The sequence below is a fragment of the Chryseobacterium luquanense genome, from assembly GCF_026460945.1.
Taxonomy (GTDB): domain Bacteria; phylum Bacteroidota; class Bacteroidia; order Flavobacteriales; family Weeksellaceae; genus Chryseobacterium; species Chryseobacterium luquanense.
The window spans coordinates 57,672-115,342 of record NZ_JAOVZV010000018.1; the positions used below are offsets into that span (position 1 = coordinate 57,672).

Sequence of the window (57,671 nt, forward strand, 5' to 3'; positions counted from 1 at the left end):
AAAAAAGCAAACAGTAACGAAAGCGGAATAATAATGGAAACCGTAAGCGTCGTTCGCCAGTCTGCCATAAAAATCAAAACGATAACCGTTACCAAAATAATTCCTTCCAGCAAATTGTGCATTACCGTTTCTGTGGTAAAATCCATTAGGTTATCACGGTCGTAGAAAGTAACCATTTTTACATCTTTGGGAAGGATTTTTTCGTTCAGTTCTTTGATTTTAGCTTTTACGCCAACCAAAACCTCTCTCGGATTTTCACCTTTTCTCATCACGACAATTCCTTCTACGGTATCATCCTGATTGTTTAATCCAGCCTGCCCAACTCTTGGTCTTGCACTTTCATGAACCTCAGCAACATTTTTTACCAAAACAGGATTTCCATTATCATTGTGAATTGTAATATTGGCAATATCATCCGTTGATTGCACCAATCCAATTCCCCGAACGACATACGCTTGTCCGTTTTTTTCGATAACATCTCCACCTACATTTAAGTTGCTTTTCGTCACAGCTTCATACACCTGAAGTGGCGTTAAATTGTATTTATCTAAAGCTCTTGGATCAATACTTAGCTCAAAAACCTTATCCTGACCTCCAAAAACGTTGATGTCGGCAACTCCGGGAACTCCACGAAGCGCTCTGTCGATAACCCAATTCTGTAAAGTCAACAGTTCACGGGAATCTTTTTTCTTGCTTTCTAAAGTGTATCTGAAAATCTCCCCGGTTGGTCCGTAAGGTGGCTGAACTTCAGGATCAATACCTTCGGGTAGACTTACATTTCGAAGCTGATTGTTGACCATATTTCGGGCAAACATATCATCTACACCATCATCAAAGAGAATTTTCACAATGGAAAGTCCGAACATTGTCGTACTTCTCACACTTGTTTTTTTCTGAACCGGACTCATTGCCAATTCAATCGGTGTCGTCACAAAACGTTCGACTTCTTCGGCACTTCTTCCGTCCCATTGGGTGATGATGACGATTTGCGTATTGGTAACATCGGGAAATGCCTCAATCGGCATATTTTTAAAACTGATAAATCCCGCCACCGCCAAAATAGCCACCCAGATAAAGGTAAAGGCTTTGTTTTTCAGTGAAAATGAGATTATATTTTTTATGAATTTGTTCATGATAGAAATTAGATGTTAGACTTTAGATATTCGTTTAATATCTAAGTGTTTAATTTTATCTAAAGAAATTAAAACCATTAAGAGTCTGAAGCTCTCTATTTTTGAAGTCAATATCGACAGGATGATAGCCATAAAGTAATTAGCAAAACCTTTATTTCACCTCAAACTTCTTAATGGTTTGGAAAAAATTTAGTTGTTCAGAGAACGGTAGATTAGCAATTGGTTATTGGTAATCACTTCTTCGCCTTCTTTAAGACCTTCCGAAAGGTAAGTCACGTCTCCAAGCTGTTTTAAAACCTGAATTTCTTTCACTTTCACATCCGTTCTTGATTTAAAAACCACCACATAACTTCTGTTGTCATCAAAAATGACCGCTTTTGAAGGAATTGAAAGAGCTGTTTTATCCTCAGATTTAGAAACTTTTATCGTCGCTTTACTATCCGGAATCAATAATCCGTTGGCATTATCGAGAACTACTCTTGCCTGCATGGCATTAGTTTGAGGATCGATAATTTTAAATATTTTATCAATTTTCCCGTCAAACACTTTATCAGGATAAGATAATGTGGAAACCTGAGCGGGCATTCCAAGGCTTATCTTATTGATATCAGATTCGTTGATGTTCATTATTGCCCAAACGTTGGTTGTGTTGGCAACATCGAAAATATTTTCGCTTCGGTCACTTCTCAGCTGCATATCTTTATTGATGTCTTTATGCACAATATATCCGCTGATTGGTGCCAAAACACTGTAAATGTTTCCATTTCTTACATTGTAAACCGTACTCACTGCGGAAGATCGCTGCATTTGATCCTGGGCTTTTTGTAACTGACTTTTAGCTTCCAACACTTCTCTTTCCGTTGTCAATTTACCTTCATACATTTCTCTGGCAACACGCAGATTATTCTGAGCCACCACCAAATCTGTTTTTGCATCACTTACATCTTTTTGAATGTCGGCCAACTCGGTACTTCTGATGGTTGCTAAAACCTGTCCTTTTTTCACATAATCTCCAAGTTCAACATTCACACTCATCACATTCCCGCCCACCAAAGGAAAAACGTCGATGTAAGAATTGGCATCTGCTGCGATTTTGCCGTAAAAACTGTAAGAATCTTCTATTAATCTGTTCTCAACTTTTGCAGTAGAAATAGATTCGAGCATCGTGTTGCTCAGTTCAAAACCTTTCGGCTCGGGAGTTTTTGCAATTTCAGGCTTCGAGCAAGACCATAAAAGGAAAGCTGAAAATAGGGGTATAATTATTTTTTTCATTTTAGATTTTTTAGATAAATGCTGTTTTTCAGTTCGCAAGTGCGTTTGACTGATCAAGACAGCAAATTTTTATATTTAATAGAAGATTTTACTCTGTACCAATTGGTTAAGCTTTTCTGCAGACTGAATCAGTTCGTTTTTCATGTCATAAATCTGCAATGCCGTTTGGCGGTAACTTTCCATGAAATCTGTAAACTCGATTAAACTGATGTTTCCGTTTCTGAAATTTTTGAGCATTCCGTTGTAGACTAAGTCGAGATTATCTAAATCGGTTGCTTTAATTTCGGCTAACTGTTCGTATTGGGTTTTCCAGATTTGAAAGGCAGATTCTACTTTTGTTTCTAAGTCAAGTTTCTGAAACTCGGCATTTTTCTGGTTTTGTTTGATCGCAAAATTGGCTTTTGCTACATTTCCTTTATTGCTTTTCCATAACGGAATCGGGATGCCCACTTTTAAATTGATTTCGTTATTAAAAGTTCCTGAAGCCTGGTCATATTCCATCCCGACATTCAAATCCGGAACATTCAGGGATTTTTGCCATTGTGCATATAGTTTGGAATTGTCAATCAGTTTTAGAATAAACAAATAATCAGCATTGTTTTCGAGGGCTTTTCTTTTCAATTCAGCTTCATCACCGAAAGGTTGCGAAGCTAAAATGTCTTTTGCTTCCTCATCAGAAATCTGAGGCTCTATTTTTTCGGTAATTCCTGTGAGGACTTTTAGATTTTGTTCGAATTCAAGAATATTTTTATTGATTCCTACTTTATCATTATTTAATTGAATAACGATGCTTTGAAGTCTTACTTCGTCTTTTAAAGAAACGTTACCTTTTGCAGATTGTACTTTATACGCCTTTAAAAGGTCATTCATGTAACCCAATTGCTTGTTGGTATTTTCAAGCTTGAGTTTTTCGTAATAAAGATCATAGTAATTGGTGTGAAGCTGTGTTCGAAGCTCGACCAAAAGTTGTAAAAACTGTAATTGTGAAAGTTCTTTATTTGATTTTGCAAAAGCAATTTCATTTTTCTTCTTGCCACCCATGTAAATCAATTGGGTAACTTCGAAACCTTTTGCTCTTCCTGCGTCTAAAAATCTTTTGTCTTCCGGATTATAGCCGTTGATGTAACCGCTCATCTGTGGAAGTTCCCATATTTTCGCCTGCAGAATATCTGCATCTGCCATATTGATGCTATATTGCTCGGCAAGAAGCTGGAGATTATTTTGCTGAAAAGCCGTTTCGCACTCCAAAAGCGACATTCGCTGCTGTGCTGTTATGACCGAAGAAATAACCACGAACAGTCCTGCAATTTTGTTCATTCTCTCAATTTTGATGACAAAAGTGCGGCTGCTCGATTAAAACGAACTTAAATGGGGCTTAAAAAAAAATTAAATTGTGAATTTGATAAAAATTATTCGCGGAAAATTTTGTGAAAAACAGCAAGTATTTTGACCACATTACCCAAATATTTTTTAATAATTATAGATTACTTTAAAATTGATGCGCATCAGTTCGTAAATTGATGCGCATCACTTTACAAACTGATGCGCATGAGTTGATCAAATCATGCGCATCAATTTTTATATTGTTTTAAACCCATCATCAGATGAGGAAAAGTTATTTATTAAAAATAACACTGAATTTATTTAAATTTTCAGAAGGCGAGGAGTACAAAATGTCTGCTCCATGATACTCTAAAATTCTTTTTACAATCCTTAAACCTAAACCCGAACCCGAAATATTTTGAGAATTGTTCCCCCGCATAAACGCTTCGAAAAGTTTTGGCTGCTCATCTTCTGAAATTGTATTTCCTTCCGAAAGTACATCCACAGAAAGATGATTTTCGGTTTCTGTTATGATAATTTTTGCATCGGCGTTGTCGGAATAGACCGCTGCATTTTTCAATAAATTAATAAAGACAATATCTAAAAGCGACTGAACGCCATTAATCGTAAGGAAAGCATTTTCCTGAGTTTCTTCAGAAATACCGAAATCCATTTTGAGGTTGGGATAACTTTTTTGTACACGTTCGAAAGATTCAAAAATTACTTCATCAATTCGTACTTCTTCATAGATACTTTGAATATTTTCTTTGTCAAATTTTGTAAGCAGCAGCAAAGAATTGGTTAAATCTGATAATTGATAAACATCTTTAGACATCTGTTTTAAAGCAGAAAGTGTTTCCGGAGAATGTTGCTCTAGTTGAGTTAAATTCTCCAGCTGAAAAGCCATTCTCGTAATGGGGGTTCTGATTTCGTGTGATGCACTTGCAGTAAAATCTTTTTGTGACTGGAAAACATCATTCAGCCTTGAAATCATTGTATTAAATGAATTTGCCAGAATGCTAATTTCATCGTTTGACTGTTCAACGGGAATTTGTGTAGTAAGTTTATGAGCGGTGACTTCAGAAATTTCTTTATTCAAATCTTCTAAAGGTCGGAGAAATTTTCCCATAAAATAATAGGAAAAGAAACCTATCAGCAAAGTACAGGTGATAAAAGCGGTTATTAAAAGGTATTTCAGATAAGCCAGCTTCGATTTTCCGTTGGCATCATAAGCGCTTGTGAGAATGTAGTAATTTTCACCGTTGATATTTTTAAGTGCTGCATAAATTTCCGGAACAGATTCTTCGCTGTAAATATCTTTTTTCTTGTCTAATTCTTTAAGCAAATTTTTATCCCAGGTTACTTTCTGGTCTTTTATAGTGCTGTAAATAAGTTCTTTTTGGCCATTAAAAATTAAAATGGTTTCATTTAAAAGGAAATTGTCGGAATTTTCATTGAAAAAAATAGGCGCTTCTTCCTCAAAATTTTTAGATTTTGAAATAAAATTAGTCGTAAATCCTAATCTTCTTACAAATCGGTCTTTGAATTCTTCACGTCGGAAATCATCAAAGGAAATGTAAATAATAATTAATACAACCGCAAAAAGTAATGAAAATGAAACGCTCAACGTAAGCGCAATCTTTCTTTTTAAAGACATTTATAAAGGATTTAGATAATATCCGAAACCTGATCTTGTATGAATAAGTTTTACTTTATATTCTTTGTCGATCTTCTTTCTCAGGAAATTGATATAAACTTCTACCGTATTGGTATTGGTATTAAAATTATGTTCCCAGACATTCTCTGTAATTTGTTGTTTGGAAACCGTTCTTCCCTGTGCTTCTGCGAGGTAAACCAAAAGCTGGAATTCTTTTAAAGTCAACGCAATTTCATTTCCCGCACGGAAAACTTTCTGTTCGGTCTTATTGATAATTAAATCATCGATTCTTATTATCTCTGAATCGATGTTCTCGGAAGATACTTTTCGTCTTAAAAGAGAATTCATTCGAAGTAATAATTCTTCAAACTGAAAAGGTTTCACCAAATAATCATCTGCCAACCTTGTAAATGCATCTTTTTTATCTGAGATATCACCATAAGCCGAGATAATAATGATGGGGGTGTTTTTATCGAAAGAACGAACTGTCTGACAAACATCAAGCCCGTTAATCTTGGGAACATTGATGTCTAAAAGATACAAATCATAAGAATTGTTTTTTATCTGACGGAGAAAAGTTTCTCCATCGTAAATTTTATCACACGTAAATTGATTTGATTCTAAAAACTTACTCAGTTCAGCAGAAAGAATAAGATCGTCTTCCAATAAAAGAATATTCATCTGGGAAATATTTAATTACGAATTTAATGAATTTTTCAACATTAGACAGGCAATTGAATGCGTAAACTAGCTTGGCAGAATAATTTAAAATACCTAATGACTTACTGCTAAAGTATTTTGAAGCTTATATTATGATTGATTAAAATAATATTAAACTTTAAATTTAAAGCCTAAGATAAATGAAGATTTGAAATTCAGTCAAAAAAAAATCCCGAAGAAATCGGGATGTAAGATGAGCCAACTACGGGACTTGAACCCGTGACCTCTTCCTTACCAAGGAAGCACTCTACCGCTGAGCTAAGTCGGCCTAAACAAGAAAATCACACTAAAAAGCATGATTTTTGTTGAGCGGAAGACGAGGGTCGAACTCGCGACATTCAGCTTGGAAGGCTGACGCTCTACCAACTGAGCTACTTCCGCAATTTTGTTTCCAAAACTATTGGTAAACGCTGTGCAAACTTAGGAATAAACCTAAAAATCTACAAGACTTTTTAATATAAAATGTGGGGAGAGCAGGATTCGAACCTGCGAAGCCGAAGCAACTGAGTTACAGTCAGTCCCATTTAGCCACTCTGGAATCTCCCCAGATATTTTATATTAAATTGAGCCTCCAGAGGGACTCGAACCCACGACCTGCTGATTACAAATCAGCTGCTCTAGCCAACTGAGCTATGGAGGCAATTTAATAAAAACTGAAAGCTATCAGAGAAAATCTACCCTGTGCTGCATCAGCAGTTAAAAAAATCACGCCTTTATGGTGTGAAATTGAGCGGAAGACGAGGGTCGAACTCGCGACATTCAGCTTGGAAGGCTGACGCTCTACCAACTGAGCTACTTCCGCAATTTTGTTTCCAAAACTATTGGTAAACGCTGTGCAAACTTAGGAATAAACCTAAAAATCTACAAGACTTTTTAATATAAAATGTGGGGAGAGCAGGATTCGAACCTGCGAAGCCGAAGCAACTGAGTTACAGTCAGTCCCATTTAGCCACTCTGGAATCTCCCCAGATATTTTATATTAAATTGAGCCTCCAGAGGGACTCGAACCCACGACCTGCTGATTACAAATCAGCTGCTCTAGCCAACTGAGCTATGGAGGCAATTTAATAAAAACTGAAAGCTATCAGAGAAAATCTACCCTGTGCTGCATCAGCAGTTAAAAAAATCACGCCTTTATGGTGTGAAATTGAGCGGAAGACGAGGGTCGAACTCGCGACATTCAGCTTGGAAGGCTGACGCTCTACCAACTGAGCTACTTCCGCAATTTTGTTTCCAAAACTATTGGTAAATGCTGTGCAAAACTAAGAATAATTCTTGAATCTTGCAAGATTTTTTTAATATAAAATGTGGGGAGAGCAGGATTCGAACCTGCGAAGCCGAAGCAACTGAGTTACAGTCAGTCCCATTTAGCCACTCTGGAATCTCCCCAGATATTTTATATTAAATTGAGCCTCCAGAGGGACTCGAACCCACGACCTGCTGATTACAAATCAGCTGCTCTAGCCAACTGAGCTATGGAAGCCTATAAAACAAAAAGAATTCAAAAGATCTCTATTCCTTTTTTGCGTGTGCAAATATAGAACGGATTTTTTGAATTCTCAAACTTTTTAGAAAGTTTTTTTACTTTTTTTATTAAGCTAATTCTTTTTTCTTGATTAACAGTTTCTTAGCAGCATCAACGCATTGATCTAAACTCTCCTCAAAACTAATTGATGTTTTTTTAACCACAATATCGTCTCCCGGAACGACCAAAATCAACTCTGTGGTCTTATTTGATTTATCAGAATTGTTTTCAACTTTCAAAAATACTTTGCATTCTTGAATTTTGTCATAAAACGTTTCTAGTTTGCTTACCTTTTTGTCTACATGTGACTCTAGTGGTTCGTGTGGAGTTAAGCCGATTGCTTGTACTGAAATCTTCATAATTCTTCTTTTTTAATTGCTCTTGGATGAGCTTGATTAAACACTTTTTTCAACTGTTCTATATTGGCATTAGTGTACACTTGTGTGCTTGCAAGACTAGAATGACCCAATATTTTTTTTACTTTCGATATCTCTGCCCCATTGTCTAAAACATGCGTCGCGAAGCTGTGTCTTAAAATGTGAGGACTTCTTTTTTCTTTCGAAGTTACAAGACTAAGGTACTTATTAACTACTACATAGACAAATTTTTCTGTGAGTTTTTTTCCCTTTTTATTGATAAAAAAATAGGATTTAAAATCATCCAATGGTTTTCTTATCTTTAGATAGTCTTTTAGCAAAGCGCTTAAAGCTCCAGAAATAGGTATATATCTTTCTTTGTTACCTTTCCCTAAGATTTTAAGCTCATTTCCTTCTAAGTTTACACTTTCAAATATTAAGCCACAAAGTTCAGATTTTCGAATTCCGGTTTGATATAAAGTTTCAACAATAGATTTATGAAGTACATCCTCTACTTCATCAAAAATCTCAGTCTGTAAAACGTGCATTTCGTCTTGAGAGATGGGGATTTGCTTTTCGGGATAGAATTTTAATGATGATATACTTTCTATGGGAGAAACTTTAATTTCACCCAGTTTTAAAAGAAATAGATAGAAGCTGCGAAGTGTAGAAAGTTTTCTGTTGATCGTTCTTTTAGAAATACCATTCTCGCTGAGCTGAACAATAAAATTTCTGATTATTTTTTTATCAGCCTTAAGAATATCTTCGGAAGATTCCGTTTTAAGATAAAAAGAGTAGAAATCTTCGAGATCACGACGATAGCTTATAATAGTATGAGGCGAATACCTCTTCTCTAATTGTAAATAGTCTAAAAATTTTTCTCGCATACTTTTGTAAATATAAAACAAAAATAACTTCTTAAATATAATTATTTAAGAAGTTATTTAGTATGTGTTTAAGAAAATATCTTAAGCTTGCTCTTCCTTGCTTAATCCTCTTTGCTTATAAGCCGCTTTTAATCTAGCTTGTCTAAGAGTTACAGAAGGCTTAATAAAAGCTTGTCTTGATCTTAATTGACGAACAGTACCTGTTTTGTCAAATTTTCTTTTATATTTTTTTAACGCTCTGTCGATAGACTCTCCGTCTTTTACTGGAATTATTAACATATATTACATCTCATTTTGGATTGCAAAACTAAGTTTTTTTTATTAAACTACAAACTTTATGAGATAAAAATATTCAATTTTTATTTATTTAACCCAGTGAATTATAGAGGAAGGTTATTTATGATACAATAAATTCGTGTATAGTTTTGATTATCAAATGGATGTATTATAGGCGATCTGGATGTAATTTATGACTTTATGCTAAGAGAATTAAAGAAATTCATCTTAGATTAGAACTTTTATTCAAGCCAATTACATCGAAACTATTTGATTTAGAAATTGTTGTGCTAAATATTACTGCAGATATTTATCAATAGATTCAGAATATCAATTATTTAGACATCTCTCCAATTTAAACTAAAAGGAATAGTATTAAAATAGCTCTAATTTAATAATACACTATGCGTTAACTTACTTATTGACGATAAAAAGAAATAAGAATAAGACGAAAGTTGGGAAAAGTAAAGATTTTGCATCCCATCTTTTCAGTCAAATGTTATTTACATTAATTATAGGTGCAAATTTTTATAAAAACAAGGTATATGCTGTAAAAGGAGGTGTTTTTTTAGTTGATGAAAATTTAAACGTTCTGAAAAGGTTTAAACATGATAGGGTGTTGGTTTCCAAATCTGATAATTTTTCAAAATTTGGTGTACGTATTACATTTATTCGTGAAGTGGAGCTATTGATGGTAAAGAAATTATATGAGTCCGCAACAGAATTTTTGATTCTTACGATTTGGTTTATAAAATCAGGCCATTATAGCTATTTTGGAAACGATATCAATTATTATAATTACAGAGGTGAAAATGTAGGGAGTAAAAATCCTGAAAAAAATACTCTGATGAAAATACATAAGAATTATTGAGTCTTAGTTTTCGATTATCAATGTCATTATTATGATAAAAAGTACCATTATATTGGTATTGAAAATGATGAGAAACATTCTTGTAGAAAAGACCGGTTAAATTTTTTTTAAATCTTTCTAAAAATCAGTTAATTACTTTTTGCAAATTAAAAATAATTTCATAATTTTGCAGTCCGAAAAGTAGGTTTACTTTATGTGAGTGCGGTAACCTGCTGAATAATAAATGCTTCCAAACTCATTAATTATTCAAATTTAAAAAACAAACAATGGCTAAAAAAGTCTTTAAAATGGTTAAGCTCCAAGTAAAAGGAGGAGCAGCAAACCCATCTCCACCAGTAGGTCCAGCTTTGGGTTCTGCAGGTGTGAACATCATGGAGTTTTGTAAGCAATTTAACGGAAGAACTCAAGATAAGCCAGGACAAGTTTTACCTGTAGTAATTACAGTATACGAAGACAAATCTTTTGAATTCGTAATTAAAACTCCTCCTGCAGCAATCCAATTAATGGATGCGGCTAAAATCAAGGGTGGTTCTGGAGAACCAAACAGAAACAAAGTAGGTGCTGTATCTTGGGCTCAGGTTCAAAAGATCGCTGAAGACAAGATGACTGATCTAAACTGTTTCACAATGGATTCTGCAGTTTCTATGGTTGCAGGTACTGCAAGATCTATGGGATTAAGAGTAACAGGAACTAAACCAACTTTTAACGCTTAATACTTAGAGAAATGGCAAAATTGACTAAAAAGCAAAAAGAAGCAGCTAGCAAAGTAGAAAAAGGAAGAATCTATAACCTTGAAGAAGGTTCTGCTCTTGTAAAAGAGGTGAACACTGCAAAGTTTGATGCTTCTGTAGATATCGCTGTAAGATTGGGTGTAGATCCAAGAAAAGCAAACCAAATGGTAAGAGGTGTAGTATCTCTTCCTCACGGAACTGGTAAAGATGTTAAAGTTTTGGCTTTAGTAACTCCAGATAAAGAAGCAGAAGCTAAAGCAGCTGGTGCTGATTATGTAGGTCTTGACGAATATTTACAAAAAATCAAAGAAGGTTGGACAGATGTTGACGTTATCGTTACTATGCCGGCTGTGATGGGTAAATTAGGACCATTGGGTAGAGTTTTAGGACCAAGAGGTTTGATGCCTAACCCTAAATCAGGTACTGTAACTATGGAAATTGGTAAAGCAGTAACTGAAGTAAAAGCTGGTAAAATTGACTTTAAAGTAGATAAATACGGTATTATCCACGCTGGTATTGGTAAAGTATCTTTCGATGCTGCTAAAATCAAGGAAAATGCTCAGGAATTGATCTCTACTTTGATCAAAATGAAACCAACTGCTGCTAAAGGTACTTATGTGAAGAGCATTTATTTGTCTTCTACAATGAGCCCGGGTATTGCAATTGATACAAAAGCTGTTAACTAATACTAAATCCTAAGACAATGACAAAAGACCAAAAAGTTGTAGCGATACAAGAGATCAAAGACTTGCTTCAGGATGCTAAAGTAGTATATGTTGCAGATCTTGAAGGATTGAATGCTGGTAAAGCTTCAGACTTCAGAAGACAGGCTTTCAAGCAAAACATCAAAGTAAAAGTGGTGAAAAATACACTTTTGCAAAAAGCAATGGAACAAATTGACGGAGTAGATTTCTCTGAAATGTTTGGTACTTTCAAAGGAAACTCTGCATTAATGATTGCTGAAACTGCTAACGCTCCAGCAAAATTAATCAAAGACTTCAGAAAGAAAGAAGAAAAGCCGGCTTTAAAATCAGCTTTCGTACAAGAAACTTTCTATGTTGGTGACAATAACCTTGATGCTCTAGTAAGCATTAAGTCTAGAGAAGAAATGATCGGTGAAATCATCGGATTACTTCAGTCTCCAATCCAAAGAGTTGTTTCTGCTCTTCAAAACAAATCTGAAACTGCAGAAACCGCAACTGAAGAAGTTGCTGCTCCAGCGGTAGAAGAAACTCCAGCTACTGAAACTCCAGAAGCTGCTGCAGAAGGAGAAGCTCCAGCTGCAGAATAATTAGACTCTCAAAAAAATCAATCAATAATCAACAAAAACATTACAACAATGTCAGATTTAAAAAATTTAGCTGAAACGCTAGTAAACTTAACAGTAAAAGACGTAAACGAATTAGCAACTATCCTTAAAGATGAGTACGGAATTGAGCCTGCTGCTGCTGCAGTTGTTATGGCTGGTCCTGGTGCTGAAGCTGCTGAAGAAAAGACAGAATTCGACGTAATTCTTAAGTCTGCAGGTGCTTCTAAATTAGCTATCGTTAAATTGGTAAAAGATTTAACTGGTGCAGGTCTTAAAGAAGCTAAAGATATCGTAGACGGAGCTCCTTCAGCTATTAAAGAAGGTATCTCTAAAGACGAAGCTGAAGCTCTTAAGAAGCAATTAGAAGAAGCTGGTGCTGAAGTAGAATTGAAGTAATTTTCAATTTTTAAATATAAGGAAGCGGTAAACTTGGTTTACCGCTTCTTTTTTTGTTTTGTAGAACCATTTTGAGTAGCTAATGATTAAAAAATTCTTATAGTAATTAAATCATTTTTTTATCTGACAGGAAATATTCGCTCTTGATAATAGAGAAATATAAATTGTAATCTTAATAAATCATTTATTTATGGTTGTTTTAAGTTCTAAATGATGTGATTTGAAATAAAAATATTTTATTATTTTTGGGAACCTGATGAAAAATATTCATTATAAATGTATTAATTGTGATTAATATTGTGATTTGAATCATAAAGTTGTGTAAATTTGCAAACGGAAATACTCTTAAAAGTCAAATAAATTTATATTCTTTATTTTGGGAAAAACAAAAATTCTTTTTTCAGGACTGCTTTTCATTCTTTTATTTTTTACAAATAGTTTTTATGCGCAATCTAAAGATTCGGTAGCTCAGCGGAATATTCCGAAACCAACGATTGTTTTAAAAGACGGTGCAACACTTTTTTCAACCGATGATTCGTTCAATGGGCAGATTTCGAATAATAAAATTGTGCACGATAAAGCGAGCATTGCTAATCAGGTTAAAAAGAATAAATCAAAAACTCTAGAAATGGTTACTCCTAAAGAAAATAAAAAAGTTACTAAAAATAGAGAAATGTTAAAAGAAGCTGATAAAAATAAAATAAAACCAAAGAATTCTGAAAAGAAAGGGAAAAAAGAAACATCTTAATTTTCCTTTGAGGTAAATTGATTTTGTAAAGCATAAACAATATAAAACAGGATATTAATATTCTGTTTTTTTTATTAATAAAATATAATATGATTTTTTACCAATAAACTAATAAAATTCAAATAGTTAAAGCTAAAGTAACATTTCTGTGGAATTTAATTTTTATATTTGCAAATAATTATTTTACGATTGAATAAAGAATTACTTTCTTCTAATATAAACAAAAAAAAGGCAAATTTTAATAGGAATTTGTGTTTTTTTCGTTCATTTATATTAGGCGTATTGTTTTTTTTTAGCGATTACTTGTGTGCACAGGAAGGTTTTGGGAATAATCAACAAACAATAATTGTTGTTAAAGGTGGGGCTGAAATTTTTTCTGCTGATGAAAATTTTAATCATCAGATAATCAACAATAATGCTGTCAAAAAGAATATTAAGGTTGATTTTAAGAAAAATGGGAGTGAAAAACTTATATTGTTAGCTTCTGAAAAAGAAGAAAATCAGCAGGATGATACCTTTAAAAATCAATTGGCGAAAGTTGAGAAAAAAAAGCAGAAAGAAGCTCTGAAAGAGATCAAATCTAAGATTAGGGATTATGAATCTCGTAAAGAAAATTTTGATAACAAAAATCTTAGAGTTTTCCCATCTTCTGAAAAGTTTATCATATCCTCTCGTATCAATCAAGATTATGTAATACCCAATTATAGTCAGCGTGATTTTTCAGAAATAAATACTGATCAAAATCAATATATCGTAAAATCTGCATTAGACTTTTTACATTCTCAAAAATACACTTATTACAACAATAAATCTTTAGATTTTTGTTTCTCTCAGGTCTTTTCTGTAAGACCGCCGCCTGTTGCGATTTAACCTCTTTTTCAGGTTTAGATTTTTTAAATTTTAATAAAACATTTTATCATTTGTTTAGATGTCTCTTGAGCATCTTGCAAATGTATTTTAACTTAAATAATATGAATAAAAATATTTTTTTATTGGCAATATCTTTTGTGATGTTGTTTAATATTTCCTTATTTTCACAACAGGCTGGTAGGATTTATTTGTCATCTGCTACTACTGGAAGGGTTTACGATATTACAAATGATATTCTGGTAAACCCCTCTACAAATCCCAGAGCTTTACCCTCTCCAGTAGCTATTCCTGATGAAAGTGCGACTCCTACACGTGCAAGTAATCTTGCAATAGGTTATGATGCCGTTGCGGGAAACTCTAACTTAACATTTTTTTACTCCAATAATGCAGCAGGAAGTCAGTTGTATAAAGGTAATAATGTAACAGTAGCTGGTTCAACAAACACTGTGCAAATCGGAGGAATCGGGACAAATAATGTTATTGGTCCCTATTTTGGTTATACTTATGGCTTTGAAAGTGGTGTTAAAAGATTATATAGGGTAAATCCTACGCCTTTAGATTTGGGATTAATAAGTGGGGATACTGACTGGACTAATGGTACAGCTTTTGGTACAGATGCATTCTATGATTATCAAAATAATATTTATACTTTTATAAATAATAGTGCGGGTACTATTAGGTATTTATATAAAATTTCAATAGCAAATTTAACGGCTACAAAAGTGGTTCAATTGGTTAATAATACTTCTCCAACGACAACCGAAGGTATTCAAGGAATGGCTTATTTGAATAATACCGCATTTATAGCAAATATATCCACTCCATCGACAGGAAACTCTAGAGTTACAGTTCGCAGTATTAATATGACTAGTGGTGCAATCACAACTTTAGCCATTTATGATTTTGTGGGTAATGCGGCTAATATTGATTTGGCATCTGTTGATTATTTTCAACCTTTTACTTTTACATGTGGTTCGATTGCTTTTCAAGGCACAGGTAATTATGTGGCAGGAACACCTTCAACAAGAGTGCTTAGAATCCCTATAGGGAATATTTATACTCCAGGAACTTATACAATTAATGTAAATGGAACGGGGTTTATAAACCCTGCATATTCTGCAACTATTGGAGCTTCTGATACATTCATTGATGTGCCGGTAACCTATAACGGTACTAACGGAGGAACTGTACCTTTAACGATAGATTTAAATGGAAGTACAACAACATGTACTGTGAATGCTACTGTTATAAGTGACTCGGATGCTGATGGTATTTCAAATTCAACTGAAGGGCTTTGTGCTCAAGGTGGTTTTGAAGGATTTGATAGTCCGGCTCAAACAACAGTTAATGGTAATAATATTCAGACAAACGTTACAAACTATAACGGTTGGCAGGTCAATCTGGAAAGTGCTCAGGCGAGTCCCTTTAATATTGTTAGAGTTAACGGTGCTGGTTACTCTTCTGGTCCTATTTATGCTAATACAGGAAATCAATATTTAGACATCAATGCAACGGGAGGAACTCTTTATAGAGATTTTACATTATCATCTCCATCTGTTTTAAATGCTTCAGCTTTCTTTTCTCCGAGAGAATTAACTGGAACAACTACTTTTAATACATCTATACAAGTGGTAAGAACTTCAGATGGTGCTGTTTTGTTTTCAGGAAATCAAGTGAGTTTTAGTGCTTCTTCTCCAAAAGATACTTGGCTTGGAAGTAGTCTTACTAACGTTTCTTTACCAGCAGGTACATACAGGATTCAAATGTATATTCATAATAATGGTCATGTAGACAGTATTACTTATTGTTTTGCAACAGATACGGATGGAGACGGTATTGCCGACTATTTAGATTTAGATTCTGATAACGACGGTATTTTAGATGCTATTGAAGGAGCAACCGATACCGATACAGATGGAACTCCAAATTTTAGAGATACCGATTCTGATAATGACGGATGTCCGGATGTAATTGAAGGGGCTGCTAATTTCCAAAACGGGGCTTCATATATTACAGGAAACAGATTGAATACTACGGTAAATTCTAATGGGGTACCTGCTGTTCCTACTGGAGTAACTCCTGCAATCACAAATTATACTCAGGCTGGAGGTCAGGCAATAGGAACTTCTCAGAATACCACATTACAGGATGTTCAGTGTGCAAGTGCTTTTGGATGTACAAATGCATTGTATCTATCCCAAACAGCAACTCTTTATAATGTCGGAACGGCTACTAATCCTTTTACGTATCCTCCTGTGGGAACAGCTTCAAGTAATTATAACGCAATAGGATTAAATCCTGTAGATGGTCGTATATACGGTATGCAGGTTACAAACTCTGCCAATCTATTGGTAATAAATCCTAATGGAACTTCAATTAATTTAGGTCCGGTAACGGGTTTGCCGACTGGAGTTACATTTAATGCCGGTGAAATTGATAATTTAGGAAACTATTATGTAAAAGTAAATACAGATAATGCTGAGCTTTACAGGATAAATCTAAGTACAATGACTGCAACTTTAATTACACTTTCTGCAAGTGTTAATTTGCCGGATATTGCTTTCAGAACGACTAATGGATTTTTATATGGTATAAATTCAACTAACGGACAACTTGTTTCGATTAATCTGGCTACGGCAACGCCTACAGGAACGGTTACAGGGATAGGGATTACACCGGGAGCTGTTAATTTCGGAGCTATGTTTGCTTCAAGTACAGGTGAAATGTATGGAGTTAACAATGCGGGAGGTTTCTATCAGTTTAATCTTGTAGATGGTCAGAGAGTATTGATTTCTAATGCACCTGCAAGTTCTGCGAATGATGGAGCTCATTGTGTAACAACACCTATTGCTTTCAGTGCGGATCTTGCAATAACCAAGACAGATAATACGACAACATATACTCCGGGTACTACTACGACGTATACAATTGTTGCAAGTAACAATGGACCTTTTGGAGTATTAGGCGCAACAGTTTCAGATCCTTTGCCTACAGGTATTTCTGCTGCCAATGTCAGCTATACTGCAGTTGTAGCTGGAGGTGCGGTTACTTCTGTTTCAGGAACACAAACCGGAGCAATCAATGATGTGATAAATCTGCCTGTAAATGGTACCGTCACATATACGGTAACAGTAAGTGTACCGTTGACTTTTACTGGTAATCTAGTGAATACTGTAACAATTACAGCTCCTGCAAATAGTACAGATTCAAACACTGCTAATAACACGGCAACGGATACGGATACGCAGGCTGTGTGTTACAGGCCGGGTATTACAGGAGGTACTGTTTTAGATACAAATCACGGAATTACTTCTTTGGCAAGAGCGGGTAGTACTGCGCCAGGGAACTGGCCGATGGTGAGAAAAGGAGCGTGGACTGCTCTTGAATCTAGAACTAAAGGTTTTGTTGTAAACAGATTAACTACACAAGAGATTACACAAATTCCTGCAGCAAATTTGGTGGAAGGAATGATGGTGTACAATGTGACTTTAGATTGTCTTCAAATCAATACTACAGGTAGTCCTGCAGGCTGGGCTTGCTTTAATACACCAACATGTCCATCTAATTAATGTTTAACAAAAAAGAATTAATAATGAAATATTTATTCATAATCATACTGGCTTTTTTGTCAGGAAATGTATATTCTCAGGTAGCGATAGGTAAAACGAGTGTATCTTCACCATCAGTGTCGCTGGATTTCGGGGTTGGAAATCGTGGGATTGTTTTGCCTTGGGTAACTTCAGAGGCAAGTGTTACTAATGTAGTTAATGGTACGTTGGTTTATAATCTTGCCGATAAAAAAGTTAAAGTAAAATATGCTTCAGGCTGGAAAGATCTTTCGGTTAATACGAATGGTTCTACAGTAGATCCGGTGTCTAATATAGATGGAGCTCTCATTCAAGATAGTTCGGTTAACGAAAATACTTCTGCAAAGACGGCAATTGGAACAACTTTAAGTTCGACTCCAGGAATATTGGTTCTGGAAGATACCAATAAAGCTATGGTTTTACCTACGGTTGCAAGCCCACATCTTAACATAATTAATCCTGCACCCGGCATGATGGTGTACGATAGTTTTAACAAGGCATTAGCTGTTTATAATGGAAGATTTTGGTCTTTCTGGAGACAGTAACTGAATTGTTTTTAATAATTTAATAAACTTAACCACTTCATTTTGAAGTGGTTTTTTATTGCATATCAAAATATATATTTGTAAATTTGCAGTCTCTTTTGGCGCTAAAATTAAACATAATACAGTAATCTATTGAAAATCAACTCTTTCATTTTTTTGAAAGGGCGTTTTGTATTTTTATAGTATTTATATTTTAACCCATTAGACAAAAATAAAAATATTTTGCATTACACTGTGAAAAGATATACCAGTGTTGCAGTTAGAATTAGATTTTAAAATAAAGAATTAAGAACAAAGACCACTTCTGATAGCGCCAAACATCAAATGTCTTTTATTTTGCCTCTTTAATCTTTTAGTCTTTTTCTGATATTTTTGAATAAAAACAAAATATTTTTTAACCCTTTCTTAAAAGTTTTATGAGTAAAACAACATCAACAACTAGGGGAGTTGAGAGAATTAATTTCTCTTCGGCTAAAGGAAAAATCATCACTCCGGATTTCTTAGATATCCAGTTAGAGTCATTTAGAGATTTTTTCCAGCTAGATACACTTCCTGAGGACAGAAAGAAAGAAGGTTTGCATAAAACCTTCCAGGAAAACTTTCCTATTACCGATTCTAGAAACCAATTCGTTTTGGAATTCTTAGATTATTTGGTAGATTCACCACGTTACTCAATCGATGAGTGTGTGGAAAGAGGTTTAACGTATTCAGTTCCTCTAAAAGCTAGACTTAAATTATACTGTACAGATCCTGAACATGAAGATTTTCAGACTGTTGTACAGGATGTATATTTAGGTCCGGTTCCTTATATGACAGATAGTGGTTCTTTCATTATCAATGGAGCAGAGCGTGTTATTGTAACTCAGTTACACAGATCTCCGGGTGTATTCTTCGGACAGACTTATCACGCAAACGGAACTAAGTTGTATTATTCAAGAATTATCCCTTTCAAAGGATCTTGGATGGAATTTACAACAGATATCAACAGCGTAATGTACGCATATATCGACCGTAAGAAAAAATTACCTTTAACAACTCTATTAAGAGCTATCGGTTTCGAATCTGATAAAGATATCCTTCAGATCTTCGATCTTGCTGAAGAAGTGAAAGTTTCTAAAGCTGCCCTTAAAAAAGTAGAAGGAAGAACATTGGCTGCGAGAGTATTGAACACTTGGTTCGAGGATTTTGTAGACGAAGATACTGGTGAAGTTGTTTCTATCGAAAGAAACGAAATCATCTTAGACAGAGAAACTATTCTTGAAAAAGAACATTTAGACCTAATTCTTGATGCTGGTGTGAAATCTATTTTGATTCACAAAGAAAATTCAAACGAATTCTCTATCATCCAGAATACATTACAAAAAGACCCTACCAACTCTGAAAAAGAAGCGGTAGAATATATTTACCGTCAGTTAAGAAATGCAGATCCACCCGATGAGGAAACTGCAAGAGGAATTATCGAAAAATTGTTCTTCTCTGAGCAAAGATATTCATTAGGTGAAGTTGGACGTTACAGACTAAACAAAAAGTTAGGTCTAAACATTCCTACTACAACTGAAGTTCTTACAAAAGATGATATCATTGCGATTGTAAGACACTTAATCGAATTGGTAAACTCTAAAGCTGAGGTTGATGATATTGATCACCTTTCTAACAGAAGAATTAAAACTGTTGGTGAGCAATTAGCAGGTCAGTTCGGTGTAGGACTTTCTAGAATTGCTAGAACGATTAAGGAGAGAATGAACGTTAGAGATAACGAAATCTTTACTCCGCTTGATCTAGTTAATGCTAAAACTTTAACATCAGTAATTAATTCATTCTTTGGTACCAACCAGCTTTCTCAGTTCATGGACCAAACCAACCCACTATCAGAAATCACGCACAAGCGTAGACTTTCTGCACTAGGACCTGGAGGTTTATCAAGAGAAAGAGCAGGTTTCGAGGTTCGTGACGTTCACCATACGCACTATGGCCGTATTTGTCCGATTGAAACTCCTGAAGGACCAAACATTGGTTTGATCTCTTCTTTAGGTATTTATGCTAAAATCAATACTTTAGGTTTCATCGAAACTCCATATAGAAAAGTAAACGAAGGTACTGTAGATTTAAATGCAGATCCTATTTACTTAAATGCAGAAGATGAGGAAGATAAAGTAATTGCTCAGGCGAACGTTGAGTTAGATGATAACGGAGGATTTTTAACAGACAGAATTATTGCTCGTCTAGACGGTGATTATCCTGTGGTTGAGCCTTCTCAGGTTAATTTGATCGACGTTGCTCCAAACCAGATTTCTGGTATTTCAGCTTCGTTAATTCCATTCTTGGAACATGATGATGCGAACAGAGCGTTGATGGGATCAAACATGATGCGTCAGGCAGTTCCATTATTGAAGCCACAAGCGCCAATCGTAGGTACAGGTCTTGAGCAGCAAGTTGCTAAAGATTCTAGAATCTTGATTAACGCTGAAGGAAACGGTTTAGTTGAATACGTTGATGCTGATAAAATCATCATTAAATATGAAAGAAGTGAAGACGAAGATCTAGTATCATTCGAATCTGCTACGAAAACATATAACTTGACTAAGTTTAGAAAAACTAACCAAAGTACAACAATTACCCTAAGACCAAACGTAAGAGTAGGTGAAACAGTGGTGAAAGGACAAGTACTTTGCGACGGTTATGCTACTGAAAACGGAGAATTAGCTCTTGGTAGAAACTTGGTGGTTGCCTTCATGCCTTGGAAAGGATACAACTTTGAGGATGCAATTGTAATCAACGAAAAAGTAGTACGTGAAGACTGGTTTACTTCAATCCATGTAGATGAATATTCTCTTGAGGTTCGTGATACCAAATTAGGTATGGAAGAATTGACGGCAGATATTCCAAACGTATCTGAAGAAGCTACAAAAGATCTTGACGAGAACGGAATGATCAGAATCGGTGCTGAAGTGAAGCCTGGTGATATCATGATTGGTAAGATTACTCCAAAAGGTGAATCTGACCCGACTCCTGAAGAGAAACTTCTTAGAGCAATCTTTGGTGACAAAGCTGGTGATGTAAAAGATGCTTCATTGAAAGCAGATTCTTCATTAAGAGGTGTTGTAATCAACAAGAAATTGTTCTCTAGAAACATTAAAGATAAAAAGAAAAGAACTGAAGAAAAACTTAAGCTTGAAGAGATTGAAAACACTTACAAGGCTAAGTTTGACGAGTTAAGAAACAGTTTAATTGAAAAATTAAATACTCTTGTTAGCGGTAAAACTTCTCAGGGAGTTACCAACGATTTAGATGAAGAAATCATCGGTAAGGGTATGAAATTTACTCACAAATTGTTGACTTCAGTTGAAGACTACGTTAACGTAAGCGGTGCAGATTGGACTGTTGATAACGATAAGAATGAATTGATCAAACAATTAATTCACAACTATAAAATCAAATTCAACGATATTCAAGGAGTTAAAAACCGTGAGAAATTTGCATTGTCAATCGGTGATGAACTTCCTGCAGGGATCATGAAGTTGGCTAAAGTGTATATCGCTAAAAAACGTAAACTAAACGTTGGAGATAAAATGGCGGGTCGTCACGGTAACAAAGGGATCGTTTCGAGAATCGTTCGTGAAGAAGATATGCCATTCCTGGAAGACGGAACACCGGTAGATATCGTATTGAATCCACTTGGGGTACCTTCTCGTATGAACATCGGTCAGATCTACGAAACTGTTCTTGGATGGGCAGGTAGAAGATTAGGATTAACGTTTGCTACGCCAATCTTTGACGGTGCAACTCTTGATCAGATTACTGAGTACACTGAGAAAGCTGGAGTTCCCAAATTTGGTCACACTCACCTTTATGATGGTGGTACCGGAGAAAGATTTACACAGGCTGCAACAGTTGGTATCATCTATATGTTGAAATTAGGACACATGGTTGATGACAAAATGCACGCACGTTCTATCGGACCTTACTCATTGATTACTCAGCAGCCATTAGGAGGTAAAGCTCAGTTTGGTGGTCAGAGATTCGGAGAGATGGAGGTTTGGGCTCTTGAAGCATTTGGAGCATCCAATATCTTGAGAGAAATCCTTACTGTGAAGTCAGATGACGTGATTGGTAGAGCAAAAACTTATGAAGCGATTGCGAAAGGAGAAGCAATGCCTGAACCGGGTATTCCTGAATCTTTCAACGTGTTACTTCACGAGTTACAAGGTCTTGGATTAGACGTAAGACTAGAGGAATAATTTTAAATTTTAAATTATAATGTTGAATGGAAACATTCAAAAATTAATCTAAAATCTAAAATCTAAAATTTAAAATCTAACAAATGTCAAATAAAAATAAAACAAGTCGTTTTAATAAAATAACCATCGGTTTAGCTTCACCGGAATCTATTTTACAGGATTCTAGAGGAGAAGTTTTAAAACCGGAAACTATAAATTACAGAACGCACAAACCTGAAAGAGATGGTTTGTTCTGTGAAAAAATCTTCGGTCCTATCAAAGATTACGAATGTGCTTGTGGTAAATACAAGAGAATTCGTTACAAGGGGATCGTTTGTGACCGTTGTGGGGTAGAGGTTACGGAGAAAAAAGTACGTAGAGAAAGAATCGGACACATCGGTTTGGTTGTTCCTATTGCGCACATTTGGTATTTCCGTTCTTTACCAAACAAAATCGGTTACCTTTTGGGTATTCCTTCTAAGAAATTAGATATGATCATTTATTACGAGAGATATGTTGTTATTCAGCAAGGTATCGCTAAGAAATTAGATGGTTCTGATTTTGACGATAAAGAATTCCTTACAGAAGAAGAATACCTTGATATCATGGATACTCTTCCTGTAGAAAACCAATATCTTGACGATTCTGATCCAAACAAATTCATCGCTAAAATGGGTGCTGAAGCTGTTGAGGAATTATTAAAAAGAATTGATCTTGATGCATTATCTTTCGATTTGAGACACAAAGCTCACAACGAAGGTTCTAAGCAAAGAAGAACTGAAGCTCTAAAAAGATTAAACGTTGTAGAAGCATTGAGAGGTGCAAATACAAGAATGATCAACAGACCGGAGTGGATGATTATGCGTGTACTTCCTGTAATACCACCAGAACTAAGACCATTGGTTCCATTGGATGGAGGACGTTTCGCAACTTCTGACTTAAATGACCTTTACAGAAGAGTAATTATCAGAAACAACCGTTTGAAGAGATTATTGGAGATCAAAGCTCCTGAAGTAATCTTGAGAAACGAGAAGCGTATGCTTCAGGAATCTGTAGATTCATTGTTTGATAATACAAGAAAATCTTCTGCAGTAAAATCTGAATCAAACAGACCATTGAAATCACTTTCAGATTCATTGAAAGGTAAGCAAGGTCGTTTCCGTCAGAACTTATTAGGGAAAAGGGTAGATTACTCTGCGCGTTCGGTAATTGTTGTAGGTCCAAACTTGCAGCTTCACGAATGTGGTATTCCTAAAGATATGGCAGCTGAACTTTACAAACCGTTTATCATCAGAAAACTGATCGAAAGAGGAATTGTAAAAACAGTAAAATCTGCAAAGAGAATTATTGATAGAAAAGAACCTGTAGTATATGATATCTTAGAAGGTGTAATGAAAGGTCATCCTGTTTTACTAAACAGAGCGCCTACTTTGCACAGACTGGGTATTCAGGCTTTCCAACCTAAGATGATCGAAGGTAAGGCAATCCAATTACACCCGTTGGTAACAACAGCATTCAACGCCGATTTTGATGGTGACCAGATGGCGGTACACTTACCATTGGGTCCGGAAGCGATTTTGGAAGCTCAGTTATTGATGTTAGGTTCTCAGAATATTTTGAACCCGGCAAACGGTTCTCCAATTACAGTACCATCTCAGGACATGGTTCTTGGTCTTTATTTCATGACCAAAGAATTAAGCTCTACAGATGATATGAAAGTATTGGGTGAAGGTCTTGCATTCTATTCTCCGGAAGAAGCGGAAATCGCTTATGCGGAAGGTAGAGTTTCATTGAACGCTAAAGTAAGATGTAGACTTCCAATCAAAGAAAACGGTGAAATCACTACGAAATTAACCGAAACTTCTGTTGGTAGAATCTTATTTAACCAGATCGTTCCTAAGCAGTCAGGATATATTAATGAACTTCTTACTAAGAAATCATTGAGAAACGTTATTGGTAAAGTACTTGCTGATACAGACTTCCCTACCACTGTGAAGTTCTTGGATGCAATGAAAGACTTAGGGTATTCAAATGCATTCAAAGGAGGTCTTTCGTTCTCATTAGGTGACATCGTAGTTCCTGTTGAGAAAAAGAAAATGATCGCAACATCTATTGAAACTGTTGACGAAATTAGAGCCAACTATAACATGGGTCTAATTACCGATACAGAAAGATATAACCAGGTAATCGACGTTTGGACAAATACCAACGCAGGATTAACTGAAATGATCATGAGCAGAATGAAAGTTGACCAAGGTGGATTCAATTCTGTATACATGATGCTTGATTCTGGAGCAAGGGGTTCTAAGGAACAGATCCGTCAGTTATCAGGGATGAGAGGTTTGATGGCAAAACCGCAGAAAGCTGGTTCTACCGGTGCAGAAATTATTGAAAACCCGATTCTTGCAAACTTTAAGGAAGGTCTTTCAATCTTAGAATACTTTATCTCTACTCACGGTGCTCGTAAAGGTCTTGCGGATACCGCTCTTAAGACTGCCGATGCGGGTTACTTAACGAGAAGATTGGTAGATGTTGCACAAGATGTTATCGTTACAGAAACTGATTGTGGAACTTTAAGAGGTACAGAAGTTACTGCACTTAAGAAAAATGACGAGATTGTTGAAAAAATCTCTGAAAGAATCTTAGGTAGAGTTTCTTTACATAATATTTATGATCCTGAAACTGATGAAATCATCGCTGAAGCTGATCAGGTAATTACTGAGCAATTAGCGAAAAGAATTGAAGAAGTAGGATTAGAAGCAGTTGAAGTACGTTCTCCATTAACTTGTGAAACTAAAAAAGGTATCTGTGCTAAATGTTACGGTAGAAACTTAGCAACAGGTAAAATGATTCACATGGGTGAGGCTGTAGGTGTTATCGCTGCACAATCAATTGGTGAACCGGGAACTCAGCTTACATTGAGAACTTTCCACCAAGGGGGGGTATCTACAAACGTTTCAGAAAACCCTTCTATTGTTGCAAGAAGAGATGGTATCGTAGAATTGGATGAGGTAAGAACAATTACTTCAGAAGACGAAAACGGTAATACTGCAGAAGTAGTAGTATCTCGTACAACAGAATTTAGATTGGTTGCTGATAACGAAGCGAGAACTCCGTTAATGGTTGCTAACGTACCTTATGGTGCTATATTATCTGTAAAATCAGGTGATAAAGTGAGCAAAGGTGATTTAATCTGTAAATGGGATGCGTATAACGCGGTAATCATTGCAGAAACTGCTGGTAAAGTAGAATACGAGGATATTATCCAGGGTATTTCATTCCAGTTGGAAATTGACGAAGCTACAGGATTTGAAGAAAAAGTAATCTCTGAATCTAGAAATAAGAAAGCCGTACCTACTTTGAAGGTGGTAGATTCTAAAGGAGTTGAGCAGAAAGGTTACAACTTACCGGTAGGAGCCCACTTAATGGTAAACGATGGTGAAAAAATTAAGGCTGGTAAAATCTTAATCAAAATCCCAAGAAAAGCTGCAAAGACAGGGGATATCACCGGAGGTCTTCCGAGAGTTACCGAATTATTCGAAGCAAGAAACCCATCTAATCCGGCTGTAGTTACAGAGATTGACGGTGTAGTTTCTTACGGAAAAATCAAAAGAGGTAACCGTGAATTGATCGTTGAAGCTAAAACTGGTGAGAGAAAAATTTATTTAGTTAAATTATCAAACCAAATCTTAGTACAGGAGAATGACTTCGTGAGAGCAGGTTCGCCACTTTCTGACGGGTCAGTTACTCCAGACGATATCTTGAAGATCAAAGGGCCAACTGCGGTTCAGGAATATTTAGTAAATGAAATTCAGGAAGTTTACCGTCTACAAGGGGTGAAAATTGATGATAAGCATTTCGAAATCATTGTAAGACAGATGATGACGAAAGTATCAATCGTTGATGGAGGTGATACTCAGTTCCTTGAAGCTGCTCTTGAGCACAAATACGATTTCTTAATTGAAAACAACAGAGTATTTGGCCTTAAAGTAGTTACAGATGCTGGAGATTCTAAAGCTTTCCAACCAGGACAGATGATTACTACAAAAGAATTGAGAGACGAAAACTCTAAACTGAAGCGTGAAGATCAGGCTTTAGTTGAAGTAAGAGACGCTTTACCTGCAACAGCAACACCTGTATTGCAAGGTATTACAAGAGCGGCTCTACAGACTAAGTCATTCATGTCTGCAGCATCGTTCCAGGAAACTACGAAAGTTCTAAACGAAGCAGCAGTAGCTGGTAAAGTAGATAGCTTGAACGGTCTTAAAGAAAATGTAATTGTAGGACACAGAATTCCAGCAGGTACAGGTCTTAAAGAGTATCAAAACGTAATCGTAGGCTCTAAGAAAGAATTCGAAGACCTTAACTAAAATTAATGAATTGAAATTTGAGATTTGAATTTATTTTTATATTTTCACAATCTCAAATTTTAATTTTAAAAAAAATAATTTATACAAATGGACAATCAAAATCAAAACAACGATCCAAACAACATCAACATCCAACTTAACGAAATGGTAGCTTCAGGGGTTTATTGCAACCTTGCTTTAGTAAACCATTCTCCTTCTGAGTTTGTTGTAGATTTCATCCAACTTATGCCGGGTGTACAACAAGCAAACGTAAGATCAAGAGTAATCTTGGCTCCTCTTCACGCTAAGAGAGTTCTTACTGCTCTTCAGCAAAACATTACAAACTACGAACAACAATTTGGTGAAATCAAAGAAGTTGAACCTTTCGTATTAGGTGGTAACAACGTAAACGCATAAGATTTTCTTATCATACATAAGAATGCCTCGGTGAAAACTGAGGCATTTTGTTTTTTATGACTTATTAATTTAATCTTATTATACTTAAATCAATAAACTTTTAAATAAAAATGTAATACAGATTATTCAATTGTATATCTTTGTTTTTGGATATGATTCAACAAAATGGTAAATAATCAGTTTATTTTAAATAAATTTGGCTCTCTTGGTAGTGATTTTTTAATTGAACTTCAAAAACATGCTATAACTTCTGAGATTAAAGCTAAAACCGAGATTGTAAGAGAAGGGCAGAAGAATAAATTTGTCCCATTTTTGATAAAAGGTTCTGTAAAAGTTTATTCTTTAAATGATGGTAGAGAACTTATTTATTATTACATGAGACCAAATGATAGCTGTCTGATGACATTTTCGTCAATTTTTTCAGATTATACCAGTAGAATTTATGCGGTTGCAGAAGAAGATTCTGAAGTATTGCTAATTCCGGTTTCTGCCATTCATGAATGGCTGATAAAATTCCCGCAGATCAACAGACTTTTTTATGGCGAATATGAAAAACGATTCGTCGATGTCATGAATATGGTGAATGATGCAGTCTTTCACAAATTAGATAAAAGAGTTTTAAATTATATCAAACAACAGATTTCCATTACCGGAAACAATCCTGTTAAACTTACTCATAAGGAAATTGCCAATAATTTGGGGACTTCGAGAGAAGTTGTAAGCAGAGTTTTGAAAAAAGTGGAGAACGAAGGCGAAATTATCCAGACTAAAGAAGGAATAAAAATTCCTGTAAATGAAAATGTTAGAATAGACTAATAAATATTATTCAATATTTTTAACAATCTTATTGATAAAAACAATTCACTCGGTGACTTTTATCACCAAATTTTAGAATCAGAAGTCTATAAGTTTGTCATACGAATTTTAAATAATTATGTGTATGACAAAAACTCTCCTTTTTTTGTCAATGTTTGCTTCAGGTTTTGCCTTTTCTCAGGAAGACCTTTTGAAAGATATTGACACCATTCAAACAAAAAACACCGAAATTTCACCGCCCGCTTTTAAAGCGCTTCAGATTGTCACGGGTCAGTCAACAAAACTTACTGCAAAAAACGAATGGTACATTGTTGTAGCACACCGTTTTGGAGATGTAAGCAAAGGTTTCAAAGATTTCTTTGGATTAGATGATGCTTCAACAAAATTGGGGGTAATCTATGGCGTAACCGATGGACTTTCATTAAGTCTTTCCAGAGAAACCAATCAGAAAACTTTTGAAGGCGGTGCGAAGTACAAATTAATTAAACAAAGCGAAAATTTTCCGGTTGATGTTGTTGGCTACAACGTAATGGCGGTAAATACAGACCTCAGCAAAGACAATTACCCGGGTCTGAAATTCGGGGATCGACTTTCTTATCTTACTCAGGCTTTAATTTCAAGAAGATTCAATGAAAATTTTTCTTTACAGTTAACGCCTTCGTATGTTCACAAAAACTTGTACGAACCGATGATTGAAGATGAAAATCAGTTCTTCACAGGTTTAGGCGGCCGTTATAAAATTTCTAAAAGAATTTCTATTAATGCCGAATATTTTGTGAATTTTGACAGTCACAGTTTCTACAAAAATCCTTTATCAATCGGGATGGATTTAGAAACCGGGGGACACGTGTTCCAGCTTTTATTTAGCAATTCCCAATTAAATTCAGACATTGGTTATCTCACAAATGCTTCCGGAAAATGGGAGAAAGGGCAGATTTTCTTTGGGTTTAATCTTTATAGAGTTTTTTAATTATGAAAAAATTGATGTATTTAATTTCATCGGCAGTTGTATTGGTTGCTTGTGAAAGCAGAACCTATGAAGAAATCTCAGACAAAACCGCGGTTGCAGAATTGGTGACGTATAATAAAGATGTGAAACCGATAATTGATGCAAATTGTATCAGCTGTCATTCAGCGGGAGGTTCAGCCTCATTTCAACCTTGGACAAATTATTCCCAGGTTAAAAATAATATCGACAATATTATCAACCGAATCAGCAGACCAACCGGGGATCCTCTGAAAATGCCTCAAGGCGGAAGTTTATCACCTTCTCAAATCACTATTATCACAAAATGGAAAGCCGATGGACTTTCTGAAAATTAAAAGAATTAAATATGAAAAATCTTGTATTATTAATTGTCACATTAGGTTTTGTAAACATTGTTTCTGCTCAGAAATATTCTACTAAAACAGGTAAAGTAACGTTTGAAGCGTCGGTACCTTTATTTGAAGATGTTTTTGCTCAGGATGATGGCAATATTGCCGTTATTAATGCTGATAACGGAGATTTTGCTTCTGTTTCTGCAGTTAAAAATTTTCATTTTAAAGTGAAACTAATGGAAGAGCATTTTAATGAAAATTATGCTGAAACTGCAAAGTATCCTAAGACTACTTTTAAAGGTAAGATTGTAAATTTTGATAAAGGGAAACTTACTGCTTCGCCTCAGAAATATACTGTTCAGGGAACTTTAAATTTTCATGGAGTAGACAAAGAGGTAAATTCTACAGCTACAATCTACACTAAAGACGGGAAAATTTATATGCAAGGAGCTTTTGTAGCAAGACCTGCAGATTTTAAAGTGACTATTCCTAAAATGGTAATGAAAAAAGTTGCTGAAAATGTAAATGTTGAGTACAATTATATACTTTCGAAATAATGAAAATTGCCATGATTTTCAGATATAAATACTGAAGAGGAATAACCTATGACAAATAAAACCAATAAATATCTACATATGAAAAAGATATTTTTTATTCTAAATCTTATTCTGGGTTTTACAATTATGTCGGCTCAGGAAAAGTCAAAATCTATTTTTGATATTGCAAGAAGCGGAACTGTAGCTGAAGTAAAAGAACTGATGAAGCAGAATCCGGATGTGATTAACGAGACCAACGAAAGTGGTTTTACGCCATTAATTTTGGCTTGTTACCGAAGTAATATGGAAGTTGCTAAATTTCTAATCGACAATGTGAAAGATGTAAATTATAAAAGCAGCGAAGGAACTGCTCTTGCAGGTCTTGCTGTGAAATATAACAGAGATTTGGTAGAACAGTTATTAAATAAAAAAGCGAATCCGAATATTGTAGATTCTACAGGTTCTACACCTTTGTTTTGGGCGGTAAAATTCGGAAATACAGAATTGGTAGAATTATTATTGGCGCATAAAGCCGATAAATCCATTAAAGATTCACAGGGAATGACTCCTTTTGAATATGCTTTACAGACAAACAATAAAGACATTATCAACTTATTAAAAAATTAAAATGAAAAAAGTTTTATTAGCTTTAAGCGTGGTATTTGCAAATTTTGCAATGGCACAGTTTACAACAGGAACAGTGAATCTCGGATCTACCGGAATGACTGTAAAATTAGATACTTCTGCAACTTTGGCAACCTTAACTCTTACCGGTGCAGATACTTCTTATTTAGGAATCGGATTTGGCGGAACAGGTTCTTCAGGAGGAATGGGAAGCGGTGTGGATGGATTTATTTATAATTCACTTTCTACAACCAATACAAATTTAGACTATACTTTTGCGGGGGTAGGTTCTACACCAAATGCAGATACAACACAGGATTGGACGGTTACTTCTAATACCGTAGCTTCAGGAACGAGAACAATTGTTGCTACAAGAACTCTTGCAGGAGGAAGTGGAGATACAGCTTTTACAAATACCAATAGCACTGTCAATATTTTCTTTGCAAAAGGACCAAATACTACTTTAGCAAATAATTATCATGGAGGTAGCAATCGCGGATATGCAATGTTGACGAGATCGGCATCTTTAGGAACAAGCGATTTAGCATTAGAAAACAAAAAAGTTTCTCTATATCCAAATCCTGCAAAGGAAACGGTTAGTTTTAAAAATGCAGATAGAATAAAATCCGTTGATATTTATGAATCTACAGGAAGAAAAGTAAAATCAGTAAAAATGGAAGGAGAAAATATCAGTGTTTCTGATTTAAAATCTGGAAATTATTATTTTGGAATTACATTAAAAGACGGTTCTACAGCTTATCAACAATTGATTAAAGAATAATTGAAAGCCACTGAAAAGTGGCTTTTTTTGATTTTAAAATATTATTTAAATAAATTATAAATAGTAATTCCCAATAATCCTAATACTAAAATTAATATACCTCCCAAAATCCACAGCATCCATTTTAAGATACCTATTATTTTTGCTAAGGATGTATTAGTATCGTTAGTAAATGCTTGTATAACATGTAATATAGCTCCACCAGTTACTCCTAAATCATCCACCCAACCAGCAATAGGAATAACATCTGGAATAGCATCCACCGGACTAATTCCATACAACACTCCTAAAATTCCAACAATAATTGGAAGAGTTTTATTCGATTTTTCTACAATATCTAATTTCTTTTCCATAGACTTTATTCTGATATATATTAATTCCGTTTTCATTTGTAAAAACCTTAACGTTTTTTTTATTTATAGCAATATCCTATTTGATCATAAAATTATTTGACTCATATTTGATTTTAATCAATAAATATAAACGCTTCTCAGACAAACTACGGTTAAGTAGAAAGCTATTTAAATGTCTTTGCTAAACTAAATAAACGCCGCTGATTTTTTTTACGGGTTACCGTAACTGGGCTAAATTTTTAATTTAAACGATATTATAATTTGTAATAACTTAATTCTTTTTTAATTCTTGATTTTTTCAGCTGTCACTATTAGAACTTACCTTTGCAAAAATTTTTACAATGAAGAAGATATTGGCATTTTTAATGATAATTGTTTCACTTACAATCTTTGCTCAAAAAGGAACAGTTGATACCGCCCAAATCATAATTCCTAATCGATACAATAATGCTGAAGCAAAGTCAAAACCTTACGTGATTATGATTTCCGCAGACGGTTTTAGATATGATTATGCTAAAAAATACAATGCCCAAAATCTTTTAAAATATTCAGGTCAGGGAATTCAGGCTAAAGCCATGATTCCGAGTTATCCAAGCATCACTTTTCCAAATCACTGGAGTTTGATGACCGGATTATATCCTGCTCATCATGGTTTGGTAGATAATTTTTTTTATGATTACAAATTGAAGAAGAACTACGCCATGAACAAAAAAGAAATTGTAGAAGATGGAAGCTGGTACGGCGGAACTCCACTTTGGACGTTAGCTGAAAAACAAGGAATGATCAGCGCATCCATACAGTGGGTAGGTTCTGCTAGTGAAGCTGGTGGAAAAAGGCCAACCTATTATTATCCCTATCACGAAAAATTTACACCTTTAGAAAAAGTGGATAAGGTTGTCAATTGGTTAAAACTTCCTGAAGATCAAAGACCACATTTTATTTCAATGTATTTTCCGGAAGTTGATGGAAGCGGGCATCATTTCGGACCGGATACAAAAGAAACCGAAAAAGCAGTTCATCTGGTTGATAATGCAATCGGTGAATTGGTTCAGAAAGTAAATGATTTAGGTTTAAAAAATGTGAATTTCATCTTCGTTTCAGATCACGGGATGATTCAGGTTGACGGTGGAAATCCTTTAGAAATTCCTGCGATGCTTTTTGATAAAAAAAGATTTGATTTTTATAATTCGCAGACTCTTTTGAGAGTTTATGTGAAAAATCCTGTGGAAGTAAAAACTGTTTTTAAAGAGCTAAAAGCAAATAAGACGAATGGTTATGAAGTTTATTTAGATAAAAAATTGCCTAAATATCTTCATTTTGCCACGAGAGATGATCAATACAATAGGATAGGGCAGATTCTTCTGATTCCGAAAGCTCCAAAAGTATTTTTAGAAAAAGACCAAAAAACCTCTTTAGGAAAACATGGGTATGATCCAAAATGGGTTCCCGAAATGAAAGCTACATTTTTTGCATGGGGATCTGAGTTTAAAAATAATCTGATCATCGATGAATTTTCTAATATCAATGTTTATCCGTTGGTCGCTAAGATTTTAGGTTTAAAATTGGAAAACAAAATCGACGGAAAGCTGAAAATACTAAAAGAAACTTTAAAAAAATAAAAGTACCAACGGTACGACCTAACAAAGGATAGAATAAAATCCTATCAACAAAATTGATATTGCAGTAACCATTTTCGGCGAGCCAAAGGCTCGCCGAAAATGGTTCAAGAGAAAAGAAAACAAAAGAAATAAATTAAGAATTAAATTTACTAGCAAATTCTTTTGCAAAATCCTCCAACTTAACCTTTCCATTCACAACAGAACCATGCTCAATAAAATCTTTCTGAACTACACCTTTTCTTATTCCTAATCCCATTTCGGTATATAATTCTGCCATATCTTGTGGAAGTCCTGCTTGGAGCATTCCGTTTAAAGAATCTTCATCTTTAAATTCTACCCACGGAAGTTCTGGTTTTCCAATCGCATTTCCAAAAACTTTAGCAAAATCTGAAGCAGGACGAATGTCACTTACAATATATTCAACATTTTTGCCTTCCGAATTTTTAACCAATTCTTTTGCCGCAGCTTTCGCAATTTCAGTGGGATGAACTAATGGAATGATTGCTGTTTCAGGGAAATTAGCTCCGATAATTCCGGCATTTTTAATTAATGGAATATCATTTAAGAAATTCAGATAAAAATATCCAGCTCTTAAAAAAGTTACAGACTTATTTTCCAATTCATTGTAGAATTTTTCAATGAAGTGTAGACTTTTTATTGGTCCGTTTTCAATAGGAGATTCTACTCCGATACTGCTTAACATTACAACTTTCTTAACACCACTTTGTTTAATTGCTTCGGCATAATTTTTACCTGCATTGATTGTATTTTCTACAATATTAATTCCACCCATATTGGGAGGCGTCATTAGAAATGCGGCATCTGCTCCTTCAAATGTTTTAATTAAAAAATCTAAATCTGTGATAGAACCAATTGCTGGTTTTGCGCCCAAATTTTCAATTTCATTTCTCTTAGAATCATTACTGCTGACAACTGTGATTTTGTGGCCTTCTTTAATTAATTGCTGGGCTAATGGTTTTGCAACGTTCCCTAAAGAACCTGTAATAATAATTTTCATAAGTAAATATTTTTTTTGTTGTTATTTCTGAGAACAAAGGTATATTTGTACTTACTTTTATACAAGTACTTACCCTAAAGTATGTAACATGACAGCCATTAAAGAAAGCTCTACCATTCAGCAGAATAAAAAATATGCACTCGATCTTTGTCCGGTTACCTACGTGATGGAAAAAATCGGTGGATTTTGGAAGCCTATTATTTTATATCATCTTTCAAACCGAGATAAAAGATATAGTGAATTAAAGCGTGCAATTCCTGCTGTGACAGAAAAAATGCTCATCCAGCATTTAAAACAATTAGAAAACGATGGATTAGTAATAAGAACTGCAAAATCTGTCGTTCCACCTCACGTAACATATAACTTAAGCGAATCAGGGAAAGGTTTAATTCCCGTTATTCATGCAATGGCAGAATGGGCTTTCAAAGAAATGGAGAGAGATAAATTATAAGAATTACAATTCCCCTTCTCTGGAGGGGTGGATTTTTGCGAAAGCAAAAAGACGGGGTAGTTAAAATACATTCTGAAAATCACTTCAAATTTATAAATGTATTTCTCACTTACATTATCAATAGGAGGGGCTTTAGCTCATTATTAATGTATTCCAATTAATTAAGGCTTAAGCCAAAACCTAAAAAGACACTTAAATTCTTCACAAAAAAAGACTCTCCAAAAAATGAAGAGTCTTAATTTATAAATTAGAATTGAAAATTACAGAGACTGCATATCAATCACAAAACGATATCTCACATCGCTTTTCAGCATTCTTTCGTAAGCCTCGTTGATTTCCTGCATTTTGATGATTTCAATTTCGGAAACGATGTTGTGTTCTCCACAGAAATCAAGCATTTCCTGAGTTTCGGCAATACCACCGATCACAGATCCTGCCACAGATTTTCTTCCCATAATCATCGGAACAGTATTGATAATATTTTCCAGATCACCTAAATATCCCACCAAAACATGAGTTCCATTGATATTTAAAGTCGAGATGTAAGGATTTACATCATGATCGTAAGGAACGGTGTCGATAATTAAATCAAATTTTCCTTTTACAGAATCCATTTGAGAATTATCTGTAGAAATTACAACGTGATCGGCTCCTAATTTTTTTGCGTCTTCAGTTTTTCCAGGAGTTCTTGAGAATAAAGTAACTTCAGCACCCAAACCTTTAGCAAGTTTAATCGCCATGTGTCCCAAACCACCTAAACCAACAACAGCAACTTTAGAATTTGGTCCAACGTTCCAGTGTCTTAACGGCGACCAGGTTGTAATTCCGGCACAAAGAAGGGGTGCAACGGCTGCCAAATCTAAGTTTTCTGGAATTCTCAACACGTGATTAGCATCTACAACAACTTTCTGAGAATATCCACCGAAAGTGTGCCCTCCCAAATGCTCATCTTTACCGTTATAAGTTCCTACAAATCCTGTCTGGCAGTATTGTTCAAGATCTTGTTTGCAGCTTTCACACGTTCCGCAAGAATCTACAATACAACCAACTCCTGCTAAATCTCCAACTTTGAATTTAGAAACTTCGCTTCCTACTTTGGTGATTCTCCCAACAATTTCGTGTCCGGGTACAGCAGGATATTTTGTTCCGCCCCAATCGTTTCTTGCCGTGTGAAGATCTGAGTGACAAACACCACAAAATAGAATTTCTATTTCTACGTCTTTTGGTGTTGCTTCTCTTCTTTCGATATTCATTTCTTTTAAGTCGGCTTCCTTAGATTCCGTACCGTAAGCTTTTACTGAGTATGTGTTCATTTTTTAATTTTAAATTATTCTTCTTTATGCAAAAATCGGGACTTTTTCAGAAATATGACTTATATAAATTACAGAATAGTTTACCAATTTTACAGATTTTTTTGTAATCATTTCGTTTTCAAATTAAATTATTGATTTTTATGTTTTTTTAAAAAATTAAGGTCTTCCGATTAATTAAAAATATAGAAATATTGAACTTCTAAATTATAGCTGAACCTGCTGCAATTAAGTTTGAGTTAGTTTAAGACCTTTACTATTTAAATTCGAAACAATGCAATATTCAAGAATTGAATAATGAGATCATAATCAATGCTATTTAGAATAATTCAAAATATGATAAATATCAGCGTTTTTTTTGTTAAATGAAATTTTCTTTTTAATTTTACCTAACAAATGTTAGTTAGTTATGGGTGCGGATTTTTCAGTTGAATACTTACAGCTCGACCAATTGAGACAGCTCCAGTCGGAAAGACTGGTGAATTTGGTGGGTTACCTTGAGCAGAAATCAGATTTTTATAAAGGAAAGTTTGATGAATTAGGAATATCAACTGGGGAAATAAGGACAATTGAAGATATTTCAAAACTTCCTATAACCTATAAACAGGATTTAAGAGACAATTATCCGTTCGGATTGTTTACCGTTCCAAAAAATGAACTGCAAAGAATTCACTGTTCAAGCGGAACAACAGGAAAACCGACAGTCGTTGGCTATACTGAAGAAGACGTTGATCTTTTCAGTGAAGTGGTGGCGAGATCATTAAATGCCGCCGGAGCCAAACCGGGAATGCAGTTACATAACGCTTATGGCTACGGAATTTTCACAGGTGGACTCGGACTTCATTATGGTGCAGAAAAATTAGGAATGAGCGTTCTTCCGATTTCGGGAGGAATGACTTCAAGACAGGTTGATCTCATTATCGATTTTCAGCCGGAGGTTCTTTGCTGTTCGCCTTCTTACGCATTAACCATCGCTGATGAGTTTGCAAAAAGAGGAATCTCAGCAGATGAAATCAGTTTAAAATATGCCGTTTTAGGTTCAGAACCGTGGACGGAAATCATCAGACATCACATCGAAGAAAGGCTGGGCGTACATGCAACCAATATTTATGGTTTAAGTGAAATTATTGGTCCAGGAGTTTCGATGGAAGATTTTGAGGAGAAAGGAGGCTCTTACATTTGGGAAGATCATTTTTATCCTGAAATTTTAGATCCGGTTACCAGAGAACCGCTTCCTTACGGCGAAGAAGGTGTGTTGGTGATCACTACTTTAACTAAAAAAGCGATGCCGCTTCTCCGTTACTGGACGAATGATATTACAAGTCTGTACTATGACGAAAATGCCAAAAGAACCATGGTTAAAATGAAACCGATTCTGGGCAGAGCCGATGATATGCTGATTGTACGAGGCGTAAATGTTTACCCAAGTCAGATTGAAGAAGCTTTTTCTCATGTAAAAGGTGTGGTTCCGAATTATTATCTGACTCCGATTGAGAAAGAACAAATGTGTGTGGCACTCGATATTGACGTTGAAATTGATGATGAATTGGTGACCTCAGAAAATTTAAATATAAATTCAGATGAATATCTTATTTTCGCAGGAAATTTTGGAAAAAGCATCGAAAACGAAATAAAAAGGAGGGTAGGAATTACCACGAAAGTGAAAATTCACGCTCAGGATAGCTTACCGAAATGCGAAGGTGGAAAAATTAACAGAATACTAAAGACAAAATGAATTCATTTTATAAATTAAAAACTGTAAAAGTTCAGAAAGATACCAATGACGCAGTGAATGTAGCATTGGAAATTCCTGAGGAGCTGAAGGATAAGTTCAGGTTCAAACAGGGGCAGTATCTGAATTTTAAATTAATGGTTAACGGCAATGAAGAGCGCCGTTCTTATTCTATCTGCAATGCGCCGAGCGAAAAAAGCAACACACTTGAAGTTTTAGTAAAGCTTTTGGAAGGCGGAAGAGTTTCCGGATATTTCAATGAGCATCTTCACATGGATGAGGTTTTGGAAGTGATGCCTCCGATGGGCGGTTTTAATACTTCTTATCATCCGACCAACACAAAAATCTACGTTGGATTGGCTGCAGGAAGCGGAATCAGTCCGATTCTTTCTAATTTGAAGGAAAGTCTTTACCAGGAACCGAATTCCAACGCGTATCTTTTCTACAGCAACAGAAGCATGAATCATGTGATGAAAAAAGCTGAGATTGATAAGTTGGTAGAGCAGTTCAACGGTAGACTGAAAGTGGTTTATCTGGTAAGCCGTGAAAAACACGCCGACCCGATTTTTGAGGGAAGAATTTCTCCTGAAAAACTGGATCATTTATTTGAAAGATATACCGATATCGACGTGAAGGAAGCTACTTATTTTATTTGTGGGCCTTCGGAGATGATTAAAGGGATTTCTGATTATTTAAAGAAAGATAAAAAAGTTCCGGCAATTCAGGTTTTGTTTGAATATTTCTCGGCTCCGGACGAAGAAGATTCTGCGGAAATGAGCGATGAATTCAAGGCCATTGCCAATATTGAAAGTATGGTAACGGTGATTATCGATGATGATGAATATTCGTTCCATTTGAATTCAAAAAAAGAGAGTATCTTAGATAAAGCATTGAAAGACAATCTTCCAGTGCCTTTTGCCTGCAAAGGAGGAGTTTGCTGTACGTGTAAAGCGGAAGTTCTCGAAGGAGAAGTTTTCATGGAGAAAAATTTCGCATTGACCGAAGACGAAGTAGCCAGAGGTTTTGTTCTGACTTGCCAGTGTCACCCGACAACGAATGTGGTGATGCTAAATTATGATGTTTAATTTTTTGTAAAATGTAACATTGTATAATGTAAAAAGTACATTGTACAGCCGACATTTTACTTTAATACAAAAATTGATATGGACTTAGAAAAATTCGTACAATACGTACACGACGAAAATAAAGTAGAACCAAAAGATGTAATGCCCGATGATTACAGAAAATTATTGGTTCGTCAGATTTCACAGCATGCGCATTCTGAGATTGTCGGGATGTTGCCGGAAGCCAACTGGGTTTCCAGAGCACCTTCTTTGAGAAGAAAAATGGCTCTTTTAGCTAAAGTTCAGGATGAAGCAGGTCACGGTTTATATCTTTATTCTGCAACTGAAACTTTAGGAAACGGAACCATCAGAGCTGACAGAGATGCGACTTACGAAGATATGTTGGAAGGAAAAGCGAAATACTCAAGTATTTTTAATTATCCAACATTAAGCTGGGCAGATATCGGAGCGATCGGTTGGTTGGTTGACGGTGCAGCAATCATGAATCAGGTAATGTTGATGGGAAATTCTTATGGTCCTTATTCAAGAGCCATGGTGAAAATCTGTAAAGAAGAATCTTTCCACCAAAGACAGGGTTACGAGATTTTAATGGCACTTTGCCGTGGAACAAAACAGCAGAAAGAAATGGCTCAGGCTTCACTAAACCGTTTCTGGTGGCCGGCTCTAATGATGTTTGGCCCGAATGACGACAGTTCGCCCAACTCTAAAATCTCTATGAACTACAGAGTCAAAAGAGAGAGCAACGACAGTCTTCGTCAGAGATTTATCGACGTTACTGTTTCTCAGGCTGAATTTTTAGGCTTAACTGTTCCGGATAAAGATTTAAAATGGAACGAGGAAAGACAACATTATGATTTCGGAGAACTTCCATGGGATGAATTCATGGAAATCTTAAAAGGAAACGGCCCTGCAAACAAAAAAAGACTGCAGACCAAAGTAAAAGCGCAGCAGGAAAACCTTTGGGTAAAAGAAGCGGCGAAAGCTTTTGCGGAGAAACAACAAAAAGTAATATAATTTGAAAATGTGCTAATTTGAAAATTTGAAAATGACCTAAACGAGTTTATTATTCTCAAATTTTCATTTACGACACTTAATCAATTTTCAAATTAACTAATTTTCAAATTTTCAAATTTTATTATGGCAAATTTAGATATGTGGGAAGTGTTTATTCAGACTAAACCAGGATTATCTCACAAACACGTTGGAATTGTACAGGCGCCAACAGCAGAAATGGCTTTGCAGAACGCAAGAGACGTTTATACAAGAAGAAAAGAAGGAACTTCTGTTTGGGTAGTTCCAAGTAAATATATCGTGACCTCAGAAGGAATCGACAAAGAAGCTTTCTTTGATCCGGCTGATGATAAATTGTACCGTCACCCGACGTTCTACGATATTCCTAACGATGTAAAAAATATGTAATGAGCGCACTATTCAATTATTTATTAAAGTTTGCAGACGACAGTTTCATCATGGGACAAAGATTGTCTGCATGGTGCGGTGAAGGTCCTTATTTAGAGGAAGATATTGCATTAACAAACATTGCTTTGGACGAACTTGGTCAGGCAAACAACTTTTATGTTTACGCTTCAAGAGTGGCTGATAATGGTAAAAGTGAAGACGATTTGGCATTTTTAAGATATGAACATGAATATGTAAACGCACATTGGACAGAACTTCCCAACGAAGATTATGCTCAGACCATTTTGAAAGTGTATGTTTTCGCAGTGTATCAAAAGTTGATGTATGAAGCTTTGTCGAATTCAACGAACGAAGAACTTTCGGCTATCGCTCAGAAATCTCTGAAAGAAGTTAGATATCATTACACGCACGCTGCGTCATGGATGAAAATTTTCGGACATGGAACTGAAGAAAGCAAAATGCGTCTGGAAAGATCCATCGAAAATATCTGGGAATACACCAAAGGTTTATTTGCAAAAACAGAAGGCGAAGATGATTTAATTGCTTTAAACATCGCTCCGAATGTTGATGCTTTGTATGAAGATTTTGTATCAATTACCACCAAAGATTTTGCAGATTTCGGTTTAGAATATCCTGCCAATCCGTTTATGCAGCCAAAATCAAGAACAGGTTATCACACGGAATACTTTGGATTTATCCTTTGTGAATTGCAGTATATGCAGAGAGCATATCCGGGATGTACATGGTAGATTTTTTGATGTAACAATTTAGCAGTTCATCAATTTAACAATTTGAACTGCGATTGAAATTATACTTTGTTGACTTGGCTAAGTGAAACGCCTTTGCGAACTTAAAACAGTTAGTAGTCAAAAAAATCTTTGCGCACTTTGCGTTTAAATTTTTATAAATGAAGGGACGTTACTTTAAATTATTGATTATTGTTTTAATTATTTTAATTCCTGTTTTTTATTTTGGAGTAATCAATACAAAAGTCAGTTTAAAATATGAAACCAATAACCCTGGTGATTGTGTTTCATATGTAACCGGAGTAAATTTATGTAAGGATATAGAACAAATGAAAATATTGATTATTACCGATATTGTTTTAATTGTTCTTTTAATGTTGAGTAGAAAAAAAATAGTAAGAGATTGAAAAATCCTTTAGAAATATTAGAATTAGTTCCCGATCCGGAAATTCCGGTGATCAATATCGTGGAATTGGGTATTGTAAGAGAAGCTAAAGTTACAAGCGAAAATTCTTGCGAAGTGACGATTACGCCGACTTATTCTGCCTGTCCCGCTATGTTTACCATTGAGGAAGACATCATTAAGATCATGAAGGAAAACGGTTGGGACGCTAAAGTCGCTACCAAAATGTTTCCAATCTGGACGACAGACTGGTTGACGGATGAAGCGAGAGAAAAACTCCGTGTTTACGGAATTACACCTCCCGAAAAAGGAGCCGACGAAAACCATATCGGGAAACCAAAAAAATGTCCTCGTTGCGGCTCGATGAATTCAAAACAGATCAGCAGATTCGGGTCTACTTTGTGTAAGGCTTCGTACCAATGTTTAGACTGTCTGGAGCCGTTTGATTATTTTAAATGCCACTAAATTAATGTAACATCTAGCAATGTAAGAATGTAACAATTTTAAATGCAATAAATATTGTTATACTGGTAAACTGGTGCATTGCTACATTTTTATACGTAAATTTACATTAATCATAAAAATTAAAACTATGTACACACAACTCGATATTGAATCGCATTTTGGCGGAAAATTAAAAATCGCTTACCTCAATCAACCTGATACGATGAATGCTTTAACCAAGCCTTCGTTAGCAGATTTAAAAGATTTTGTAAAAGAATGCAGTGATGATCCCACAGTAAGATGTGTAGCCATTTCAGGAAGAGGAAGAGCATTCTGTTCCGGTCAGAATTTAGATGATGCTTTCGTTCAGGGAAACGATCATCATGATGATGATATTATCAGAAGAATCGTAACAGATTATTACAATCCTTTGGTACTTGAAATTACCCGTTGCAAAAAACCTGTAGTTGCTTTAGTTAACGGTCCTGCTGTTGGAGCCGGTGCCATGTTGGCATTGATTTGCGACTTCGTTTTGGCGAATGATAAAGCATATTTTTCACAGGCATTCTCTAATATCGGATTGATTCCTGATACTGGCGGAACGTATTTCTTACCTAAATTATTAGGAAGACAATTGGCGAATTATTTAGCATTTACAGGCAAAAAATTATCGGCTGAAGAATCAAAAGCTTACGGTTTGGTAGCTGAAGTTTTCACTGAGGAAGAATTTAATTCAAAATCAATGGAAATTTTAGAAAAAGTTTCGAATATGCCGACCGTTGGTTTAAAATTAACCAAAAAAGCCTTTGCCGCTTCTTATAATAATTCATTGAAAGATCAATTGGAATTGGAAGGCGATTTGCAACAGGAAGCCGCAGAAACAGAAGATTTCAGAGAAGGTGTACAGGCCTTTTTACAAAAAAGAAAACCTGAATATAAAGGAAAATAATATTATAGAATTTAGAAATTAGAGGTTAGAAATTAGTTTACAAAATCTAACTTCTAACTTCTGGCTTCTAACATCTATAAATAATGAAAAACGTAGGAATAATCGGTGCCGGAACGATGGGAATTGGCATCGCACAAGTAGCCGCAACCAACGGATGCAAAGTTTGGGTCTATGACGCCAACGCAAAACAGGTAGAAACGGCAACCGTAGGTTTGGAAAAAACACTGACCAGATTGGTGGACAAGCAGAAGATTTCATCTGAAAAAATGGTTGAAATTTTATCTAATATTTCCATCGCTACAGAACTGAAGGACTTCAAAGATTGCGAACTCGTCATCGAAGCCATTATCGAAAATAAAGAAATCAAAACAAAAGTTTTCACAGAATTAGAGAAACATGTTTCTGAAAACTGTGTGATTGCTTCTAATACATCGTCCATTTCCATCACATCACTCGGTGCAGAACTGCAAAAACAGGAGCGTTTCATCGGAATTCACTTTTTCAATCCGGCTCCCTTGATGCCTTTGGTTGAAATCATTCCATCTTTACTTACCGAAAAATCTTTAGCCGAAAAAATGTACAGCCTCATGAAAGATTGGGGTAAAGTTCCTGTGATTGCCAAAGATATTCCTGGGTTTATCGTCAACAGAATCGCCCGTCCTTTTTATGGAGAAGGTTTGAGAATTGTTGAAGAAAACATCGCAACGGTAGAACAGGTTGATGACGCAATGAAAACTATAGGAAACTTCAAAATGGGACCTTTTGAGCTGATGGATTTAATTGGTGTTGATGTGAATTTCTCCGTAACAAAAACAGTTTACAACGAGTATTTCTACGATCCGAAATACAAGCCATCTCTTCTTCAGCAGAGAATGTCTGAAGCTAAACTTCACGGCAGAAAAACCGGAAAAGGATTCTATGATTATGCTGACGGAGCTGTAAAAACTGAACCAACGAAAGACGAAGCATTGTATCAGCAAATATTTTTAAGAATTGTTTCAATGTTGATCAATGATGCAGTTGAAGCCAAAAGATTAGGCATTGCGAATGATGAAGATTTGGAATTAGCCATGCAGAAAGGTGTCAATTATCCAAAAGGATTGCTGGCTTGGGGAAAAGAAATAGGATATAAAAAAATCTCTGAAACCCTACAAAATCTTTACGAAGAATATCAGGAAGAGAGATACAGACAAAGCCCGTTGCTTCGCAAATTGAATTAGACAATTTGAAAATGTGCTAATTTGAAAATTGATTAACACAGATTTCCAATTTCAAATTTTCAAATTTATTTCATTTCAAATTAATATAATGGATATAGAGGGATTCAGAGCCGAGTTAGAAACAAGGCTTCTCATTGAAAAAGAATATATAATTCAGGAACTTTCTTCAATAGATGATTATAAGGAAAAGCTTGATTTATTAGGAAGATTTAATGAAAAATATAAAGAGCTGATTAAGAGATTAGCGAATGAAAGTGGTATTGATTTAAATGCTCCTTATCCAACCGAAAACCCATCAAACTCAGGAAATCTTTCAAACGAACAGATAATTCTTGGCAAAACCATGAGCATTTACGACAAATTGGCTGATGAATTATATGAAAAAATCGCAATGATTCGTAAGCAAAAATATTTATGAAGAATGCACGATTATATATGATCTATAAAAACAATAAATATCTACGTATAAAATAACAAGCATAAATTAAAAATGAATCCAAGACAGGTTGCAAAATATATGTTTGATCAGGATTATTTTTCCCAATGGATGAATATCAAAATGATTGAAGTCAAAGAAAATTATTGTTTAATAGAAATGCCCATCAAGAAGGAAATGATTAATGGGTTAAAAACCGTTCACGGAGGTGTAACCTTCGCTTTTGCGGATTCTGCGTTAGCATTTTCGTCAAACAATACCGGCGATGCGGCAGTTGCTTTAAACTGCATTATTAATTTTACCAAAGCAGGAAAAGAAGGTGACACTTTCAGAGCAGAAAGCATTTTAGTAAATGACACCAGAAAAACTGCTGTTTATGACATTAAAATTACCAATCAAAATCAAGAATTGATTGCGAAATTTGTCGGAACGGTTTATAAAATAGGAAAAAAAATAACGGAATTATAAATAAGGTAAAATACATCAGATGTCAGATATTAGATTTGAAAATGTCTGTTGTCTGAAATCTATCATCTAAAATCTAATTAAAATGAACAACGTATACATCATAGATTACATCAGAACACCAATTTCAAAATTATCCGGTGGTCTTTCAGAAGTTAGAGCCGATGATTTGGCGGCAATCGTTCTTAAAGAAATCGTTGCAAGAAATCCTGAAGTTCCTGTTGAGGAAATTGAGGATGTTATTTTCGGATGTGCTAATCAGGCTGGTGAAGATAACAGAAACGTAGCAAGAATGGGACTTTTACTGGCCGGACTTCCGTATAAAATCGGAGGAGAAACCGTAAACAGATTATGCGCTTCAGGAATGTCGGCGATCGCGAATGCATTCCGTTCGATCGCTTCCGGAGAAGGCGAAATTTACATTGCAGGTGGCGTTGAGCACATGACGCGCTCGCCTTATGTAATGTCAAAACCAAGTACCGCTTTTGGAAGAGACAGCCAGATGTTTGACACGACTTTCGGATGGAGATTTGTGAATCCCAAAATGAAAGAAATGTACGGTGTAGACACGATGGGAGACACCGCTGAAAATTTGGCAGAAATGCACAACATCAGCCGTGAAGATCAGGATAAATTTGCCCTTTGGTCTCAACAAAAAGCGACTAAAGCTCAGGAAAGCGGAAGATTGGCAGAAGAAATTGTAAAAGTTGAAATTCCACAAAGAAAAGGCGAACCGAAAATTTTTGATACAGACGAATTTATCAAACCAACCTCTTCAATGGAAGGATTAGGAAAACTTCTTCCCGCTTTCAGAAAAGAGGGCGGAACAGTAACGGCTGGAAACGCTTCTGGAATGAACGACGGAGCAGCAGCTTTAATTTTAGCAAGCGAAGAAGCTGTAAAAAAATATGACTTAAAACCGAAGGCGAAAATCTTAGGATCATCCGTTGCCGGCGTTGAACCAAGAATTATGGGAATCGGTCCGGTTGAAGCGACTCAGAAATTGTTGAAAAGGCTAAATCTTTCATTGGAAGACATGGATATTATCGAATTAAACGAAGCTTTTGCTTCGCAGTCTTTGGCTGTAACGAGAAGTTTAGGTTTAAAAGATGATGATTCAAGAGTAAATCCAAATGGAGGCGCAATTGCCATTGGGCATCCACTTGGAGTTTCCGGAGCAAGAATTATCGGTTCTGCAGCTTTGGAACTTCAGAAACAAAATAAAAAATATGCGTTGTGTACGCTTTGTATCGGTGTCGGACAAGGGTATGCAATGGTGATTGAAAAAGTATAACTTTTTCAATAATGTAACAAAATAGCAATGTATTAATATAACAATCTACCGATCTACCATTATTCGAAGTATTTTGATTGGTAAACTGGTACATTGATACATTGTTAGATTTAAATTTTAATTAAAAATTAATGAATATCTACTCATATCACGGAATTCGCCCCATCATCAAACCATCTGCTTACGTTCATCCGCAGGCGGTGATTATTGGAAATGTGGAAATCGGCGAAGAGGTTTATGTCGGTCCCAATGCGGTGATTCGTGGCGACTGGGGTAAAATTATTGTGAAAGACGGTGCGAATGTTCAGGAAAACTGTACACTTCACGTTTTTCCGGGAATTGAAACTATTTTGGAAGAATCCGCACACATCGGTCACGGAGCGATTATTCATTCTGGACATATCGGTAGAAACTGTCTGGTTGGAATGAATGCTGTTGTCATGGACAAAGCCGTAATCGGTGATGAATGCATAATTGGTGCGCTGGCTTTTGTTCCGGCAAATTTCAGATGTGATGCGAGAAAATTGATCGTTGGAAGTCCGGCAAAAATTATCCGTGATGTTTCTGACGAAATGATCAAATGGAAAACGGAAGGAACAAAATTGTATCAGGACTTGGCGAGAGAAGGGAAGGATGCGATTCAACTGTGTGAACCTTTTACGGAATATGTTCAGCAAATTCCTACGAAGGTTGTTGATTATGGGATTTGGGATGATGTGAAGTGATTTGACTTATCCTGATAAACCTCATAGGTTTCAAAAACCTATGAGGTTTGAATAAAAACGAATGAAGAAATGTCAAATAAAGAAAGTTTTGAATTAGGATACGTTTATCATGTCTACACGCATGGTAATGGAAAAGATTTGATTTTTCGGGAGAATGAAAACTACAGGTATTTTTTAGATAAGCTTTTAAAATATATTGCTCCAATAGCTGAAATATATGCATATTGTTTAATGCCAAATCATTTTCATCTACTTTTAAGGTTTAAAAATTTAAAATCAATTCCAGATAATGATGAACATAAATATTTGATGAAGCAGTTCAGCAACTTTTTAAATGGCTATGCAAAAGCGTACAACAAAAAATACAGTAGAAAAGGAGCTCTTTTTCTTGATTATTTAAAACGTAAAAGAGTAGATGATGAAAAATACTTAAAGAAATTATTTCATTATATTCACAATAACCCTGTCAGTCATGGATTTGTTGAAGTTATTGATGTTTGGAAATACTCATCTTATCTTTCATACATCAACTTCCACAAGGAAAGTAAAATTGAAAGAAAAGAGATGATGCAATATTTTGATACAATAAAAGATTTTGTTGAATATCATAAGTCTAACGTTGAGTATGATTTTTTGACAAAAGAATAAAAAGCGTCAAACTCAAACCTCATAGGTTTTTAAAACCTATGAGGTTTTGGAAGAAATTCTTGAATATAGAATAGCTGTTGATAAACCGCAGCCAAACCTAACGGGTTTTTAAAACCCGTTAGGTTTAAACAAAGTATTACTAATAAAGAATTAAATTTCAGAATAAGAAATGATTAAAAAATTCCTTTTTTTCGCCGCCATTTTATTTACATTCCAATTCACGGTTTCTGCCCAGAATGGAACTGTAAAACCATTGACGATTGGGGAAATCAGAACACTAAAATCTGAAATCTTAAAAGAAGAAAGAGCGCTAAATATTTATCTTCCGCAGAATTTTGACAAAACAAAATCCTATCCGATCATTTATCTTTTGGATGGAAGTATAAATGAAGATTTTATTCACGTAACAGGGTTAGTGCAGTTCTTTAATCAGATGTATTCAATGCCGGAAACGATTGTGGTTGGAATTGCAAATGTCGACAGAAAAAGAGACTTCACTTTTCATACGGATTTAAAGGATTTACAGAAAGATTATCCTACTACCGGACATTCAGATAAATTCATCAATTTTCTTGAGAAAGAACTTAAACCTTACATCGAAAATCAGTTTAAAACTACTGACACTTATCTATTTGGACAGTCTTTGGGTGGACTTTTAGCAACAGAAATTCTGCTGAAAAAACCTGAAATGTTTAATAATTATTTTATTATCAGTCCGAGTTTGTGGTGGGATGATGAAAGTCTTTTGAAACTGGCACCGCAATTATTAGCGAAAAGTAACGATACCAGGAAATTTGTTTACATTTCTGTCGGAAAAGGCGAACACAAAGTGATGGTTAAGGACGCGGAAGATTTATATGATATCCTGAAAAAATCAAATAAGAAAAACTGGAAGATAGAATATAAAATGATGGAAACAGATAATCACGCAACAATTCTTCACAGAAGTCTGTATGAGGGATTGGTGAAACTGTTTCCGTATCAGGAACCTAAATAAATGTAACAATATAACAATGTGAAAATCTAATAATTTAAATTTTTCTAAGAATTGCTAAACTGTTAAACTGATACATTGTTGAACTAAAATATAAAATATTTTATGGAAAAATTAAAAAACTATATCCACGGCGAATGGGTGGAAGGCACCGGAAACGGAATTCCTTTGTACAACGCTGTGACGGGAGAGCAGGTTGCCATTTCAGATACAGAAGGACTGAATTTTGAACAGGCTCTCGATTTCGGAAGAACAGTCGGCTATAAAAATCTTTCATCCATGACATTTTACGATCGTGGGGAAATGTTGAAAAAAGTAGCACTGTGTCTTTTGGAAAGAAAGAAAAAATATTACGATTTATCCTATAAAACCGGTGCAACTCACGCAGATTCATGGGTTGATATTGAAGGTGGTTTTGGAACATTTTTCACGTATTCAGGATTGGCAAAAAGAATGCTTCCGAATACACCGTTTTGGGTAGATGGGGAAACTCAGAAAATTTCTGCTAACGGAACTTTTCTCGGAACTCATATATTGACACCGAGTGAAGGAGTTTCTGTACAAATCAATGCATACAATTTTCCTGTTTGGGGAATGTTGGAAAAACTGTCGACCTCTTTATTGGCTGGTGTTCCAAGCATTGTGAAGCCTTCGCCTTACGGTTCTTATTTAACGAACGCTGTTTTTCAGGATATGATTGAAAGTGGCGTTCTTCCGGAAGGTGCGCTGCAACTGGTTTGCGGTGAGCCGGGAAATATTCTGGATTATGTTCAGGATGGCGATTCCGTATTGTTCACAGGTTCTGCTGCGACGGGTAGAAAATTAAAATCTTTACCATCCGTTTCAGGAAATTCCGTTCGTTTCAACATGGAAGCCGATTCTCTGAACTGTTCAATCCTTGGATTGGATGCAAAACCGGGAACGCCGGAATTTGATTTGTTCATCAAAGAAGTTCGTACCGAAATGACGACTAAAGCCGGACAGAAATGTACAGCAATCAGAAGAATTTTGGTTCCTGAAAACTTAATTGGTGATGTCCAAAATGCTCTGTCAAAAGCTTTAGACCAGACAAAAATCGGAAACCCGCTAAGCAGAGAAACAAGAATGGGTTCTTTGGTTGGCAAACAGCAGTATGACGAGGTTTTAAGAAAAGTAGACATTCTAAAAACTGAAAACGAACTGATTTATGACGGAAAGCATGAGTTGGTAGATGCAGATTATGACAATGGCGCATTTATGTCTCCGAAACTGTTCTTGAATGACTCTCCGTTTACCAAAAATATCTCTCACGATGTCGAAGCTTTCGGTCCGGTTTCTACGCTGATGCCTTACAAAGATGCGGATGAAGCGGCTGCTTTGGCTAAAAGAGGAAAAGGAAGTTTGGTAGGTTCAATCGTTTCTTACGATGAAAAATTTGTAGCCGAAACGTCATGGAAAATGGCTTCTCAGCACGGAAGAATTTTCGTATTAAACAGAGACAATGCAAAAGAGAGTACAGGTCACGGATCTCCGCTTCCGACTTTGATGCACGGTGGTCCGGGAAGAGCTGGTGGTGGCGAGGAAATGGGCGGACTGAACGGTCTTCATTTCTTCCTTCAAAAAACGGCCATTCAGGGTTCACCGGATATTTTGACGGCGATTACAAAAGTGTATCAGCAAGGCGCTGAGAAAAAATATTCAGACAAACATCCTTTCCAAAAGTACTTTGAGGAAGTTGAGGTTGGGGATTCTCTGGAAACAGCAGGAAGAACGGTTACGGATGCAGATATTGTGAACTTCTCCAATGTTTCGTGGGATCATTTCTACGCACATACAGATGCGACAAGTTTATCAGGAACGATTTTCGATAAAACCGTTGCCCACGGATATTTTATCCTTTCTGCAGCCGCCGGATTGTTTGTTTCAGGTAAAAAAGGTCCTGTTATCGCCAATTACGGATTGGAAAACTGTTCGTTCTTCAAACCGGTTTATGCAGGAGATACGATTACCGTTTATTTAACGGCAAAAGAAAAAATCAACCGAGGTGTGAAAGGAAGAAATATTCCTTCAGGCGTTGTAAAATGGTTGGTTGAAGTAGTAAACCAAAGAAATGAGGTGGTTTGTGTAGCGACAATTTTAACGTTGGTGGCAAAACATTCTCCATTTATCGATTTTAAAGTTCAGAATATTCAGAAAAAACTAAATGCACTGACCGAAAAAACGCAACCTATTTTTGGAGATTTCACCCCGCAATTGATGGTTGAACATTTGGAAGAAGTTCTAAGAAACGGTTTTGGTGATTTGAAGCCACAGGATTTTGATGGAATTCCGGAAGAAAAATTAGAAAAACTTCAGGATTGGCTGTACACAGATAAAAAGATCCGTCCGGGAGCGCAATATCCTTTATGGAAAGAAGGCGAAGTTCCTCAGAATAAACATAAAAATCTGGATGCCGCTAAAACGCAGTTAATAGAAACGCTAAAAGAGTTTACGGTCTATTTCAAGGAAAATCCTTTTGCAGAACATTATAATCCACGATTCGGGCATTTAAATAAAGAGATGATGGAGCTTTTCCAGAGAAAGCACTTTACACATCATTTTGAGCAGTTTGGATTGATTTAAATTAATAAAAGTATACCAATTGAGCAGTGTAACAATTTTGTTGCACTGTTTTTTTTATAATCTTTTGTTAAACTGCTTTTTGTATTTCACCTTATGATTTTTATTCCTTATTTTCAAACTTAAAATCAATTCAAAATATTTATCATGGAAAAAAATTGGCAGCAGAAATACGAAGAGGTAAAAGATATTCTTATTTGTCCAACAGATTTAGAATCTTATTTTACTTCTGAAGAAATTGCTGGAGAGAAAATGGAAGTCATGGAAATAGGAGACGTTTCTCTTCCTTCAGGAAAAGTGGTGGTAAGAGATCCGTTGGTTTCTCTGAACGCCAATCAATCTCCTTATTTTGTTCAGGCTCCGAAAGGGAATTTTCCTGTTACAATTGCTGTTGTGAAATCCGAAGATTGGGGCGACCGATATGCCGTTGTAAAAGTTGAATTTACCAAAGAAAAACCTATTATTTACAGAGAAGCTTTAGTAGGAATCGAGGAGTTGGAAGACGTAACTGAAGATGATTTTTTTGGTTTCGGAGTAGATGCAGGTTTGGGTTGTATCACTGATTCAGAAGTTCTTCCTTTCGTAGATAAATTTGTGGATGAAACTGATGTTGATAATCTTTACGATGATTATTTTGCTGAACTTTTTGCACAAAGCTATAAAGACAATCCAAACAACCAGAGAGATGCAGGAGATTGGATCAATTGGAAAGTACCAAACACGACTTATCAGATTCCGATGTTTGCAAGTGGTTTTGGGGATGGGGAATATCCTGTATATTTTGGATATGATGCTAATGAAAATATTTGTGGGCTATATATTCAGTTTATTGATATTGAATTGGCTCTAAGTGAAGAAGGTGACGAAGAAGATGTAGAATAATATATGAATAAAACTTTCGCTGATCAAGTTGTCGCATTCAATCAAAATTTAAAATATGATGGAAATCTTCCTAGTGATTTTCAGGTTTTAAATCCATATTTAGACAATCCTGAAACGATGATTGTCATGGAAAAGTTTTATCATAAATATTATAATGATTCAAATCAGCGCAAATTTTTGATTGGAATTAATCCAAGCCGTCACGGAGCAGGTGTTACAGGAGTTCCGTTTACCGATACAAAACGTATGGAAAGCGTTTGCGGAATTAAAATGCAATTTGCTTACACGCACGAAATTTCTTCGGTTTTCGTATATGATATGATTGAATCTTATGGTGGTGTAAAAGAATTCTACAAAGATATTTACATCAATTCACCTTTTCCTTTGGCAATTGTAAGAAAATCTAAAGGAAGCTGGATTAATGCAAATTATTACGATGACAAAGAGCTTTTCAAAGATGTAAAAGATTTTATGATTGATTCTCTGAAGAAACACATCAGCTTAAATCTCAATACTTCGGAAGTTTTTATTTTAGGCAAAAAGAATGCGGAATTTATTTCAAAATTAAATCAGGAAGCCAATCTTTTTGATAAAATGACCGTTTTGGAGCATCCGAGATATATTCAGCAATATAAATCCAAAGAAAAAGATTTGTATATTGATAAGTATATTTTAGCACTAAAAAATAATTGATTCACCGATAAAATTTTATTTATGCCTTGGAATCCCGAAATCTACAACCAGTTTAAAAACATCCGTTATCAACCGTTTTTTGATTTAATTGAAAATATTTCTTCTGATGGTTTAAAAAAAGCAATCGACATCGGCTGTGGAACGGGCGAACAAACTCATATTTTATCAGAAAAATTTACAGATGCCATTTTTTTAGGAATCGATTCTTCCGCAGAGATGCTTGAAAAATCTACTGGTTTTGAAAATGAAAGACTAAGTTTTAAGCAAAAAACAATTGAAGAGTTGTATGATTTAGAGGAAAAATGGGATTTGATATTCAGTAACGCTGCTTTACAATGGTCAGATAATCATGAGGAATTATTCCCAAAACTGCTTTCATTGCTAAATGAAAACGGACAGTTTGCTGTACAAATGCCGGTTCAGTCTGAGAATATCCTTAATCAGATTTTATTTCAGATGGCTTCGGAAGAACCTTACCAAACTCAGCTTCAAAGTTGGAACAGAGTTTCTCCGGTTTTAAGTTTGGATGAGTATGCAAAAATGATGTTTGATGGTGGTTTGAAAGATTTAAATATCTCCATGAAAGTTTATCCGATTATTGCCGATGATGCTGAAAAACTATTTCAGTTTATTTCTGGTTCGGCTTTGATTCCATATTTGGAAATATTAGATCAAGATAATCAGGAGAAATTTATCTCTGAATATAAAAAACGTATTGTCGAAAAATTTGGAAAGTTTCCTGCTATTTACGCTTTCAAAAGGATTTTAATATACGGAAGGAAATAGTTTAAACTTTCTTAAAAAAATAAATTCCCCTTTGTTGGGGAATTTTCATTTATGTCTAGAATCGTTTTTTGAAAACATTTAGTATTTAATAAAAGTTCTCATGGGAATTAGCTTGAATACTTCTATTACAAAATAACAGATTTCCGGTAGAAGGCAATAGAGTATAAATACCTATTTTTAAAATCAGTATTTATAAGGATTGAGATTTTAATATAGAAATATTGTGCATTAAATTTTTTAACCGAACAATTGTTAGTATTTTTGTTTAAATCAATATCAGACAACTAATGAGCGATTTCGTAACATCAGAAATTAAAAACAATATTGCCGAAATAACTTTCGGAACTGCAAAAAGCAATGCTCTACCGGGAGCAATTCTTGAAAAATTGGCTCAAACTATTCTTGAAGAAGGAGCAAAAAGCGAAGTAAAAGCAATTCTTGTAAAAAGTGAAGGTGAAAAAGCTTTCTGTGCAGGAGCAAGTTTTGATGAACTTTTAGCTATTGAAGAATTGGAAGCATCTACAAAATTTTTCGGAGGTTTTGCTAAAGTTTTAAATGCAATGAGAAATTGCGGTAAAATTGTTGTCGTAAGAGTTCAGGGAAAAACAACCGGTGGTGGAGTAGGATTGGCTTGTGGAGCAGATTATTGTTTTGCAACTAAAGATTCTGCTTTGGCTTTAACGGAAATTAATTTAGGAATCGGTCCGTTTGTAATTGGTCCATATGTTGAAAGAAAAATTGGGAAATCTCAGTTTTCGGCAATGGCAATTGATGCAGATTTCAGGTCTGCAGAATGGGCAGAACAGCACAATATTTATCATTCGGTTTCTGATACAGTTGCAGAAATGGATTCTAAACTGGAGAAATTTATGACCACTCTTTCCTCAAGAAGTGAAGATGCTTTAGCTTTAATTAAAAAAGTTTCTTGGGAAGGAACTGAGTATTTCAACGAATTAATGCCAGCAAGAATTCACATGAGTGCAAGTTTGATTTTGGAAGATTCTGCAAAGAAAAATATAGAAGCAATTAAAGAAAGATTAAGAGCTAAATAAGCTAACTCAATCTAATTTATCGGAAAAAACATGAAAACACCCTTTTTAAAAAGGGTGTTTTTCCTTTAAAATGTGGCTTTCTGCAAATGTAATTTTGTAATCAAATAATTTATAAAACCTAAACATTATGAAAGCAAGATTTTTTTTAGCACTATTTTCTGTTGCAACTTTAGCTTTAAGCTGTAGTAACAATGACGATGATGAACAAATTGCACCCCAACCTGAAGCATTTACTTTTAGCGCTGTGACGGGGATGAGTACAGGGACTACTTCTGTTGCAGGAACTGCTGTACCTGCAGGATATACATGGAGTGAAGTAAAAGCGCCTCAAAGTACTTGGGGGCTTAACGGAACGATTACTGACCGTATGCTTGCAGACGATTTTCAGGTTCCTGCGGGTGAAAAATGGAATATACAGAACTTCTATTTCTATGCCTATCAAACAGGTTTTTCAGGAGCTACATTTCCGGTAAGTGAATTTTATTTTGAAATATATTCTTCTGATCCTTCAATTGCAGGAGCTGTGAAAGTGTACGGTGATATAACCACAAATCGATACGCCTCGTCTGAGGAAACAAAATGGTACAGAATATTACAAGGACAAGCGGATAATACGACCAGAAAAATTTATAAAATGAAAATAAATGCACCGGATCTTAATTTGTCTTCAGGTACTTATTGGATAAAATGGGGATCAAAAACTTCTACAGGAACTCATTTCTATCCTCAGTTTCCTCATGATGCAACCAAAATAAATAATGCACAGCAATTTGTAGTTTCAAACTCAACATGGGTAAATTTGGATGATGGCGGACAAAGAGTAAGTATGCCATTTGAAATTTCGGGAACCAAACTTCCAAACTAAAGAAAATTATAAAAAATTTAAATAACCAAATCACAAAAAACCATTCTGAATTCAGAATGGTTTTTTTTTATAGGATTGTTTTCAAAAAATTAGATTTAATCAACTGTTCAACTGTTCAACTGTTTTTATATTCTGATTTTAGCAAAGAGTATAAAACTGAATCTTCAAAAACTCCATCAACCAAATAATGTCCACGAACAATACCTTCTTTTGTAAAACCAAAGTAATCCAATAGTTTTTTTGAAGGCGTATTATTTTCGTCAATTAATGCTTCAATTCTGTTCAGATCCAATTCCTGAAAACCATACTCAATCACTTTTTGAAGAGCTTCTTTCATAAATCCTTTATTTTTAAACTCATCAGAATTTAAAGCATAACCCACTTCTGCACGATGATGTTGCGGATTCCAAGAGTGAAAACCACAATTTCCGATGATGGTGTTGCTTTCTTTTTCTACAATCTGAAAATTCAGCATCTTTTGATTATAAGATTCATAACCTTTTTGATAAATTTTTTTCTGACGGACAAACTCCTCATCAGTAACACCTAATATTTTCTTGATTTCGTCATCGTTACTCAACTCAAAAATTTTGTTCATTATTTGTGAATCAAGTTTTTTTATTAATAAACGTTCTGTTTGTATCGTTTCAAATGTCATTTTCTTTCTTTTAAATAATTATTTTCTTTCTGATTATGCAAATTTAGCAGATATAAAACAGTAAAATAAAATCTGCTTAATCCGAAATATCTGCGTGAGATTCATTAGGATTCTAACTTTTCAATAAATTAATTGAAACCGTTGCCAATTCAGAATTCGGGAATTTTCTGAATAGATCTTTGTCGGTTTTTAAACCTGCCTCAAGACAGATTTTCTTGAAAACGTCAACTTCTAAAATATATTGATCAGAAAAACCGTGTGTTGCTTCATAAGCTGTTGCCGGAGTTTTTCCTAAATTTTTAGCAGTAAGATTTGAATCTAAAGCATGAAGTTCTATAATTAAAAGTCCATTTTTTCGAATGTATGGTAACCAAAGCTCAAGATGTTCTTTTAAACTTTCTTCTACAAGATTATTTTGAAGTCTTCTCCCACGATAAGCAAATGCTCCCGTTGAAGTACTTATTCTTTCGGAATGATTGTTTTCAGGTGCTTTCCAAACTCGGTTGTGATCAAGAAAAGTTCTGATATTTAATAAATCTGAGAGATCAATCTCATAGTTTTCTTTTAAATCTTCCGCCAATTGTTTAGGATTTCCAATATCTCCCCAAATTACTTTAGCCCAAATATCATTGTTGATGAGATTCGCTCGTGTTACTTTCAAGGCAGCTTGGTTATAATCTGCACCGACCAAAAAAAGTGGATGTTCTTCTAACATTTTCCCACGAAGCGTATGTCTTTCGATGGTTTCAAAAATGTGTTGGATGAAAGCACCGTTTCCGCATCCCATATCAAGAACTCCTTTCGGCTGTAAATGAATTGGCTGATTAAAAATCTCAATAATAAAATCATTGGCAACCTTGAAATAGTTTGCATGAGAACCACCACTTCCCCAAACATTCATCGCACGATCAACATGGATTTCGTCTTCGCCTTCCGCAATTTCTCTGATTTTTGAAGCATTTCCAAATAAAAGATCTTCCATTTTATTCAGCAATGGAAGATAAGAAACGGTAACGCCATACGAAGCTGCTCTTTTGGCAAAATAAATTCCAGTTTCGGTAAATTTATAATTGTCATTCGATTTTTTAAACCAACCCAAATAAGTCATAAAATCTAAGATTACTTCGAAATTCTCTGAATTTTTATGAAATTCTGCTGCCTGAAAAGACGTTTCCATAAAATATTTGTGAAACATCCCGGTCATTCCTAGATATACAATAATTGGTCCTATGATACAGCCTTCGATGTGTTTTAAAATCTGTATCTGAACATCTTTTTCTTCGTCATAATCAGAAAACTGAATTCCAAAATTATTTTTAACGGAATCACTAAGTTGCTTAAATTCTTTGATATAGGAAACTTCGTTGATTTGATTCTTGATATTGGTAGAAAGCTTCAAAAACGGAACGACCTTAAGATAGAGCAGACTGTATTTCTGAAGAAATTGTGTTTTGTCATTCACTGAAACAGTAATAATATCATTTTCATTATCTACTTCATAATTTAAGAAATCCTGCGATCCTAATGCACGAATTGCCACATTGAGATAACCTTCATTGG

Annotated in this window: 54 protein-coding genes and 10 tRNA genes (2 of these 64 cut by a window edge); 41 read left to right on the top strand and 23 right to left on the bottom strand. The window is 35.2% G+C overall.

The window, feature by feature from the left end:
- The 18 genes from OEA66_RS15715 to rpsU all read right to left on the bottom strand — a co-directional run.
- Positions 1–1,133: the start of an efflux RND transporter permease subunit gene (locus OEA66_RS15715; protein WP_267282277.1), read on the bottom strand. 1,969 nt of this gene lie to the left of the window's left edge; the window shows 1,133 of its 3,102 coding nt (coding positions 1–1,133); the start codon lies at positions 1,131–1,133; its stop codon lies beyond the left edge, outside the window.
- Positions 1,134–1,322: 189 nt separating this feature from the next.
- A complete protein-coding gene (locus OEA66_RS15720) occupies positions 1,323–2,405 on the bottom strand; it encodes an efflux RND transporter periplasmic adaptor subunit (RefSeq protein WP_267282278.1) in 1,083 nt (360 codons plus the stop codon).
- A 75-nt stretch (positions 2,406–2,480) separates the two neighbouring features.
- Positions 2,481–3,722, bottom strand: coding sequence for a TolC family protein (locus tag OEA66_RS15725; RefSeq protein ID WP_267282279.1), 1,242 nt, complete (start codon positions 3,720–3,722; stop codon positions 2,481–2,483).
- Between the two features lie 298 nt (positions 3,723–4,020).
- On the bottom strand, positions 4,021–5,385 hold the full coding sequence (locus OEA66_RS15730) for an ATP-binding protein (protein WP_267282280.1): 1,365 nt from the start codon (positions 5,383–5,385) through the stop codon (positions 4,021–4,023).
- Positions 5,386–6,066: a response regulator transcription factor gene (locus OEA66_RS15735; protein WP_267282281.1), complete on the bottom strand. Its 681-nt coding sequence runs from the start codon at positions 6,064–6,066 to the stop codon at positions 5,386–5,388.
- A 235-nt stretch (positions 6,067–6,301) separates the two neighbouring features.
- Positions 6,302–6,373: transfer RNA gene (locus OEA66_RS15740), tRNA-Thr, on the bottom strand.
- A gap of 40 nt (positions 6,374–6,413) precedes the next feature.
- Positions 6,414–6,486 (bottom strand) — tRNA-Gly (locus OEA66_RS15745).
- Positions 6,487–6,570: 84 nt separating this feature from the next.
- Positions 6,571–6,651, bottom strand: a tRNA-Tyr gene (locus tag OEA66_RS15750).
- A gap of 20 nt (positions 6,652–6,671) precedes the next feature.
- Positions 6,672–6,745, bottom strand: a tRNA-Thr gene (locus tag OEA66_RS15755).
- An 89-nt stretch (positions 6,746–6,834) separates the two neighbouring features.
- Positions 6,835–6,907 (bottom strand) — tRNA-Gly (locus tag OEA66_RS15760).
- 84 nt (positions 6,908–6,991) lie between these two features.
- Positions 6,992–7,072: transfer RNA gene (locus OEA66_RS15765), tRNA-Tyr, on the bottom strand.
- A gap of 20 nt (positions 7,073–7,092) precedes the next feature.
- Positions 7,093–7,166: transfer RNA gene (locus tag OEA66_RS15770), tRNA-Thr, on the bottom strand.
- An 89-nt stretch (positions 7,167–7,255) separates the two neighbouring features.
- Positions 7,256–7,328 (bottom strand) — tRNA-Gly (locus tag OEA66_RS15775).
- A gap of 85 nt (positions 7,329–7,413) precedes the next feature.
- Positions 7,414–7,494 (bottom strand) — tRNA-Tyr (locus tag OEA66_RS15780).
- Between the two features lie 20 nt (positions 7,495–7,514).
- A tRNA-Thr gene (locus OEA66_RS15785) sits at positions 7,515–7,588 on the bottom strand.
- 110 nt (positions 7,589–7,698) lie between these two features.
- Positions 7,699–7,989 (bottom strand): HPF/RaiA family ribosome-associated protein, encoded by a 291-nt coding sequence (locus OEA66_RS15790; RefSeq protein WP_267266952.1) that lies wholly within the window; start codon positions 7,987–7,989, stop codon positions 7,699–7,701.
- Complete coding sequence (locus OEA66_RS15795) at positions 7,986–8,873, bottom strand: tyrosine-type recombinase/integrase (RefSeq protein ID WP_267282282.1); 888 nt, start codon at positions 8,871–8,873, stop codon at positions 7,986–7,988. Before OEA66_RS15795 ends, OEA66_RS15790 begins: the two co-directional genes overlap by 4 nt.
- An 81-nt stretch (positions 8,874–8,954) precedes the next feature.
- Complete coding sequence (rpsU, locus tag OEA66_RS15800; protein ID WP_034702010.1) at positions 8,955–9,152, bottom strand: 30S ribosomal protein S21; 198 nt, start codon at positions 9,150–9,152, stop codon at positions 8,955–8,957.
- Positions 9,153–9,570: 418 nt separating this feature from the next.
- On the opposite strand from rpsU, the gene OEA66_RS15805 reads away from it, so the two are divergent.
- The 18 genes from OEA66_RS15805 (at position 9,571) to OEA66_RS15890 (ending at position 31,266) form a co-directional block, all read left to right on the top strand.
- Entirely contained in the window at positions 9,571–10,020 is a 450-nt protein-coding gene (locus OEA66_RS15805; protein WP_267282283.1) for a hypothetical protein, read from the top strand.
- A gap of 266 nt (positions 10,021–10,286) precedes the next feature.
- Entirely contained in the window at positions 10,287–10,733 is a 447-nt protein-coding gene (rplK, locus tag OEA66_RS15810) for a 50S ribosomal protein L11 (protein WP_034679146.1), read from the top strand.
- Between the two features lie 11 nt (positions 10,734–10,744).
- Positions 10,745–11,437 carry a 50S ribosomal protein L1 gene (rplA, locus tag OEA66_RS15815; RefSeq protein WP_267282284.1) on the top strand — a complete coding sequence of 231 codons (693 nt, stop codon included), beginning with the start codon at positions 10,745–10,747 and terminating at the stop codon, positions 11,435–11,437.
- Between the two features lie 17 nt (positions 11,438–11,454).
- Positions 11,455–12,042 (top strand): 50S ribosomal protein L10, encoded by a 588-nt coding sequence (rplJ, locus tag OEA66_RS15820; protein ID WP_267282285.1) that lies wholly within the window; start codon positions 11,455–11,457, stop codon positions 12,040–12,042.
- 48 nt (positions 12,043–12,090) lie between these two features.
- The gene (gene rplL / locus OEA66_RS15825; protein WP_066678612.1) at positions 12,091–12,456 is read left to right on the top strand and encodes a 50S ribosomal protein L7/L12; all 366 of its coding nucleotides are present in this window, start codon (positions 12,091–12,093) and stop codon (positions 12,454–12,456) included.
- Between the two features lie 376 nt (positions 12,457–12,832).
- Positions 12,833–13,204: a hypothetical protein gene (locus tag OEA66_RS15830; protein ID WP_267282286.1), complete on the top strand. Its 372-nt coding sequence runs from the start codon at positions 12,833–12,835 to the stop codon at positions 13,202–13,204.
- 189 nt (positions 13,205–13,393) lie between these two features.
- Positions 13,394–14,074 (top strand): hypothetical protein, encoded by a 681-nt coding sequence (locus OEA66_RS15835; RefSeq protein WP_267282287.1) that lies wholly within the window; start codon positions 13,394–13,396, stop codon positions 14,072–14,074.
- A gap of 101 nt (positions 14,075–14,175) precedes the next feature.
- Positions 14,176–17,643 (top strand): beta strand repeat-containing protein, encoded by a 3,468-nt coding sequence (locus OEA66_RS15840; RefSeq protein WP_267282288.1) that lies wholly within the window; start codon positions 14,176–14,178, stop codon positions 17,641–17,643.
- Between the two features lie 23 nt (positions 17,644–17,666).
- Entirely contained in the window at positions 17,667–18,206 is a 540-nt protein-coding gene (locus tag OEA66_RS15845) for a phage tail-like protein (RefSeq protein ID WP_267282289.1), read from the top strand.
- Positions 18,207–18,622: 416 nt separating this feature from the next.
- Positions 18,623–22,444, top strand: a complete 3,822-nt coding sequence (gene rpoB / locus OEA66_RS15850) for a DNA-directed RNA polymerase subunit beta (protein WP_267267155.1) — start codon at positions 18,623–18,625, stop codon at positions 22,442–22,444.
- Between the two features lie 83 nt (positions 22,445–22,527).
- Positions 22,528–26,793 carry a DNA-directed RNA polymerase subunit beta' gene (rpoC, locus tag OEA66_RS15855; RefSeq protein WP_267282290.1) on the top strand — a complete coding sequence of 1,422 codons (4,266 nt, stop codon included), beginning with the start codon at positions 22,528–22,530 and terminating at the stop codon, positions 26,791–26,793.
- A gap of 87 nt (positions 26,794–26,880) precedes the next feature.
- The gene (locus tag OEA66_RS15860) at positions 26,881–27,189 is read left to right on the top strand and encodes a DUF3467 domain-containing protein (RefSeq protein ID WP_027388013.1); all 309 of its coding nucleotides are present in this window, start codon (positions 26,881–26,883) and stop codon (positions 27,187–27,189) included.
- A gap of 165 nt (positions 27,190–27,354) precedes the next feature.
- Entirely contained in the window at positions 27,355–28,005 is a 651-nt protein-coding gene (locus OEA66_RS15865; protein ID WP_267282291.1) for a Crp/Fnr family transcriptional regulator, read from the top strand.
- 124 nt (positions 28,006–28,129) lie between these two features.
- On the top strand, positions 28,130–28,975 hold the full coding sequence (locus OEA66_RS15870; RefSeq protein ID WP_267282292.1) for a DUF5777 family beta-barrel protein: 846 nt from the start codon (positions 28,130–28,132) through the stop codon (positions 28,973–28,975).
- Between the two features lie 2 nt (positions 28,976–28,977).
- Positions 28,978–29,328 (top strand): hypothetical protein, encoded by a 351-nt coding sequence (locus OEA66_RS15875; protein WP_267282293.1) that lies wholly within the window; start codon positions 28,978–28,980, stop codon positions 29,326–29,328.
- A gap of 11 nt (positions 29,329–29,339) precedes the next feature.
- Entirely contained in the window at positions 29,340–29,882 is a 543-nt protein-coding gene (locus OEA66_RS15880; RefSeq protein ID WP_267282294.1) for a YceI family protein, read from the top strand.
- Between the two features lie 78 nt (positions 29,883–29,960).
- The gene (locus OEA66_RS15885; RefSeq protein WP_267282295.1) at positions 29,961–30,488 is read left to right on the top strand and encodes an ankyrin repeat domain-containing protein; all 528 of its coding nucleotides are present in this window, start codon (positions 29,961–29,963) and stop codon (positions 30,486–30,488) included.
- A 1-nt stretch (position 30,489) separates the two neighbouring features.
- Entirely contained in the window at positions 30,490–31,266 is a 777-nt protein-coding gene (locus OEA66_RS15890; RefSeq protein WP_267282296.1) for a T9SS type A sorting domain-containing protein, read from the top strand.
- Between the two features lie 41 nt (positions 31,267–31,307).
- On the opposite strand, the gene OEA66_RS15895 is transcribed toward OEA66_RS15890, so the two are convergent.
- Complete coding sequence (locus OEA66_RS15895; RefSeq protein WP_267282297.1) at positions 31,308–31,619, bottom strand: YkvA family protein; 312 nt, start codon at positions 31,617–31,619, stop codon at positions 31,308–31,310.
- A 341-nt stretch (positions 31,620–31,960) separates the two neighbouring features.
- Here OEA66_RS15895 and OEA66_RS15900 point away from each other — a divergent pair, with 341 nt between their 5' ends.
- On the top strand, positions 31,961–33,238 hold the full coding sequence (locus OEA66_RS15900) for an alkaline phosphatase family protein (RefSeq protein ID WP_267282298.1): 1,278 nt from the start codon (positions 31,961–31,963) through the stop codon (positions 33,236–33,238).
- A 133-nt stretch (positions 33,239–33,371) separates the two neighbouring features.
- On the opposite strand, the gene OEA66_RS15905 is transcribed toward OEA66_RS15900, so the two are convergent.
- Entirely contained in the window at positions 33,372–34,256 is an 885-nt protein-coding gene (locus OEA66_RS15905; RefSeq protein WP_267282299.1) for an NmrA family NAD(P)-binding protein, read from the bottom strand.
- 88 nt (positions 34,257–34,344) lie between these two features.
- On the opposite strand from OEA66_RS15905, the gene OEA66_RS15910 reads away from it, so the two are divergent.
- Positions 34,345–34,707 carry a winged helix-turn-helix transcriptional regulator gene (locus OEA66_RS15910; RefSeq protein WP_267282300.1) on the top strand — a complete coding sequence of 121 codons (363 nt, stop codon included), beginning with the start codon at positions 34,345–34,347 and terminating at the stop codon, positions 34,705–34,707.
- 260 nt (positions 34,708–34,967) lie between these two features.
- On the opposite strand, the gene OEA66_RS15915 is transcribed toward OEA66_RS15910, so the two are convergent.
- Positions 34,968–36,020, bottom strand: a complete 1,053-nt coding sequence (locus OEA66_RS15915) for an NAD(P)-dependent alcohol dehydrogenase (protein ID WP_267282301.1) — start codon at positions 36,018–36,020, stop codon at positions 34,968–34,970.
- 406 nt (positions 36,021–36,426) lie between these two features.
- Between OEA66_RS15915 and OEA66_RS15920 the strand changes: the two genes are divergently transcribed.
- The 21 genes from OEA66_RS15920 to OEA66_RS16020 all read left to right on the top strand — a co-directional run bounded on the left by OEA66_RS15920 (position 36,427) and on the right by OEA66_RS16020 (position 55,453).
- The gene (locus OEA66_RS15920) at positions 36,427–37,752 is read left to right on the top strand and encodes a phenylacetate--CoA ligase family protein (protein WP_267282302.1); all 1,326 of its coding nucleotides are present in this window, start codon (positions 36,427–36,429) and stop codon (positions 37,750–37,752) included.
- On the top strand, positions 37,749–38,834 hold the full coding sequence (locus tag OEA66_RS15925; protein WP_267282303.1) for a 2Fe-2S iron-sulfur cluster-binding protein: 1,086 nt from the start codon (positions 37,749–37,751) through the stop codon (positions 38,832–38,834). The genes OEA66_RS15920 and OEA66_RS15925 overlap by 4 nt, the downstream gene beginning before the upstream one ends.
- Before the next feature lie 78 nt (positions 38,835–38,912).
- Entirely contained in the window at positions 38,913–39,848 is a 936-nt protein-coding gene (paaA, locus tag OEA66_RS15930) for a 1,2-phenylacetyl-CoA epoxidase subunit PaaA (protein ID WP_267282304.1), read from the top strand.
- Positions 39,849–39,971: 123 nt separating this feature from the next.
- Complete coding sequence (gene paaB / locus OEA66_RS15935; RefSeq protein ID WP_034679196.1) at positions 39,972–40,253, top strand: 1,2-phenylacetyl-CoA epoxidase subunit PaaB; 282 nt, start codon at positions 39,972–39,974, stop codon at positions 40,251–40,253.
- Positions 40,253–41,002 carry a 1,2-phenylacetyl-CoA epoxidase subunit PaaC gene (gene paaC, locus OEA66_RS15940; protein ID WP_267282305.1) on the top strand — a complete coding sequence of 250 codons (750 nt, stop codon included), beginning with the start codon at positions 40,253–40,255 and terminating at the stop codon, positions 41,000–41,002. Before paaB ends, paaC begins: the two co-directional genes overlap by 1 nt.
- A 158-nt stretch (positions 41,003–41,160) precedes the next feature.
- The gene (locus OEA66_RS15945) at positions 41,161–41,406 is read left to right on the top strand and encodes a hypothetical protein (protein WP_267282306.1); all 246 of its coding nucleotides are present in this window, start codon (positions 41,161–41,163) and stop codon (positions 41,404–41,406) included.
- Positions 41,403–41,867 (top strand): 1,2-phenylacetyl-CoA epoxidase subunit PaaD, encoded by a 465-nt coding sequence (gene paaD / locus OEA66_RS15950; protein WP_267282307.1) that lies wholly within the window; start codon positions 41,403–41,405, stop codon positions 41,865–41,867. The genes OEA66_RS15945 and paaD overlap by 4 nt, the downstream gene beginning before the upstream one ends.
- A 127-nt stretch (positions 41,868–41,994) precedes the next feature.
- Complete coding sequence (locus OEA66_RS15955) at positions 41,995–42,795, top strand: enoyl-CoA hydratase/isomerase family protein (RefSeq protein WP_267282308.1); 801 nt, start codon at positions 41,995–41,997, stop codon at positions 42,793–42,795.
- An 83-nt stretch (positions 42,796–42,878) separates the two neighbouring features.
- Positions 42,879–44,015 (top strand): 3-hydroxyacyl-CoA dehydrogenase NAD-binding domain-containing protein, encoded by a 1,137-nt coding sequence (locus OEA66_RS15960; protein WP_267282309.1) that lies wholly within the window; start codon positions 42,879–42,881, stop codon positions 44,013–44,015.
- An 88-nt stretch (positions 44,016–44,103) separates the two neighbouring features.
- Positions 44,104–44,433 (top strand): hypothetical protein, encoded by a 330-nt coding sequence (locus tag OEA66_RS15965; RefSeq protein WP_267282310.1) that lies wholly within the window; start codon positions 44,104–44,106, stop codon positions 44,431–44,433.
- Between the two features lie 72 nt (positions 44,434–44,505).
- Positions 44,506–44,919 carry a PaaI family thioesterase gene (locus tag OEA66_RS15970; protein ID WP_267282311.1) on the top strand — a complete coding sequence of 138 codons (414 nt, stop codon included), beginning with the start codon at positions 44,506–44,508 and terminating at the stop codon, positions 44,917–44,919.
- A gap of 82 nt (positions 44,920–45,001) precedes the next feature.
- A complete protein-coding gene (pcaF, locus tag OEA66_RS15975) occupies positions 45,002–46,210 on the top strand; it encodes a 3-oxoadipyl-CoA thiolase (protein WP_267282312.1) in 1,209 nt (402 codons plus the stop codon).
- Positions 46,211–46,341: 131 nt separating this feature from the next.
- Positions 46,342–46,935: an acyltransferase gene (locus OEA66_RS15980; RefSeq protein ID WP_267282313.1), complete on the top strand. Its 594-nt coding sequence runs from the start codon at positions 46,342–46,344 to the stop codon at positions 46,933–46,935.
- A 69-nt stretch (positions 46,936–47,004) separates the two neighbouring features.
- Positions 47,005–47,583: a transposase gene (locus OEA66_RS15985; protein WP_267282314.1), complete on the top strand. Its 579-nt coding sequence runs from the start codon at positions 47,005–47,007 to the stop codon at positions 47,581–47,583.
- A 169-nt stretch (positions 47,584–47,752) separates the two neighbouring features.
- Complete coding sequence (locus tag OEA66_RS15990) at positions 47,753–48,580, top strand: alpha/beta hydrolase (RefSeq protein ID WP_267282315.1); 828 nt, start codon at positions 47,753–47,755, stop codon at positions 48,578–48,580.
- 102 nt (positions 48,581–48,682) lie between these two features.
- Positions 48,683–51,178, top strand: coding sequence for a phenylacetic acid degradation bifunctional protein PaaZ (gene paaZ / locus OEA66_RS15995; RefSeq protein WP_267282316.1), 2,496 nt, complete (start codon positions 48,683–48,685; stop codon positions 51,176–51,178).
- A gap of 144 nt (positions 51,179–51,322) precedes the next feature.
- A complete protein-coding gene (locus tag OEA66_RS16000; protein ID WP_267282317.1) occupies positions 51,323–52,057 on the top strand; it encodes a DUF4241 domain-containing protein in 735 nt (244 codons plus the stop codon).
- A 3-nt stretch (positions 52,058–52,060) separates the two neighbouring features.
- Positions 52,061–52,750: an SMUG2 DNA glycosylase family protein gene (locus tag OEA66_RS16005; RefSeq protein ID WP_267282318.1), complete on the top strand. Its 690-nt coding sequence runs from the start codon at positions 52,061–52,063 to the stop codon at positions 52,748–52,750.
- Positions 52,751–52,771: 21 nt separating this feature from the next.
- Entirely contained in the window at positions 52,772–53,536 is a 765-nt protein-coding gene (locus OEA66_RS16010; protein ID WP_267282319.1) for a methyltransferase domain-containing protein, read from the top strand.
- Between the two features lie 287 nt (positions 53,537–53,823).
- Positions 53,824–54,588 (top strand): enoyl-CoA hydratase/isomerase family protein, encoded by a 765-nt coding sequence (locus OEA66_RS16015; protein WP_267282320.1) that lies wholly within the window; start codon positions 53,824–53,826, stop codon positions 54,586–54,588.
- Positions 54,589–54,715: 127 nt separating this feature from the next.
- Positions 54,716–55,453 (top strand): hypothetical protein, encoded by a 738-nt coding sequence (locus tag OEA66_RS16020; RefSeq protein WP_267282321.1) that lies wholly within the window; start codon positions 54,716–54,718, stop codon positions 55,451–55,453.
- Positions 55,454–55,568: 115 nt separating this feature from the next.
- On the opposite strand, the gene OEA66_RS16025 is transcribed toward OEA66_RS16020, so the two are convergent.
- Positions 55,569–56,111, bottom strand: a complete 543-nt coding sequence (locus OEA66_RS16025) for a GNAT family N-acetyltransferase (RefSeq protein ID WP_267282322.1) — start codon at positions 56,109–56,111, stop codon at positions 55,569–55,571.
- A 112-nt stretch (positions 56,112–56,223) separates the two neighbouring features.
- Positions 56,224–57,671 carry the 3' portion of a class I SAM-dependent methyltransferase gene (locus tag OEA66_RS16030; protein ID WP_267282323.1) on the bottom strand. It continues 154 nt past the right edge of the window, so the window shows 1,448 of its 1,602 coding nt (coding positions 155–1,602); the start codon falls outside the window, past its right edge; it ends in the stop codon at positions 56,224–56,226.

Coding starts and splice junctions, on each gene's coding strand:
- OEA66_RS15720 (WP_267282278.1), bottom strand. CDS start 2,405: ATGAAAAAAATAATTATACCCCTATTTTCAGCTTTCCTTTTATGGTCT.
- OEA66_RS15725 (WP_267282279.1), bottom strand. CDS start 3,722: ATGAACAAAATTGCAGGACTGTTCGTGGTTATTTCTTCGGTCATAACA.
- OEA66_RS15730 (WP_267282280.1), bottom strand. CDS start 5,385: ATGTCTTTAAAAAGAAAGATTGCGCTTACGTTGAGCGTTTCATTTTCA.
- OEA66_RS15735 (WP_267282281.1), bottom strand. CDS start 6,066: ATGAATATTCTTTTATTGGAAGACGATCTTATTCTTTCTGCTGAACTG.
- OEA66_RS15790 (WP_267266952.1), bottom strand. CDS start 7,989: ATGAAGATTTCAGTACAAGCAATCGGCTTAACTCCACACGAACCACTA.
- OEA66_RS15795 (WP_267282282.1), bottom strand. CDS start 8,873: ATGCGAGAAAAATTTTTAGACTATTTACAATTAGAGAAGAGGTATTCG.
- rpsU (WP_034702010.1), bottom strand. CDS start 9,152: ATGTTAATAATTCCAGTAAAAGACGGAGAGTCTATCGACAGAGCGTTA.
- rplK (WP_034679146.1), top strand. CDS start 10,287: ATGGCTAAAAAAGTCTTTAAAATGGTTAAGCTCCAAGTAAAAGGAGGA.
- rplA (WP_267282284.1), top strand. CDS start 10,745: ATGGCAAAATTGACTAAAAAGCAAAAAGAAGCAGCTAGCAAAGTAGAA.
- rplJ (WP_267282285.1), top strand. CDS start 11,455: ATGACAAAAGACCAAAAAGTTGTAGCGATACAAGAGATCAAAGACTTG.
- rplL (WP_066678612.1), top strand. CDS start 12,091: ATGTCAGATTTAAAAAATTTAGCTGAAACGCTAGTAAACTTAACAGTA.
- OEA66_RS15840 (WP_267282288.1), top strand. CDS start 14,176: ATGAATAAAAATATTTTTTTATTGGCAATATCTTTTGTGATGTTGTTT.
- OEA66_RS15845 (WP_267282289.1), top strand. CDS start 17,667: ATGAAATATTTATTCATAATCATACTGGCTTTTTTGTCAGGAAATGTA.
- rpoB (WP_267267155.1), top strand. CDS start 18,623: ATGAGTAAAACAACATCAACAACTAGGGGAGTTGAGAGAATTAATTTC.
- rpoC (WP_267282290.1), top strand. CDS start 22,528: ATGTCAAATAAAAATAAAACAAGTCGTTTTAATAAAATAACCATCGGT.
- OEA66_RS15860 (WP_027388013.1), top strand. CDS start 26,881: ATGGACAATCAAAATCAAAACAACGATCCAAACAACATCAACATCCAA.
- OEA66_RS15865 (WP_267282291.1), top strand. CDS start 27,355: ATGGTAAATAATCAGTTTATTTTAAATAAATTTGGCTCTCTTGGTAGT.
- OEA66_RS15870 (WP_267282292.1), top strand. CDS start 28,130: ATGACAAAAACTCTCCTTTTTTTGTCAATGTTTGCTTCAGGTTTTGCC.
- OEA66_RS15875 (WP_267282293.1), top strand. CDS start 28,978: ATGAAAAAATTGATGTATTTAATTTCATCGGCAGTTGTATTGGTTGCT.
- OEA66_RS15880 (WP_267282294.1), top strand. CDS start 29,340: ATGAAAAATCTTGTATTATTAATTGTCACATTAGGTTTTGTAAACATT.
- OEA66_RS15885 (WP_267282295.1), top strand. CDS start 29,961: ATGAAAAAGATATTTTTTATTCTAAATCTTATTCTGGGTTTTACAATT.
- OEA66_RS15890 (WP_267282296.1), top strand. CDS start 30,490: ATGAAAAAAGTTTTATTAGCTTTAAGCGTGGTATTTGCAAATTTTGCA.
- OEA66_RS15895 (WP_267282297.1), bottom strand. CDS start 31,619: ATGGAAAAGAAATTAGATATTGTAGAAAAATCGAATAAAACTCTTCCA.
- OEA66_RS15900 (WP_267282298.1), top strand. CDS start 31,961: ATGAAGAAGATATTGGCATTTTTAATGATAATTGTTTCACTTACAATC.
- OEA66_RS15905 (WP_267282299.1), bottom strand. CDS start 34,256: ATGAAAATTATTATTACAGGTTCTTTAGGGAACGTTGCAAAACCATTA.
- OEA66_RS15910 (WP_267282300.1), top strand. CDS start 34,345: ATGACAGCCATTAAAGAAAGCTCTACCATTCAGCAGAATAAAAAATAT.
- OEA66_RS15915 (WP_267282301.1), bottom strand. CDS start 36,020: ATGAACACATACTCAGTAAAAGCTTACGGTACGGAATCTAAGGAAGCC.
- OEA66_RS15920 (WP_267282302.1), top strand. CDS start 36,427: ATGGGTGCGGATTTTTCAGTTGAATACTTACAGCTCGACCAATTGAGA.
- OEA66_RS15925 (WP_267282303.1), top strand. CDS start 37,749: ATGAATTCATTTTATAAATTAAAAACTGTAAAAGTTCAGAAAGATACC.
- paaA (WP_267282304.1), top strand. CDS start 38,913: ATGGACTTAGAAAAATTCGTACAATACGTACACGACGAAAATAAAGTA.
- paaB (WP_034679196.1), top strand. CDS start 39,972: ATGGCAAATTTAGATATGTGGGAAGTGTTTATTCAGACTAAACCAGGA.
- paaC (WP_267282305.1), top strand. CDS start 40,253: ATGAGCGCACTATTCAATTATTTATTAAAGTTTGCAGACGACAGTTTC.
- OEA66_RS15945 (WP_267282306.1), top strand. CDS start 41,161: ATGAAGGGACGTTACTTTAAATTATTGATTATTGTTTTAATTATTTTA.
- OEA66_RS15955 (WP_267282308.1), top strand. CDS start 41,995: ATGTACACACAACTCGATATTGAATCGCATTTTGGCGGAAAATTAAAA.
- OEA66_RS15960 (WP_267282309.1), top strand. CDS start 42,879: ATGAAAAACGTAGGAATAATCGGTGCCGGAACGATGGGAATTGGCATC.
- OEA66_RS15965 (WP_267282310.1), top strand. CDS start 44,104: ATGGATATAGAGGGATTCAGAGCCGAGTTAGAAACAAGGCTTCTCATT.
- OEA66_RS15970 (WP_267282311.1), top strand. CDS start 44,506: ATGAATCCAAGACAGGTTGCAAAATATATGTTTGATCAGGATTATTTT.
- pcaF (WP_267282312.1), top strand. CDS start 45,002: ATGAACAACGTATACATCATAGATTACATCAGAACACCAATTTCAAAA.
- OEA66_RS15980 (WP_267282313.1), top strand. CDS start 46,342: ATGAATATCTACTCATATCACGGAATTCGCCCCATCATCAAACCATCT.
- OEA66_RS15985 (WP_267282314.1), top strand. CDS start 47,005: ATGTCAAATAAAGAAAGTTTTGAATTAGGATACGTTTATCATGTCTAC.
- OEA66_RS15990 (WP_267282315.1), top strand. CDS start 47,753: ATGATTAAAAAATTCCTTTTTTTCGCCGCCATTTTATTTACATTCCAA.
- paaZ (WP_267282316.1), top strand. CDS start 48,683: ATGGAAAAATTAAAAAACTATATCCACGGCGAATGGGTGGAAGGCACC.
- OEA66_RS16000 (WP_267282317.1), top strand. CDS start 51,323: ATGGAAAAAAATTGGCAGCAGAAATACGAAGAGGTAAAAGATATTCTT.
- OEA66_RS16005 (WP_267282318.1), top strand. CDS start 52,061: ATGAATAAAACTTTCGCTGATCAAGTTGTCGCATTCAATCAAAATTTA.
- OEA66_RS16010 (WP_267282319.1), top strand. CDS start 52,772: ATGCCTTGGAATCCCGAAATCTACAACCAGTTTAAAAACATCCGTTAT.
- OEA66_RS16015 (WP_267282320.1), top strand. CDS start 53,824: ATGAGCGATTTCGTAACATCAGAAATTAAAAACAATATTGCCGAAATA.
- OEA66_RS16020 (WP_267282321.1), top strand. CDS start 54,716: ATGAAAGCAAGATTTTTTTTAGCACTATTTTCTGTTGCAACTTTAGCT.
- OEA66_RS16025 (WP_267282322.1), bottom strand. CDS start 56,111: ATGACATTTGAAACGATACAAACAGAACGTTTATTAATAAAAAAACTT.